We start from the raw sequence: 57671 nt of genomic DNA, 5'->3' as shown, positions 1-57671 counted from the left end.
TAAAGGCCTATCAAAATATTTTTGAATTAAAATTAACAACAGCTCGCCAAATTATAGCGGCCGAGAAAAAAGCACATCCCACCAACGCCATAGTGCCCTTATTAGAGAATTATATAGATTATTATTATTTGCTTACCAATGAAAGTAAGAGTGAGTTTGAAAGATTAGAGGCGGCTAAAACTAGTCGATTAGATCAAATTAGTGATGATGATAAAACCTCTCCATATTACCTTTATGCTCAGGCACAAATCAATTTGCAATGGGCATTAATAAGAGGCAGATACGGGGCTTATTTTGCTGCTGCCAGAGAAATTAGTAAAGCAAATAGCCAACTTACAGAAAATTCAAAAAAATTCCCTGGTTTTCATCCAAATGGTATTGGCTTAGGTTTAATAAATGCAGTAATGGGAGCACTACCAGATGGTGTTTTAAAATCTACCTTAGCTACTTTTGGCCTAAAAGGAAACCTACAAACTGGATTAAATATTTTAAATAATTTAGCAGAAAACCTACCAAAATCTACATACGAACCCTTTTACGAGGAAGCAATTTTTAATTATGCTTATGTATTGTCTGATGTGGCTAAAAGTTCTCAAGCTTATAATAAGACTATTAAATACACCGCCAGAATTGCCGATAGCAGTTTATTAAAAGCTTATTTACTTGCCTATGTTTGTGCTAGAAATGGTTATACAGATCAGGCAATTAAAATATTATCCGATAGGCCAACAGGTTCAAATTATCAACCATTCCCATATTTAGATTATTTAATGGGGATTGCAAAGCTCAATAAATTAGATTTTACAGCAACTAGTCACTTCGAAAAGTTTTTACAAACAAACAAAGGTAATAACTACGTTAAAGATACTTATTTGCACCTAGGTTGGCTATCTCTGTTAAAAGGTGATGATACTAGCTACAATGCCAACATTGTTAAAGTAAAAAATTTAGGTAGCAATTATCATGATAGGGATAAACAAGCGATTAATGAAGCAAATGCACCAAAACCAAACAAAAATTTGTTAAAAGCTAGGCTATTATTTGATGGTGGATATTTTACTAAGTCTTTGACTGTTTTAAGTGAAAGCAAAGCTGAAAACTTTACTTCGGCAAAAGATAAAACAGAATATTTTTACCGCTTAGGTAGAGTTAACGAAGATTTAGATAAGCATGATACTGCGCTAATCAATTATCAGCAAGCAATTAATGTAGGCAGAAATTTAAAATACTATTTTGCGGCTAAATCTGCCGTGCAAATGGGTAAAATATACGAGGCAAAAAGAAACCCTGGTAAAGCAAAATCTAGTTATAACTTAGCCATTGAAATGAAAAATCATGAGCAAGAAAACTATATTGAAAATGAGGCAAAACAGGGCCTAAAAAGAACAGGTAGTTAAATTAAACAAAAAAGGATGATACATTTATACCATCCTTTCTTCAAATTAATTTGTGTAATTTTTTAATCTCTTCTGCCACCAAATAACATTGATGCGTAGTAAAGTAAATTGGCTAAAGCACCCAAAGCCGCTACAACATAAGTCATGGCAGCCCACCATAAAGCATCTTTTGCCTGTACATTTTCTTCATCAGTTTGCATAACGCCTCTGTTGTTTTTTAACCAAATTAAGGCTCTCTTACTGGCATCAAACTCCACTGGTAAAGTTATAAAGCTAAAAATGGTTACCAAAGCTAAGCCAATTACACCAATGGCTAAAACTATAGGCGAACCACTAAAAACCATCAGCATAATACCTAGCAAAAGTACCCATTGCAAAAGGTTTGATGAAATGCTTACAATTGGCACCATGCTAGATCTAAATTGTAACCAACTGTAGGCTTTGGCATGTTGTACGGCATGACCACATTCGTGTGCGGCTACAGCTGCTGCTGCCACGCTACGTCCATAGTAAACATCTGTACTTAAGTTTACTGTTCTGGTTTCTGGATTATAGTGGTCAGTTAATTGCCCTTCTAAACTGAGCACATTTACATCGTAAATTCCATTGTCGTGTAGCATTCTTTCGGCTACTTCTTTGCCCGATAAAGCAGAGTTGAGTTGCATTTCTGCATATTTTGCGAATTTATTTCTAAATCTCCACTGCACAAACATGCTCAACAGCAATACCGGGATAATTAAAATTAAATAGGTTCCCATATCGATTTTGTATGTTTTTCTTTTTCGTTAAATCAAAAAGTGTTCCCATCTTTAAATCAGTTATGCATATTTAAATTTAGTGGAGATGTCATTTAACTTATCCTACTGGGAAAAAAAGAACTTTTTTAGTGCCGATGTAATCGTAATTGGTAGTGGTATTGTTGGTTTAAATGCCGCAATTACAATTAAAACTAAAAACCCAAAAATTAGCGTTATAGTACTAGAAAGAGGGTTTTTGCCAGCAGGAGCAAGCACAAAGAACGCAGGATTTGCCTGTTTTGGAAGTATTTCTGAGCTAATGGAACAAGAAAAATTATGTGGCACTGATGCTTTACACAGCTTAATTTCAAAGCGATGGAACGGTTTGTTGAAACTTAAAAATTTGCTTGGAGATGACAATATTGCTTTTGAAAATTATGGTGGTTATGAACTTTTTAAAAATGAAGAGTCTACTTTGGCAAATGATTGTGTATCAAAAATTAGCCATTTTAATAGTTTAATTGAAGATATTGTAAACAAAAAGGACACCTACTATGAGGCAAGTAGTAAAATAAATTCATTCGGTTTTAGTGGTGTTGAAACTTTAATAGAATGCCAACTCGAGGCACAAATTGATCCGGGTAAAATGATGAAAGCTTTAATTGCTAAATGTAGTGAGCTTGGTGTGATGGTTTTAAATAATTGTATGGTAGATGCTATTTTTGAAGAAAATGATGGCTGTTCAATTACAACAAATCAAGGTAAATTTATAGCTAAAAAAGTGTTGTTAACCACTAATGCTTTTGTTAAAGGTTTGGTGCCTAATTTGGCAGTTTCTCCTGGTCGTGGACAAGTGATTGTAACCTCGCCAATTAAAAACTTAAAGGTAAAAGGTACCTTTCATTACGATAAAGGTTATTATTATTTTAGAAATGTAGATAATCGCATCCTTTTAGGTGGTGGAAGAAACTTAGATTTTAAAGCCGAAGAAACCACTGAGTTTGGAGAGACCGAATTGGTGCAAAATTCATTATATCAATTATTAAAGGAAGTTATTATTCCAGAAACTGATTTTGAAATTGAGCATAAATGGAGTGGAATTATGGCTTTTGGGCCTCAGCTAGCTCCAATTATTAAAGAAGTAAAGCCCAACGTTTTTTGCGCAGTGCGATGCAATGGAATGGGTATAGCGATTGGTAGTTTTATTGGGGAAGAGGCAGGGGAGATGGTGGTGGAGAGTTTGTAATTCCTGCTTGTCGTCAAGGCTGTATCAGAATTAAAAATTTTAAGAAAATTAAATTTGGCGGTTTCGTCATGCTCAGCTTGACTGGGCATCGTAATGCACTTGATAAGGGCTAATCATTGACTTTTATTGCATTACGATTCCCGTTTTCACGGGAATGACGACCATACAAAATATTATTCTGCCAATCAATCTTTAAAATCTATTCTGATACAGCCTCCTTTCCTGCGTGCCAGATGCTGAAATAAATTAAGCAGGACGAACTCTCACTACTCAAAAACAATCGTTTTATTTCCACTCACAAAAACACGGTCTTCTAAAACCTGTTCAAGTGCCTTGCTTAGCACCGATTTTTCAATTTCTCTTCCTGCAACCGCCATTTGTTTGGCATCAAAAGTATGATTTACATGGATGGTTTGTTGCGATATAATTGGGCCTTCATCTAAATTATCAGTTACAAAATGTGCAGTTGCACCAATAATTTTTACACCTCTTTCAAAAGCTTGTTTATACGGACTAGCTCCAATAAATGCTGGTAAAAAAGAATGATGAATATTAATGATTTGATGTTTGTATTGTGCATTAAATTCTGGTGAAAGTATCCGCATAAACTTGGCCAGCACAATATAATCTAACTCATAATTAGATAAAATACTGGTAATTTCGTTCTCAAAATCAGCTTTGCTTTTAACTTCATGAGAAACAAAATAGAAAGGAACATCAAATTTTTCAACAAAATCTTTTAAAGTTTCATGGTTTCCAATCACACATTTTACAGTTGCTCCAAGTGTTTTAAAATGAGCTCTTACCAAAACATCTGCCAAACAATGAAATTCTTTGGTTACCAATAATGCAATGCTTTTTTCTGCCTTTGGCACTAAACGAACATCGGCAGCTGTTGGTAAATTGTTGATTAATTCTTGTTGTAAAACTGATAGATTATCAATTATTCCACTACATTCTATTCGTGTAAAAAACTTTTGTTCAGCTTCATCTACAAACTCTCGCATGGCGATGATATTTAATTGATGTTGCGCTAAAATTCGGGTAATGTTGCTAACTAAACCAACGCTATCTTTACATTGGATTAAAATTAAGAGGTTATTCATGAGATAAATATTAAGATTTAGCAAGTATAAAAATTTAGCTAATCAATATTTATTATTTTTGATAAAAATATTAGCAAATGGAAATTGCCATAGTTGTAACTTTAGTTATTGTTGTATTGTTGATGATTGTATTATTGATGCGAAAACCAACTAATAGCAATGATACCATCAATTATTTAAAGGAAGAAAAATTAAAACTAAGCGATGAATTAAATGATTTACGTGAACGTTTTAATTTGGAAAGAAGTAATTTAATTAAGGCAGAAGCTTTGGTTAATTCTTATCAGGATAAATTAAACGAGCAGCAAAAAAACTTGACAGATTTACAACAAAAATTTACTTTAGAATTTTCTCACATTGCCAATAAAATACTGGATGAAAAATCGTCAAAATTTACTGCACAAAATCAAACTAATTTAGATACGATTTTAAATCCGCTAAAAGCAAATATTAAATCTTTTGAAGAAAAGGTTGAGAAGGTTTACCAAACTGAAGCTGCAGAAAGAAGCCAATTAAAAGGAGTTATTTTTCAGTTGATGGATCAAAGTAAGCAAATCCAGCTTGATGCTAATAATTTAACCAAAGCTTTAAAAGGAGATAGCAAAAAACAAGGAAATTGGGGTGAAGTTATTTTAGAAAGGGTATTAGAGCGTTCTGGATTATTAAAGGATAGAGAATACCGAATTCAAGCTAGTATTAACAGCGAAGGCGTCCGTTTTCAGCCTGATGTGATAATTGACCTGCCTGATGAAAAACATTTGATTGTAGACGCTAAAATTAGCTTAGTTGCTTATGAAAGAATGATGAGTGCAGAAAATGATGAAGAAAAATTAATTAATCTTAAACAACATTTAATTTCTGTTAAAGCTCATATTGATGGTTTAGCTGGTAAAAATTACCAAAATCTATATCAAATTAATTCTCCAGATTTTGTGTTGCTGTTTATGCCAATAGAATCTTCTTTTAGTGTAACCGTACAGGCCGATAATGAATTGTTTAATTATGCTTGGGATAGAAAAGTGGTTATTGTAAGTCCGACTACACTTTTAGCAACTTTACGCACCATTGCCAGCATTTGGAAAGTAGATAGGCAAAATAAAAATGTATTTGAAATTGCCGAAGAAGCCGGTGCTTTATACGATAAGTTTGTTGGCTTTTTAGCCGATATGGAAAATATAGGCAAACACCTTAATCTAACTCAAAAAGCACATGATGATGCTTTTAAAAAGCTTCAATTTGGTAATGGTAATTTAATTGGAAAAGTAGAAAAAATTAAAAAATTAGGAGCGAAGACAAAAGCTAATAAACAGATTGATAGTAAGTTTTTGGAGGATGGAGATTAATTTGTAGAGTCGTCATACCCAGCTTGACTGGGTATCGTAATGCAACTAGCTAATTTATTTGAAAATAACACCTTTTTATTGCATTATGATTCCCTTTTTCACGTGAAGGATGGGATCCTATTCATAAAATATTATCCCAACCCGGTTAATATGTTCAATTAAATCTGGATTTGATATTTGGGAGAAAATTGATATATCAAATGTATAAGGCAGCATTAAATCATCCAAAATAACAGCTATTTCATTTATTGTTTTTAGATTAAGGTTTTCTCCAATAAAGGTAATGTCAATATCAGAAAATGGTTTGAAATTTCCTTTTGCCCTAGAACCATAAATAATTACCTTATCAACTTCCTTATATTTTTTAAAAACCTTCTTAATTTTATTTATTTCATCAACTGTTAATCCGTAAGTCATTTAATTATTAAATAAATCAGTTTGCATTCCAGATCTAAGTTCTTCCATTTTTATAAGAAAATCATTAAAAGCTTGATAATAATCTTCAATTATTAATCTATAAATTTCGTTAGCTGTTTCTTTATTGTAAGTATGTGAGGTTCTGTTTCTATTTTTTATCATATCCATCCAAACATCTCCATCGCTAATTAATTTCATTTTAAATGCTTCTCGTGTTGCATCTCTTGATCCTGCTATTTCAGAATTACCTTGATATTCAGCATAATCCTTCATCACGTTCCAACCAAGTTCATGCGTATATTCAAAACGCTGAATTAATCCTTCCTTGATAATTTCATCCAAAATAACTTCTGAGTTTTCTAATTCATCAGTTTTAAAATTACTTTTAACATATTTAATTCCTTCAGAAAATTTAATGAAAGCCTTCGAATAATTTGAAAACCTTTGTAGCCATCTTATATCTTTTTCCATAATTAAAATAATAATTTATCCCTTAAAGGCATTCCAACCTTGCGCTTTTATCTCATGAGAAACATTTGATTTAGAAATCATATTACAACCTGCACTTTTTTCGGTGATATGACCAATGATACTGATATCAACATCATTTTTCAGCTTTGCGTAATCACTTTGTTTAATGGTAAACAACAACTCATAATCTTCTCCACCATTTAAAGCACAAACCGTGGGATCTAAACCTAGTTCACGAGCGGTTTCATAAGTCATTGGATCAATCGGAATTTTTTCTTCGTACAACGTACAGCCCTTTTCAGACTGTGTACAGATATGCAAAATTTCTGAAGCTAAACCATCAGAAACATCAATCATAGCTGTTGGTTTGATCTTCATCTGAGCTAATAAATCAACAATATCTCTTCTTCCCTCAGGTTTTAATTGGCGCTCAATAATGTAATCTTTACCCTCTAAATCTGGCTGCAATTGTGGATTTTCTAAAAAGATTAATTTCTCTCTTTCTAAAATTTGTAAACCTACGTAAGCACCACCCAAATCTCCAGAAACGCATAATAAATCACCTTCTTCAGCTCCATTTCTATAACAAATATCTTCCGCCGCTGCATGACCAATGCTGGTTACTGAAATTACCAATCCTTGTTTACTTGATGAGGTATCGCCACCTATTAAATCGATATTAAATTTATTACAAGCCAGCTCAATTCCCTTGTAAATTTCTTCTACAGCTTCTAGAGGAAACTTGCTCGAAATACCTATTGAAACAGTTATTTGAGTAGCAATTCCATTCATTGCATAAATATCACTCAAGTTTACTTGAACAGCTTTATAACCTAAATGCATCAATGGTACGTAGGCCAAATCAAAGTGAATTCCTTCTAACAATAAATCAGTAGAAATCAATACCTGATCTTTAAAATTTAATACTGCAGCATCATCTCCAACGCCTTTTACACTAGTTTCGTGCTGTATTTTAAAGTTAGTTGTTAAGTGTTTTATCAATCCAAATTCACCTAAATCTGATATCGCTGTGCGTTCTTTATTTTCAAACATAATTTTTTTTAATTTTTGTCATCCAGAGCGCAGCGAAGGATCTCTCCAATGAGATTCCTCTGAAGTCGGAATGACAATTCTCAATTACAACCCTAAACTTGCCGAAATCTCTAACATTCTTTCTATCGGTTTGCGAGCTGCTACAATAATATTTTCTGGTACTGTAACTTCAGGCAATCCATTTTTTAAACACAAATACAATTTCTCTAATGTGTTTCTTTTCATGTAAGGGCAATCGTTACAAGCACAACTATTATTTGGCGGTGCCGGAATAAATGTTTTAGTAGGGCAAGCTTTTTCCATTTGATGGATAATTCCGCTTTCTGTAGCTACTATAAACTCCTGAGCATCATTGTTAATGGTATATTTTAATAATCCAGTTGTGCTACCAATATAATCTGCCATAGCCAAAACAGCTTCTTCACATTCTGGATGTGCAACAAATTTAGCATTTGGATGGCGTTCTTTTAACTTGGTAATTTTTTCACGTGAAAAAATTTCATGCACCATACAAGCACCATTCCACAACACCAAATCTCTACCTGTTTTTTTTGCTACCCAAGCACCCAAGTTTTTATCTGGTCCAAAAATAATTTTCTGATCTTTTGGTAAGCTTTCCACAATTTGTACTGCATTTGTTGAGGTGCAAACAATGTCACTTAAAGCTTTCAGCTCTGCTGTACAATTTACGTAGGTAATTACCAGGTGATCCGGATATTTTTCTTTAAACTTTTTAAAAAGATGAGGTGGACAACTATCAGCCAAAGAGCAACCTGCTTTTAAATCTGGTAATAAAACGGTTTTTTCTGGAGATAAAATCTTCGCAGTTTCTGCCATAAAATGTACACCAGCAAAAACAATAATGTCTGCATCGGTTTTAGCTGCTTCTTGGGATAAACCCAAACTATCACCAATATAATCTGCAATATCTTGTATATCAGGTTCTTGATAATAATGAGCCAATATTACTGCATTTTTTTCCTTCTTTAATTTTTCAATTTCATCAAATAAATCTAAAGTAGGATCAATGTGTTCATCAACAAATCCCTTTTTATTTAATTCTTCTAAAACTTCTAATGTCATCATCAATTCTTTTTTATTGGCAGCTAACTTTTGTAAAGATACCGAGTTTCAACAGTACAATAGATTCTAATTATTTTATATAAAGAAGAATCTTATTACTTATTAAGGTGTTGGTAGTGTGAGTAAGTTCTTAATTTTTATAGTGAAATGTAAGTTATCACATACTTACCAACATTTATTATTCATTTGTTTTTTAAAATTGGGTTGATTTACAACGTTATACTTTTTAGTATATAAACTTATCAATACTTAATTGTGTATTGTTAACCTTGGTGTAAAAAGTTAATAAACTATGCAAAGTTGCTTAAAAATAATGTAAAAGATTGTGTCAAATTACCTTTTTAGCTTAGCTTTAAACATTCAAAAATAGTTGTTAGTTTAATTTGTACATTCTATTCACACTATTTATGATGTTATTAACATGTTGTTGATTTACGTTAAATTTAATGAGAAAAACTGATTTTTTGGTTATAGGTTCGGGTATTGCAGGTTTAAGTTTCGCTTTAAAGGCTGCCCAGCATGGTAAAGTGTTAATTGTTACCAAATCTAACGAAGATGAATCTAATACAAAATATGCACAAGGCGGCGTTGCGGTTGTTGTTGATGAATCTGATTCTTTTGAAAAACATATTGAAGATACATTAATTGCTGGTGATGGTTTATGCGATGAAAAAATTGTTGAAATTGTAGTAAAAGAAGGTCCACAAAGAATACAAGAGATTGTAGATTACGGAATTAACTTTGATAGAACCAATGCAGGGGAGTATGATTTAGCTAAAGAAGGTGGTCACTCAGAACATAGAGTTTTGCATTTTAAAGACATTACGGGCTATGAAATAGAGCGTATTTTGTTGAAGCAAATTCATGCAAATCCTAACATAGAGATATTAACGCATTACTTTTGTTTAGAGTTAATTACCCAACATCACCTTGGTAAACATGTTGATAAAAGTAGTGATGATATTAACTGTTATGGTATATATGCCTTTAATACAGAGCTTAACGATGTGGAAAAGATTTTGGCAAATGTTACTTTAATGGCAAGTGGTGGTGCTGGTCATGTATATTCTAATACTACAAACCCGGTTATTGCCACAGGCGATGGAATGGCAATGGTGTATAGAGCAAAAGGAAAAGTTAGAAATATGGAGTTTATTCAGTTTCATCCAACTGCTTTGTATCATCCAGGTGAATATCCTTCTTTTTTAATATCGGAAGCTGTACGTGGTTTTGGAGGTGTATTGAGAAGAAGAAATGGAGAAGAATTTATGTATGAGTATGATGAACGTGGATCTTTGGCACCTCGTGATATTGTAGCTCGTGCTGTTGATAATGAGATGAAAAAATCTGGTGATGATTTTGTTTACCTCGATATTACCATGAGAAATAAGGAAGATATTTTAAAACATTTTCCAAATATTTACGCCAAATGTTTATCCATTGGTATAGATATGACTAAAGATTTTATACCTGTTACACCAGCTTCGCATTATATGTGCGGTGGTATTTTGGTTGATGAATATGGTAAATCGTCTATAAAAAATTTATATGCCTGCGGCGAAGTTTCATCAACAGGTTTACATGGAGCAAATAGATTGGCATCTAATTCATTGTTAGAAGCAACGGTATTTGCACATCGAATATATTTATCAGCGTTAGAAAGTTATAAAAATAATATTATACCTGATGAAATTCCAGAGTGGAATGAGCAGGGTGTAACACAATCTAACGAAGAAATTTTAGTTACACATAACCTACGCGAAACTCAAAAAGTGATGAGTGATTATGTTGGTATTGTTCGCTCTGATTTTAGATTAGATAGAGCAATGCGAAGGTTATTTTTATTATATGAAGAAACGGAAGAATTTTATAAAAAGAATAAAGTTTCTGTTAAGCTTTGTGAATTACGTAATGTAATTCAAGTAGCTTATATGATCATTAAATCTGCTAAAGCTAGGAAAGAAAGTAGAGGTTTACATTACACTACAGATTATCCAGCGCATCAAAAAGAATTAATAGATACAATTATATAGTTGTCATCCTGAGCTTGTCGATGGATTTACTAAGGGTCTTCGACGAGCTCAGACTGACAACCAGTTTATCTCAATACTAAATAAAATGCCAGTAATACTACCAGTTAAAGATATCCACCCAAAATGGGGAGAAAAATGTTTCATTGCACCAAATGCAACTATAGTTGGCGATGTTGTAATGGGCAACAATTGTTCTGTTTGGTTTAATGCTGTAATTAGGGGCGATGTAAATAGCATCACCATTGGTAATGATAGCAATATACAGGATGGGGCTGTAATACACGCTACATACTTAAAAGCAGCAACTTATATAGGTAATCGAGTTTCTGTGGGTCATAACGCAATTGTACACGGTTGTGAGGTTAAGGATCATGTATTGATAGGAATGGGTGCGATAGTTATGGATAATGCCATAGTTGAGGAGTATTGCATCATTGCGGCAGGGTCGGTTGTTTTGGAAAACACCATTTGCGAGACAGGTTACTTATACGCAGGTACACCTGCAAAAAAAATAAAGCCCATTACTGATGAGCAAAGGGCTTTACTGAATAAATTACCTGATAATTATATTATGTATGCTGAATGGTTTAAATAATTTTTTCTTCAGTTAAACTTATTTACAGTTGTTAAAGAACTTATTAGGGGTTTGGAATTTTTGGTATAAGTATTTGCTCTCTTCTTTCAAAATTTGCTCTGATAGAAAATTCTTTAGGTTCATACCAAATCAATTCTGGTTGTATTCCTTGAGCTACATTTCCAGTATCCCATAATCCATTTTTATTGTCATCGTAAACTATTCGGGCAAAGTAAATACCAGATTTGTAATTGGCAAAAATTACTTGCCCGCTTTTTAAAATACGTTGACTGCCAACAACTATTTCTTTCTTTTCATTTACCAATTCTAGGATGTAGTTTTTTGTAGTATCTGGTACGGTTACATTAATATATAATGAGCTGTAATTATCAGATTCATCTAAGTCAAAAGTTTTGGTAATTTCCTTATTTTTTGAATTTAGAAAACCCGTAACTGCATTTTCTCCAATTTTAAGAATATATTTTTCTTTCTTTTTCCATGGATAAGAAAAAGTATAGGATAAGATATCTAGACTATCTTTGGTTAGTGTAAAACCTTTTCTGGGTATAGAATCTTCTAACAAGGTCACTTTAGAAATGTCAATATTCTCGATAGGAAAGTTAAAGTTGAGTTTTAAATCTTTAAAAGGATTGAGCATGTTGCCAATTAAATTATCGCCAGCTTGTATGTTTCTGGTGTAAGTATCTTTTTTAGATCTTGTAAATTTAACGGTATCTAAAGCTTTACCTTCATCAATTATGGCAACTTTAACAGAGTCGAAAGATAAATCTTTAAGCCAGACCTTAAGAGAATCATTGTTTTTGGTAAACCGTACTATTTTTCCTGCATCAATTCCTGCGGGGTCAATTACCTTAATTTCAGGTTTTCTTAAACGTTGATTAAACTCCATATTGATGCTACCATCAGTATTTAATCTTCTGTCTACAATTCTAAAATCTTTAGCTAACTCCTTAAATATGTTAAGTTTAAGTGTATCAATATTTTTATCGAGTACAAAGGGTTCTTTAATATACCCAATTTCATCCGTAAACTGTTGATAGATTTTATCTCCTCCAGCTTCCTTCAAAGCATAAATTTTGTAACTGTCTTTTCGTAAATTGCTGAGCTTAAAATTTCCACTACTATCTGTTAGCGTATATATAGCAGGTTTTCTTTTTCCGAAAATGGTATCACGAGCCAAAGGTAAAATGAATACTAGTGCGTCTATTTCATTTGCGCCAGTTAAAGCGTTTTTCACATTTCCACTAACACTTAGCGAATCGAGGGTAGGGCCAGTTGAAAAAACATAGGTGAAATTTTTGATGAAGTTACCTTCTGTAATATCAGCTATTGCTTTACCAAAGTTTAGGGTGTAAGTTGTATTTTTTTCTAAGGTATCTTGCAGCTCAATTTCTAGTCTCCGTAGTTTAGCTTTTAAAATCGGAGGTTTTTCCATTTCTGGTGAAATAGAAAATTCTTTAAACTCATTAGCCAATTTGATAAACTCATCAAAATCAATTGTAATTTTCTCTGCTCTAAAATTAGTCGACAAATCCTTCGGCTCCATCTTTAAAACTTTGGGCGGATTGGTATCTCTTGGCCCGCCTTGAGGCGTTTGTATGCTTGCACAGCTGTAAATTAAGCAGGCAAGTAATAATAGATAATAAAAATACCCTAAGCTAAGCTGTCTTTTAATTTTGCCCATTTTTATTAGCTGTGTTTAATTTTATATAGTTTTTGAAGATTGTTATTTAGAAAACGAAAAAACGCGTTAAATCGCTTAAAAATAAGTCATTAAATTTTGTTGTTTAAATAATTGAAAATCAACAACTTATATTTTATTTAGTGATATGAACCATTAAAACTGAAATATCTGATGGAGAAACACCTGATATTCGTGATGCTTGGCCTAAAGTTCTAGGCTTTATTTTTAGTAATTTTTCACGAGCTTCCTTTGAGAGTGATAAAAGTTTGTTGTAATCGAAATCTGGATTGATATTTTTATCTTCCATCTTTTGCATTTTATTTACAATCTCATTTTCTTTCTCAAAATAGCTTTCGTATTTAATTTTAATCTCAGCCTGTTCAACAGTTTCTGTATCAAATTTACTCAGCAATTCATCAAAAGGCTTACTAACTTTTCTAATATCTTCAATACCAACTTGCGGGCGGCTTAGTACATTAAATAACTTAACATTTTGATTTAAAGCAGCAGTTCCTAATGTTTCCAAAAGCTCGTTAGCCTGACTCATTTCTATTCCCTGTTTTCGGGTAAATTCAACGATAGCATCAGAGTTTGCAATTTTGTCATTTACAAGTGCTAAGCGTTCATCGTTAATCAATCCTAATTTGTGTGCAATAGGAGAGAGTCTTATATCTGCATTGTCTTGACGTAATAGTAAACGATGCTCTGCTCTTGATGTAAACATTCTATAAGGTTCTTCGGTTCCTTTGGTAACTAAGTCATCAATTAAAACGCCAATATAAGACTCAGAACGCTTCATAATTAGCTCATGTTGGTCTTTTACCTTCTGATGGGCATTAATTCCTGCTATAAAACCTTGACTAGCAGCCTCTTCGTAACCTGTTGTTCCGTTAATTTGTCCGGCAAAAAACAAATTGCTGATTAATTTAGTCTCTAATGTTAAACTTAACTGTGTAGGTGGAAAATAATCGTACTCAATTGCATAGCCTGGTCTAAACATTTTTGCATTTTCAAAACCTGGAATTTGTGTTAAGGCTTTATACTGTACATCTTCAGGTAACGAAGTTGAGAAACCATTTACATAAATTTCACAAGTGTTCCATCCTTCAGGTTCTACAAAAATTTGGTGTCTTTCTCTTTCTGCAAAGCGATTAATTTTATCTTCAATAGACGGACAATATCTCGGACCTAAACCTTTAATTCTGCCTGTAAACATAGGCGATTTTTCAAATCCCTCTTTTAAAGTTTCATGAACATTACCGTTGGTATAAGTAATCCAGCAGCAACGCTGGTCGGCTGGTCTTGCAACGTCTGTATAAGAAAAGCGTCCAGGATTTTCATCACCCCATTGCTCTTCCATCAAGCTATAATTTAACGAACGGCCATCAACACGGGGAGGGGTTCCTGTTTTCATTCTTCCTGCTTCAAAACCTAATTCGGTTAATTGTTCAGTTAAACCTGTTGCAGATTTTTCGCCTGTTCTACCGCCTCCGAATTTTTTCTCCCCAATGTGTATTATTCCGTTTAAAAAAGTGCCGTTTGTTAATACTATAGATTTTCCTAAAATCTCAACTCCTAGTGCGGTTTTAACGCCAACAGCGGTATTGTTTTTAATAATTAAACTGCCAACCATTTCTTGCCAGAAATCCACGTTAGGTGTTGCTTCTAGTGCCAGTCTCCATTCTTCTGCAAATCTTTTCCTGTCGTTCTGTGCTCTTGGGCTCCACATCGCAGGGCCTTTAGATTTGTTAAGCATTCTAAACTGTAACGTGGTTTTGTCTGCAATAATTCCAGAGTATCCACCCATTGCATCAATCTCTCTCACAATCTGACCTTTCGCCACACCGCCCATAGCGGGGTTGCAACTCATCTGCGCTATGGTCTCCATGTTCATGGTAACCAATAATACAGAAGAGCCTAAATTGGCAGCGGCAGCAGCAGCTTCACAGCCTGCGTGACCAGCGCCAACTACTATAACATCGTACTCTTTAAACATCTTATTTAATTTGTTTCACGTGAAACGTTATAAATTTTATTCCTAATATATTTTAATTAGCAGTTGTTTCACGTGAAACAACTGCTAATTTTTTGAAGCATTCATTACTATTACGCACTAATTGTAGGCTATTTAAAGAATAAAACAAATTATCCGCTTACGTCAATTTTGGCAATAAGATATGATTGGCGCATATTATTAATTTGTCTTGTCTGAAAGTTCTACCCAACGCCCCATCACTACTTCCAACTCTTTATTTAATAGATCGATCTTTGCTGAAGTTTCTTGAATTTTCAAATAATCCGTAGCTTCAATCATCCCTAATAACTTGGTAAGTTCTTCTATTTCATTTTCTTTTTCAGCAACTTTCTCTTCAATTTCATCTAATTCTTTTTGTTCTTTAAAGGATAATTTTTTAGTTGGGGAAGCAGTTTTTGTTTCTTCAAAAGTAGTTTTCTTAGTAGATGGATTTTCTTTTGGCGTATCTAAGCTAATGCGGTATTCAGAATAATTACCATTATAAATACTTACATTTCCTTCACCCTCCATAATAAATAATTGCTCACTCATTTTGTCCAATAAGTATCTATCGTGAGAAACTAGAATTAATACCCCAGGAAAGTTTTCTAAAAATTCTTCTAAAACATTCAACGTATCGATATCCAAATCATTGGTAGGCTCATCCAAAATTAAGAAATTCGGATTTTGCATTAACACCTTCATCAGGTGTAAACGTTTCTTTTCACCACCACTTAATTTCTCTACCATGCCATGTTGCTTTTTAGGTGGGAAAAGAAAAAGTGTTAATAGGGCAGAAGCAGAAATCGTTTGTCCATCTGCCATTTTAATATATTCGGCATCAGATTTAACAATATCGATAACTCTTTCTTTTTCGTTAAAAGCTAAACCACCTTGTTTATAATATCCATAAACAGTAGTATCGCCAACATCCACATTCCCTTTTTCTGGTTCTAAAAAACCAGTAATAATATTTAACAAAGTTGATTTGCCGGTCCCATTTTTCCCTGCTAAACCAATTCTATCGCCTCTCTTAAAAACATAAGTAAAGTCATTGATGATTTTTTTATCGTCAAAAGTTTGCCCAATGTGATTTAGTTCTAATATTTTATTTCCCTGACGAGACATTTTCACATTTAACGTAACCTTTTGATTGTCAGAACGTTGTTTAGTTTTGTCCTCTAAATCATAAAACGCATTAACTCTTGATTGAGATTTAACCGTACGAGCAGCTGGCATGCGCCTCATCCACTCTAATTCTTTTTTCAATAGATTTTTATTCTTCTGAAAAGTGCTCTCGTCTGAAGCTTCACGTTCGCTTTTTTTCTCTAAGAAAAAGGCATAATTTCCATTGTAATTATAAATTTTTCCTCGATCTAATTCAACGATGGTATTACATACATTATCTAAAAAATACCTATCGTGTGTTACTAAAAGGATGGTTTTATTACCAGAAGTTAATAGCTTTTCTAACCATTCAATCGTATCAATATCCAAATGGTTGGTAGGCTCATCAAGCACATAAATTTCTGGGTCTTCAATTAATAACTTAGCCAAAGCCAACCGTTTTTTCTGTCCGCCAGATAGTGTAGAAATTTTTTGCTGCAAATGATTAATGCCCATTCTACTCAAAATCGTTTTGATTTCGTGCTCATATTCCCAAGCATTATGCTCGCTTAATTCTTCGTATAAACGGTTTAATGTTTTCTCATCCGGATTAGGATCTTCAATCAATTCCTCATATTCTTTAATCAGCTGTTGCTGCTTATTTTCTAAGGAGAAAATAAAATCACTAATTGAATAGCCATCAGGAAATGAAGGTTCTTGATCTAAAAATCCAATTTTGACTGCTTTATTTTTTACAATCTTTCCTTCTAGCGGAGAAAATCGGTCAGCTAATAATTTTAAAAGGGTACTTTTACCAGCACCATTTATACCAACCAACGCTACGCGTTGGCCAGGGTTAATGCCCAGTGTTAAATTTTTGAAAAGCCATTCATCATGGTATCCATGGCCTAAGCCTTCGGCTGCAATTAATGTGCTCAAAGTGTTTTTTAACGAATAATGTGTGAGAAAATTACTGCAAAAGTAAGGATTAAAATTTTGGTAAAGGCGATAGGAGTAGTTAGAGGCAAAAGAATTACTTAAAAATTGCTAAAAGGCAAGTTGCCAAATAGCTTAATTCAGATTAAACTTCTCTTGCTTAACCTTAATCACATTCGAAGTAAACATGATAGAAACGATTAAAATACCGATTACTACAGCTAAAAGCAATTGAATATTCGAATATATATTAGTGCCAGCGATAATGCTTTTGGATTCTTTTATCAATTCTTCGCCAACTTTGGTTTGTATTTTGGTTAAAGCAGTTAGATTTTCGAATATTTGTTGGTAAGATTTGCTGGCTGTTTTGTTAAACTCCAGTAGAGTGGCTGTTGATGCCTCAATAGGAATATTCAAAATCTTAGCTTCTAACTTTTTATTCTCAATTAATTTGTTTTTAAGTTGTATCAAGTGGTTTTTCTCGTTTCTCACCAAAAATGTTTGCTCATACTTTTTTAGTAACGAATCGATGGTTGTATTATGTTTGGCTAGTTTTTCACTCAATTGTTCATCAATAGTTGTTGCACTTAAATGATTATCAACCAAAAAACGTTTGGCATAAATACTTTCAGAAATATAGAATAAATCTGTAGCTGGAATTAGCCTATCATTATACAATGAAGTAAAAGCATTACCCATGTTTTTAATGCTGTGATCTTCTAAAACCCTAATTAAAATGGTGCAAACCATAATGCAAAAAAGTAAAACAGCAACTTTAGTTTTTTGCTTAATAGAATGGGTAGCTTTCATGACAATTTATTTGGTTCATTGCAAATTAACCAAAGTTATTTACTTTACCTAACGGATAAATTTACCTCATATAAAAAGGGTGCACACAGATAGAAGGGTTCAGTTAAAAATAAAATCTGTGTTGAACTGTGGTTTGAAACATACTAAACTTATAAATAATGATTTATAAACTGAAAAGATGATCATAGATAAAAATAAGCTATAGTCGAAAAACCATAAAGCAAAAAAAATGCAGACATCCACCTGCATTTTTAAACTAAAACTAAACTAAAATTTATGATGTGTTATGAATTTTAACGTGCTACAAGATCATCTGATGTTGGTAAAACATAAGCTTCAACACTTGCTTTTGCCACCATAACGTTATTTGATTTAATGCTTGTGCTTTGCGCAACAAACTGATCCATGTTTACTTTTGCCACGCTACCTAAAATAGCATTTAAAGTCTCAGTAGTGCCGGCTAAAGTTAATTTAGCATTACCATTTACATTGGTATTTAAGCTAATGGTGTTGGTATTCAATTGGGCTGTTGCGTTATCTTTTAAGTTAACCGATAAATCTAGTCCACTAAATCTTCCGAATGTTTTTACGCTTGCATCATTAGAAGCGGTAATTTCATTAATTTGAGCTGCATAAACTACCACCGTTAAAGTTTCTTTTTCGAAAGAGCTAATGCGCAACTCGCCATTTTTTTGTTGTACCAAAGCATTTTTAGAAAAATAGTTGTCGTAAACCTTTACGCTTTCATCGGCGCTTTGTACTAAAATTATTTCTACATTACCTGATACATTAATTTTGTTCACTTTTTTAACTTCGGCCAAAACCGTTACTTGTGGGTTGTCTGTAGTTTTGTTGGCAAATGCAGAACCAGTAAATAATACACCTGTTAATGTTAATGCTGCTGCTAAATTTTTGATAGAATTTTTCATGTCTTTATATTTTAATGTTTTTAAATCGTTTGTTTTAAACCAATTATTTTAAGCTGGTTTCGTATATAAGACTGCTGCAAGCGCAAAAGGTTGCAGCGTAATTGCCTGTATTATACCTACATCATGTAACTCTCGACGAACGCCTGTAATATTTCGACAAACCCGATGTAATTTTTAGACAACTACCGAAATGATTTTTGCTTTTGGAGCGCAAAGTCTGTTTAAATCACTCCACTTGTTCCTGTATTTCGCTTGTACGCCTTGCTTCATCGTTATGCTCTTTGCTGCGGGATAATCATTTAATGTGATTAAGTTTAGTGACGATGTCAGTCTGAGCGCCTGCCTACCGCAGGCAGGCGCTCAGACTGACAATTATTTTTTATTTTCTTGTTAACTTAATGATTGGGGTACCGCTTCACCCAGGGCTAAGCACAAACCGACTGCATCTATTGGCGGTTTAAACCCACCATTCACAATAAACCCGGTGGCAGCGGCATACCCCCGATGTTAGCTTTTTACTAAAGGTTTTAATGGTATGCTTAAATATGTTACAGGCTTATCGGGGGATACAGCGAACAACGGGACTGAAAGCCGCCATTCACACAAGACTTTCATTTTCTAAAAATTAAAATATTGCGTTTACTTGCTGCCATTAAACCATTTGGTAAAAAAAATAGTCACAAACAGATTGAGAATACAAATTAGATTTTACTTTTGCTTAAACCATAAAACTACCATGAAAATTTTTGCCTCTTTAGCAACGATTGTGCTGCTTTCTTTTGCACCTAAAACTGACAAGCCAAAACCTACAAAAGCGCAGCTTTATGTTGCTAATTACGAAAATGTATTAGGTACATCATTAGAGTTTAAATTTACAGCTACCACTGAAGCCGATGCTGAAAATGCGGAAAAGGCTGCCTTGAAAGAAATTGATAGATTATCAGCCGTATTGAGTGCCTACGATCAAAATAGCGAATTTAATAACTGGATGAGACATGAATTGAACAAGCCGGTAAAAGTTTCAGCAGAATTATTTAATATGCTAAGCCTTTTTGATGATTGGAAAAAACGAACCAGTGGAGCTTTAAACGCATCAGCAGCAGTTGCAAACCAATTATGGACTGCCGCAGCCAGCAAAAATGTTTTACCATCAAAAGCCCAATTACTAACAGCAGTTAGTTTAATGCAACAGAAACATTATCAATTAGATAAGAAAAATTTAACAGCAACTAGACTAACAAACGTGCCTTTGGTAATGAATACATTTGCGAAAAGCTATATCATTAATTTAGCTTGTGATGCGGCTTTAAAATCAGCAGATATTACTTCGGCTGTGGTAAATATTGGAGGAGATTTGGTAATTAAAGGTGATGTATTGGATGCTGTAAATGTTACAAACCCTTTAGCCAACGCAGAAAACAACACTCCTTTAGCACAGCTTTTGGTGAGCAATAAAGCAATTGCCACAAGTGGAAATTATAGAAGAGGTAACCAGATCGGCAAAGAGTGGTATGCTCATATTATAGATCCACGTACTGCAAAACCTGTAGTTGGTGTAATTAGTGCAACCGTAATTGCCAATAATGCTACTGATGCGGGCGCTTTGGCAACTGCATTTAATGTGCTTTCTTTAAGCGAAGCACAAAATTTAGCAGCAACAATTGAAGGCGTTGCATATTTGGTAGTTACCAAAGGTGGTAAAATGGTGGAAAGTAAAAATTGGAACTTATTTGTAGATCGTTCTAAAAAAGAAGAAAAAAACAATGTTCAGGCAATTATGGTTGGATCAGAAAAAGCTTGGGATCCTAAATATGAATTAACCATTAATTTTGAATTTAATAAAATTGCAGGTAATAGTCACCGCCCATTTACTGCAATTTGGGTAGAAAATGATAAAAAGGAAGCGGTTAGAAATTTAGCTTTGTGGTTTAATAAAGCTAGATGGGTACCCGATTTAAGGAATTGGTACAAAATTAATAGCGTAAAATTTAAAGCCGATAATAAAAATTATGCTTCGGTTACAGGGGCAACTCGTAATCCGGGTAAGTATACCGTTAAATGGGATGGTAAAACCGATAATGGAGAATTTGTACCGCAAGGTAATTATACCATCAATATAGAAACTTCTAAAGAACATGGTACTGATGAAATTTTGCGCCAAACAATGGAGTTAAAAAAGGCTACTAAAAAAGTATCCAATAAAGGCAATGTAGAAATCTCAAACGTAACATTCGATTTTCGTAAAAAGTAGATGACTGTGATTGCTAATAAAAAACCTGTAAAAGCGAATAATCCTAAAAAAGAAGTGGCCAAACTTTCTCGTTGGTTGCACATCTATTTATCAATGGTAAGTTTTGCTATTGTGTTGTTTTTTTCTGTTACCGGCTTAACTTTAAATCATCCTACTTGGTTTGGCGGCGATAAACAGATAGAAACAAAATATAATGGCAAACTAAATATCAATTGGGTAAATAATCCAGATACAAACAAGGTTGCTAAACTAGAAATTGTAGAATTTTTTAGGAAGAAGCATAGTGCTAAAGGATTTGTAAGCGAGATTAGAATTGATGAGACCGAAATTAGCGTATCGTTAAAAGGACCTGCCTACGGTTTTGATGTATTTATTGACAGAGCGAATGGCGCTTATGAAGCTTCAGAAATTAAAATGGGTGCCGTTGCCGTGATGAATGATTTGCACAAAGGTCGCGATTCGGGCTCAGGCTGGGCTTGGGTTATTGATATTTCGGCCATATTTTTAATCCTTGTTTCGCTAAGCGGATTAATTTTGTTGCTTTTCATGAAAAAGAGAAGAGTAGCTGGTTTGGTTAGTGGCGTAATCGGATTGATCATTTGCTATTTGATTTATGTTATTTTTGTTCCTTAATTTACCATCGGTTCTATATTAAAATAAAATGCTACTAAATTGGATTTATAAGTCTTTTAATGAATTAACTCCCGCCGAGCTTTACAGTGTGCTACAACTGCGCAGCGAAGTCTTCGTGGTTGAGCAAAACTGTGTTTACCAAGATATTGATGGCAAAGATTTAAAATCTACACATTTAATGGCTTGGCATAACGATAATTTAGTTGCTTATACTCGTTTAGTTCCAGCAGGTATTTCATTTGAAGAAGCAAGTATAGGTCGCGTAATTACTTCGCCTTTTTACAGAGGCTTAGGTATTGGCATTACTTTGTTAGAGAAAAGCATCGAACAAACTTTAGCAACTTATCACACAAATAAAATTAGAATTGGCGCACAGCTCTACCTTAAAAAGTTTTATGAAGGTTTTGGCTTTGTAGCCGAAGGCGATGAGTTTTTAGAGGATGGTATTCCGCATATTGAGATGGTGTTGGAGAGGTAATTAAATTTCGTCATTCCCGTGAAAACGGGAATCGTAATGCGATACACATTTACCCTTCCACCTTATTAAGATTGCCAGTCAAGCTGGCAATGACGACCTATACTACAAAAAAAGCCACGATTTCTCGTGGCTTTTAAACTATATATTGATGATTTTGATTATCGATCTATCGAACCCATTACTTTTTGTCCGAAAGCATTTAAGGCGTCTTTTTCTGCAGTGCCATCTTTTACCATTTGATGAACTTCTAAAGCTCCGCAAATATTGGTAATTAATTCGCCCGCCACATCTATTTCGGCCTCATTTACACCTCTAAATTCACAAAAAGCCTCTAGCACTTCTAAAGTAGATTCCAATTGCTCAGGCGTGCTATTTTGAAAAAACTGTCTAATTACTGGAATTTTCATCTTAGTTCTGGCTAATTTTAGTAAACAATTCTGTCAATCCTTCAACCTTGTTGGTTTGCACTTGATCTACCAAAGCACCCGCTTCAAAAGCTGCAAAAGTTGGCAAATTATCAACGTTGGCAAACTTTCTTGAGTTCGGATATTTTTCTGCATCAACAATTAAAAAGGCAACATCTTCATTCTCAGCAGCCATTTTTTTAAACTTTGGCTTCATAATTCTGCAGTTACCACACCACGATGCAGCATATTGTACCATCACCTTTTTGTTATCGGTAAGATATTGTTGCAAATTATCTTCAGTTAATTCTAAAAACATAATTTTAATTAGTTAGCGCTTAAATATTCAGCAACACCTGTTCTGTTTGCATTCATTGCTTCTTTTCCTTCTTCCCAGTTTGCCGGACAAACCTCACCATGTTTCTGAACGTGAGCATAAGCATCAATTAAACGCAAATATTCTTTTACGTTACGACCTAATGGCATATCGTTTACACTTTCGTGGAAAACTTTACCAGTTTCGTCAATTAAATAAGTTGCACGGTAAGAAACATTAGAACCAGTAAATGATTCTGCTCCATCTTCATCATAAGCAACTTCTTGATCTAAAATATCTAAGATTGTTGATAAATGTCTGTGTGTATCAGCTAACAAAGGATAAGTAACGCCTTCTATACCGCCATTATCTTTTGCAGTATTTAACCAAGCAAAGTGAACTTCGTTTGTATCGCAAGATGCACCGATAACAATTGTATTTCTTTTTTCAAAATCAGGCAAAGCAGCTTGAAATGCATGTAATTCTGTTGGGCAAACAAAAGTGAAATCTTTTGGATACCAGAATAACAATACTTTTTTGTTTTTACTTGTTGCTTCTTCAAATATATTGATCTTCAAATCATCGCCCATTTCGGACATTGCATCAATACTAACGCTTGGGAATTTTTTACCTACAAATGCCATAATTATTATTTTTTATTTCGTGCCGCAAAGGTAAGGTTATTTAAAGCCAAAAGCAATGCAGATAAACTTATTGCTTATACTTAATCTTTATAGTGTTATAGACAAAAGCTATACTTCCAAAAATATGATTAGTTTTTGTCTATTTTAAGGAAATTTGCATTTTGATTAAGCTTTGGAAAACAATGTTATGAAACAATAGCATTTGCAGCCCCTCTTTTCACTACTGCCGATGAAAAATCGGCATTCGTTTCAATAGGGTTTATATTTTAGCGTTTTGAAGCACTATGATCGGTTGCAAAATGCCCAAGAACCAATTGCTGTGATATGTAAACCCGACCTTAGCGAGATGCCGATTTTTCATCGGCAGAAGCGGGGGCGGGGCGGGTTTAGCCAAAAGCACTACCAATCTTTTTCAAATCAATCCATTTATATTAGATTGCCATAGAATGTGTTTTAACATCAAACCTCGTAGGTTTTTAAAACCTACGAGGTTTATTGAAATTTATTGAAATTGAAAATTGCCAACTGATAACTGAATTACTTCTTCAGCGTTGTTTCAAACAGTTTAAAAATACGTTTGTACTCATCTGTCCAGCTGCTTGGCTCTACAAAACCATGGTCTTCTACTGGATAAACAGCCAATTCCCAATTGTCTTTACCCAACTCTATAAAACGTTGTGATAAACGCACAATATCCTGAAAGTGAACATTTACATCAACCATACCATGCAACATCACTAAATCTCCTTTCAACTTATCTGCAAAATATATCGGTGAGCTTTTTTTGTACGCTTCTGGATCATTAAATGGCTCGTTTAAAATATTAGAAGTATAACCATGGTTGTAATGTGCCCAGTCTGTAACCGAACGTAAAGCCGCACCAGCTCTAAAAGTTTCTGAAGCATTAAACAAGCCCATTAACGTAATGAAACCGCCGTAAGAGCCGCCATATAAGCCTACATTTTTCGGATTAACACCATATTTCTCTGCCAACATTTTCACGCCATCAACTTGGTCTGTTAAATCTTTTCCGCCCATGTGGCGATAAATGCCTGTGCGGTGGTTACGACCATAACCCGAACTCGCGGTATAATCGATATCAATTACCGTATAACCGTTGTCGGCAAGCATATTGTTAAACATGTATTCTCTAAAATATTGGCTCCACCAAAAATGTACGTTTTGCAAATATCCAGCTCCATGCACAAATACAACGGCAGGTTTATTTGGGTGCGGATTTGCAGCTGGATAAACTCTAGCATACACATCATCGCCATAACGATTTTTAAAAGAAACTAAATCTGGTTGGCGCCATTTGTAGCTGTCAAATTCGGCGCTTGTAGATTTGGTAATTTGTACTGCTTTAGCGCCAGGTTTATTTGGCTGAATGTATAATTCCCAAGGCTTATCCATGTAAGAGTAGTTGATAGCCAACCATTTTTCGTCAGGCGAAAGCGTAACTTCATTTCCGCCTTTCATGGAAGTAATTTGAACTAAATCGCCACCGTTGACACTTAGTTTGTAAAAATGGGTAATTCCTGGGTGTTCTTTGTTGCCACTGATGTAAAAGGTAGTTTTATCTTTAGAAAGCTGTAGGCGTTGTACTTCCCAATTACCAGAAGTCAACTGTTTCTTTTCGCCATTGGCAACATTAAATGTATACAAATGTGAGTAACCAGTTGCTTCGCTTTGGAAATAGAAACGGTTATTGTCTATCCAGTTGATGCCACGACCAACGCCTGGGCCACCAATCCAAGCTTCATCACGTTGGCGATCTAAAACGCTAACGCTGCCTGTTTTAGCATCTAACTTTAAAATCCAAAAATCTTTATTGTCTTGTGCATCGGCAGTAATAATGGCTGTTGTTCCATTTTCATTCCAAATTGGAGCGCCAAAAGTTACTTTGCGGTCTTCGTTTTTCTTGGTACGTTCTTCCAATTGTTTTGGGTAATCTTTAACATAATCTGGCAAATCTTTTATGCCTAGAATTTGCGCCACTTTAACCGAATAAACACTATCCTTTTCGGTATTTAGAATAAAACTTTCTGAGGTATTTAAGAACTCCCCAACCTTAGCACGCCCAGGAATATCTTCTGTATAACCAGACGCCGTTACGTAATTGGGTACAATGGTGTTGTGGTTATTAGTTATTGGAGCAGTAAGTCGATAGCTAATATACATACCATCCGGACTAGCCACCAAACCTGACAAAAACTTGTCTTCGAGATAAATTGGTTTAATGGTTTTTTGGTTCACATCTACTGCTCCAAAACGCCTACCACCAGCAACTTGAGCTCTACCACCAGTTTGATTTTTCTTTTTAATGATATCAAAAAGCGCTGTTTGATCAGCTTTAAGCCAAGCATCTTGTGTAGATGTTGTTGCTCTTTCTGATGATGCAAGGCGCTTACCTTTAATGAAATTGGTGAGCTGCTTATTTTCACTGGTTTGTAAATTAACTTGAAATAAATTATCACCTCTTTGGTAAATTACATCGTTATTGTATAAAAAGTAAGCTCCATTTTCTCTATCAACTGTGTTCGTTAAGCGGGTTTCTTTTTTCGATTTGAAGTTGTAGAGATAAACATCTCCACCTTTTTCGAATAATCCCAATGCTTTATCTCTACTATAAATATAATTGATAGGAGCTGCCTTTTCAGCTGCATTGTCTTCTGTTATTTCTGGCTTGTTACTCGCAACACTTACCTTATAAGATTGATCTTTCTCCTTATTTTCTGGGTTCCAGCTAAAGAAAACAGTTTTGCTATCGGCAGACCAACGATAATTTGTTGGCGCAACGCCCATCCATTTCGGATCTCGCATTATTTTTTGAACACTCAATGGCGCCAGTTGCTGCGCTTGAGCAATGGATGATAAAAAGAGAAGGTAGATTAGATATTTTTTCATTTTCATTATTTATTTAACCGTCATTTCGAACGAGGAACGAGGAGAAATCTGCAAGACAACAAACAGATTTCTCTCCGCCGCGGCGGATCGAAATGACGCAACTCTTTAACTAATTAGATTTACTGGCTAAACCGCCTTTTTTACTATTTACGTTAACGGTAAATTTGCTGCCGCCTTTTACAATCCAGCGAACGGTTACAAATGAATTACCTGCAATATTTTGAACCCTAATATTGGTTGGATCTAGTTTTTGCTCTTCCGTAAAATTCATATCGCGGTTGGTAACAATCATACCAGCTACTACATCACCACCCGTTAAAGAAATCATATCAGGTATTTCAATGTTATTCTTCACATCCTGACTAGAATGCGTTGGAATCATTCGCTCGTTATTTACAATCGCTGTAACTTGTTTTAATCCGCTGCCCAAATCTTTTACTTCGATTTCACCAACTGTAAGCTTTGGTGTGTTGTAGGCATGAAAAACACTAAAAGCCATATTTCTGTGTGCATCACTTTCTAACAAAAATCCAGGATGTAAACGCGTATAAGTTTTCTTAAAACCTCCAATTTCAACATCGCCATAAGTTGGGTGCTTAAAGGTATGCCAATCTACAAAGGCATCTTTCATCAACAAATCCTTATCAAAAGTATATAGCTGTGCTTGACTATCTTCGCCATTAGCTTTATTGTACATTGAATAGCCTGTCCATAATTCGTTAGAGAAAGTATAAATTCCTCGGCCTCCGTAAAACCAATCTAACTCACCACCAAAAACAGAGTATAAATCTTTATAAACTACCAAATATCTGTAACCCGGCAACATTTCTTCGCCTTTTTTACCTAATGCATCATAAACTCTAATATCTAATGCATTGTAGGTATCAACATCTTCAATTGCTCCTGGGCCACGCAAAATCATACCGCCATTGTTATGGTAAGATTGTGCTGCCGCGATGTTTGGGTGTTTCATTACAAAATCAACAATCGACCTATTTTCTGGTAACGAAAAAGGATATTTGTATGCGCCATTTTGAATGTAATTTGGCTGCCAATTCCATCCCCAATCACGGTTCGGGTCATAAGCGCCTTCACCATCTTCGTTTACAAAACCATCTCCATCGTTATCTAATCCTTCAGAACCTAATAGTTCATATTCGCCTTTTTCTTCGCCACTTACCATAATCATTCTACGGTTATCTGTTGGATCAACCTTAAAACGACCTGTTGCACTTTTACGACGCATCATTACAATTTGTCCATCACCATCTAAATCATCAAAACCATCTTCGTTGGTTGCACCATCTCTGTCGTTATCTATCGGAATTAAACCAGTACGAGGGGAGTTTGGGGTGTTTGCTTGGTGAATAAAGTTATCTCTCGCATCAGGATTAATGGTTGGTGCGATGTAAAAAGTTTTATCCGCCAGTAAAGACATAATAGATTGGTTGCCTGCAGCATACATTTCTACTAAATACCAAGCAGTGTATAGGGCAAATTCACTTCCCTGAATTTCGTTCGAGTGAATGTTTCCATCGATATACATCGCTGGCTTTTTATCGGCATTGCCTACTTTGGTATCGGTAATTGTCATTACCCAAAGGTCTTTACCTTGAAATGATTTGCCCATCGATTCGATTTTAACCAAATTTGGATGAGCCGCAGCCAATCTTTTGCAGATATCTGTGATGGCTGCATAATCATTGTACCTGTTCCAACTTACCTGTACTTTTGGATTGGGCGGTGTACCTACCGCAGCGAGTATATTTTCAGCTTTTTGGGCTTTTAAAGTTCCGACGAACAAAATCATTGCAGTCAGAAGAATTATATTTTTTCTCATTGTGTTTCTGATTTTATAGTGATACCTCAACTGATTTACTTCCGGTAGTTGGGCTGCAAGCTTCGATGGTAATTTTACCGCTGCCTTTTATCAACCATGTTAATTCTTTATAACCTTTACCTTCTATACTTTCTAAAGTTTGTGTTTTACGCCCACTAACAAAGGTCTGGTTAGCATTTGAATTAACTTTAACCATAATTTTTTTAAGGAAATAACTTCTATCCCCAATTTTGGTATAAGTTGGCAAATCGCCAGTATTCATCACGTTTAAAGTAACTCGAGTTAAGCCATCTGCCACTTTTTCGGTTTTAACATTGATTAGCTCTAACTGAGGAGCCATTTTTGCTAATCCTACTATAAAATCTGTATGTTTAGCCACAATACCATCAACCATTTTATAAGGAGGATTAATCAATACGAAAGGATCTAAACCGCCAACTTCAACCGTTTGATTTGGAAAATCCGGATGATTAACGGCCTTCCAAGGCGTGAATGTATCAGTTATTCCTTGTCCGCCAGCCCAACGTAAATAATTAGCAACAGCATCTTCGTTTACAAATTTCTTTTCTTTACGAGCGGTATCTGGAGTTGCTTTTGGCACCCACCAACCTGGTGTACTGAAACTTAATCGCCCATAATGAAAATAGCCCCATTGAGAAAAATCTCCACTTTCTGCCGCTGTTTTTGGAGCGTCTTTAGTTTTGGTGATTTTATTATATCTTTCAGAAACTAAGGCATTGGCTTTAGCATCTGCCTCGAACCAGCCTGTAATTATTCTTTTGCTAATGCCTTGCGGATTAAAAGTTACTGGCGTTGATAAGTTATTAGTTGGTCCGAAAGTTACTACTGCATAAACGTTAAAAGCATCAAAAAGCCAATCCAACAATGCTCTGTTTTCTTTTTCAGAAACCGCATATTCGCCAGCACCAGCAACAAAAGGTTTAAAGTTATAGCTCGAATTTTTGTTAAAAGCTACGCCGCCTTCGCCATCTTCATTAAATTCACCATCCTTGTCGTTGTCAATTCCCTCAGTTAATAAAATGTATTTTCCATTTTCACCTTTGGTAGCATCTGCCAATAACATAGATCTTGGATCATCTGTATTCAATTTATATTTTCCGGTTGGATTAGCGATTCTCATCCAAGTAATTTTCCCGTCGCCATTTAAATCTTCTGAGCCATCCTCATTCTCTCTTCCGTCACGATCATCGTCGGTTTTGGTTGCATTACCACTTCGTTCTGCCTTAACTTTAGCAAAATATTGTTCAGTAGCATCTGGACTCATGTTCGGGAAAACGTAGAATGTTTGGTTATTGAGCAATGTTTTTACGCTATCAACGGCAGATGAGGCTAATAGTTTTTCGGCAAAGCCGATGGCCATTTCAACTCCTAAAAGATGTTTACCTTCAACGCCGCCTACTACAACAATGGCAGGTTTGTCTTCGGTTTTACCTGAGCCAATGGTTAACATTAAAATTTCTTTACCACCAACAGTTTGTGTTAAAGTTTTGCTTTTTACCAATTGAGGGTATTTTGCCGAAAGCGTTTTAACCCTTTGAGCTAGGGTTGCATTGTTACTGTAATCTTGCTGATTTTGAGCAAAAACATTGCCCGCAATAAACAAGAAGAGCAACTTAAAAAGGTATAGTTTCTTCATTATGTTTAGGTTATGTGTGCAATTTATAGAAAAAAGCATTTACATAATCTAACGCCTAACAAGGTTTTACAAATGTTACAAGGCTTAAGTTAGAAACAGAGGGTTCTTGAACGAAAAATGAGCGCTTTTTAAACCCATCTCTTTGGGAATTAGTTTCTTAACGGAAGTTATTTTCAAAAAACGTTGGCGAGGACGCCAACGTAGGAAATCTCATGCTTTGAAGGTAAAGCCAATGCTTAGCCTTTTGGAAGTTACTTTAAAAACGTTGGTGAGGACGCCAGCGTAGGAAATCTCATGCTTTGGAGGTAAAGCCAATGCTTAGCCTTTTGGAAGTTACTTTAAAAACGTTGATGGGGACGCAAACGTGGAGATCTTTTGACTTTGCTTCCCCGCCAACGCTTATTCTTTATGATATTTTGAGAAACTTGGATGGGTTTACCTAATTATTTTTCCGGTTTTATCTATTGTTATATCAAATGGAGGCATGTGATCTTGCAAAAGCACTGCAAGTTCTCTTCTACTAATCTGCCTTTCGGTATCAAACGCTGTTTTAAAATGATAACTGTTCTTCCATTTTTTTGGGATATTCTTTTTCATTGCATCTAGCGCCTTGTTACCAACATAACTGATCATTTCCATTGCAGAACTAATCGTGATGATGTCACTTTTATAATCATCAAACCAAATTTGAGCTTTATAGTAAGAATCTTTTATAGGTTGTTTTATTTCTGCTGTAGTAACTAATTTATCGGGTGCAAATAACAAGTTTCCATTCAAAAATTCTGCCTTTAAAACACCTGTTATACCCACAAACTGTATTGCTTTCCGGTTCGAATCAGTTTGTTTAACATCAGCAAATGGCATGATGTTTAATTTGTAGGCAATTAATTCGCCTTGTATTTCCTTCAGTTTTGATTCTGATGTTTTTTTGCCATAAAACACAGCAAAAGCTGCGGTAGCACCAGCCGCTTGCCCAATTAACATGCTTTGCGGATCACTTATATAAACAAAATTATCCTTCTCAGGTAATAAAAGATTGTATAAAGAATAAAAATTGACAGTTGTTCCGTTTAGCTTCATGCCAGATGCAACGCTTGTTCTATAAATCGTATTAGCGTAATCAATTTTTTCAGGTTTTTTATCACCTATGGTTATTTTCAATGCTTCATTTAGTTTTGTATTTGCAGAATTGATAAGCACTTTTGGTCTAATCGTTCTGCCGTCGCTTAATTTTAAAACCGAGCTATTTGTACCGCCATCGGCTTTAACCCACATAACGTTAGTAATAACTGTTAGCTTTTTTGTACTATCAGTCCATTTTTTAAGCACTTCATTTGCTAAGCTTTTATCAAAAGTTACAGTTTGTGTACTGTCTTTAATATTTTTCGCATTGCGGATTTTCTGTAAAAAAGTTGCTTGTATGCCACTGCTTAAGTCATCATTAATTGGCGAAATATCAAAACCACCAGCTTGTAGCAGAATAGTTGTTTCTACGCCAGACATGGCCGATTGTATGGCCGCCGCCACTGCAGCATTACCATTGCCAACCACCAAAACACCAGGCCTTAATGTTTGTGAGTTTGCCTCATTAAAAAATATTAGTAACGCAAAAACAAAAAACAAAACTCTTTTCATCTGATTAGGTTATAGAATGATATACGCAATATGCTTTTTTTGGATGTTTTGTAATAAATTAGATAGCCAATTTAACTATATTTAACAATTATAGAATGTATTAGTTCTTCGTATTATGGAACAAAAAATCAATTTTGTATTTGCTGCTCAACAAGCTTACAAATATACGCTAAGAAAAACTAATGCGGCAGATCGAATCGCTAAATTAACCGCACTTAAAGCCGAAATTAAAAAACAAGAAGACAATATTTACAAAGCCTTGCAAAGCGATTTACGTAAAAGTAATTTTGAAAGCGCTGTAACAGAGTTGATTTTTACTTATGGCGAGATAGATTACGCTATCAAAAATTTAAAGAGCTGGATGAGCCCTAAAAGCATTGGAAAAACCTTAAGTAATCCGTTTGCTAAAAACAGAATTTATTATGAGCCAAAAGGCGTTTGTTTAATCATCGCACCTTGGAATTATCCTTTCCAGCTTACTATAGGCCCGCTTGTATCAGCTATTGCAGCCGGAAATTGCGTAATGGTAAAACCATCGGAGTTAAGTTTGGCAACGAGTAAGGTAGTACACAATATTATAAGCGAAGTTTTTGAGGAACAAGAAGTTGCTTGCTTTGAAGGCAATGCCGATGTTTCTACCGCTTTGTTAAAATTACCTTTTGATCATATCTTTTTTACCGGAAGCACTGCAATTGGTAAAGTGGTAATGGAAGCGGCTGCTAAAAACCTAACTTCAGTAACATTAGAACTAGGCGGCAAATCGCCAACGGTTATAGATCGCGAAGCTGATTTACCAAAGGCGGCAGAAAAAATAGCTTGGGGTAAATTGGTAAATGCCGGTCAAACCTGTATAGCGCCTGATTATGTTTTTGTGCATGAGCAACAGCTCGATGAATTTATTGGTTTGTATAAGGCTGCAACAGCAAAAATGTTTTTTAAATCTGCCGATCAAATAGATCATCAAACCTATGGGAAAATCATCAGCGAAAAACATTACGAAAGATTAAAAAGCTTGGTAGATGAAGCTGTTGAAAAAGGTGCGAGAATTGATTTTGGAGGTAATTTTGATAAAAAAAGTAATACCATCAACCCTGTTTTATTAAGTAAAATACCAATAGGTACAAAAGTGATGGAAGAAGAAATTTTTGGCCCAATATTACCATTAATTACCTACACAAATTTGGATGAGGTAATTGATCAAATCAACGCTAAAAGTAAGCCTTTGGCGTTATATATTTTCAGCAATAATAGTAAAAACATTAAACAAATTATTAAAAATACAAGCGCTGGCGGTACTTGTGTAAACGATGTTTTAATTCACATCAGCAACCCAAAATTACCATTTGGAGGTGTTAATGGAAGCGGCATGGGTAGCAGCCATGGTTTTTATGGTTTCAAAAACTTTTCGCACGAGCGAGCTATCATGTTTCAACGCAGCATAGATTTTAATAAAATGATTTATCCGCCTTATTTAGGTAAAGAATGGGTGTTAAAATTGTTGAAGAAAATAATGTAGTATCAATGAAAAAGTATTCAATCTTAATAATTGTTTTTACTTTAATTCAGTTATCTGCGATAGCGCAAAAAGCAAATATTAAACACTTCTCATTCTTAGCAGGAGGCTGGGAAATGAAAACGAAAACCGGCAAAATTGTTGAGCGTTGGCAGAAACATCAAGATAGTTTGACAGGTAGCTCTCATAAATACAATGTAAAAGGCGATAGTATTTTAACAGAAACCATTGTTTTAAAAAAGATTGATGGCGTTTGGCATTTTTGTGTAACTGGTTACGAAAAAGGCAACGAAGGAAAAACCAATTTCAAACTTATTTCTAACTCAAATAACACTTTCACTTTTGAGAATAAGGCACACGATTTTCCACAACAAATAGTTTACCAGAACAAAGGAAAAACCGAACTTTTAGCGTGGATTGAAGGCGAAATTGGCGGAAGTAAGCGTAAAATGGAATTTTCTTACCTCTGCATCAAATAACTTATTGTGTTTTAAGCCATTTAATTTCCTCTTCCTGCGCTTGTATAATCTGTTGGGCAAGCAATTTTATCTTTTCATTTTTGGCATAGGGCAAATAAGCTTTAGCCATATCTACCGCACTTTGATGGTGAGGGATCATCAGCACCACAAAATCTTGATCGATATCGTTTGTTAGTTTTACTTTCGCCATTCCGTCCATCATTGGAGTCATCGAGGCAGCTAAGGCTTTTTTAACTGCTTCAGCTTCTTTTAACGGAGTTTGACTAGCGGTTTTCAAGAAATCTTTCAGCATTGCTATTTCTTGTTGCTGAGCAATAATTACATTTTTTGAAAATGAAATTAATTCCTCGGATTGTCCATTTTTCAATACTTCTTGAGCCATTGCAACGGCACCTTCATGGTGTGGGATCATCATCGAAGCAAAATCGTAATCGGCATTGCCTGTCATTTTTGCTTGGTGCATCGCCATCATACTATCGTCCATTGCCTGCATCATCACGTTTTCTGTTTTTGCTTCACCGTGTTCCATGCCCGAATGCGCTTGTTCACTAACTTTTTGTTGGTTACAAGCCGTAAATAATACCGCAATTGCGGATAAAGAAATTAATATTTTTTTCATCTTACATTAAAATTAGCATTGCCGCACTCATGGCAATCATCAATAAATCTTCAATTATGGTTAACGTGCTCATCGGTAAGTTAAAAACTGCTCCCAAACAAGCACACTGTATTTTTCGTTTATTCAATACACTTTGTAAAACACCAACTATACTAATTGTCATCACAACCAAAGTAATCCAATTGGTTAAAACAGGGTTAAAATTTACTAAAAAGGCTATTCCTAAACCTAACTCTATAAAAGCATAAACGTATCCCCAAATTGGAGCTTTTTTGGCAACAATATCATACATCGCATAACTTTCCGCAAATCCTTTTAGGTTAATTAATTTAAAGAAAGAGAATGATAGGAAAAACCCCGCCATAAAAAAGCGCATAAATTGCATCCAATTGATATTTCCATTTTGCCAACTGGCGATGGCTGAAACTCCAAAAACATAAGCGAATAATAAAAGGACTGGTTTATAGGTTTCAAAGAAAGATTTGGTCTCTTCTAAAGCTTCACTATGTGATGAAGCAGTAATTTGATATTTACTTCCTAAAGCGCCCTGTAAAGCAGCTATTCCGATATGTTTATCCATTGTTATTGTTGCTGAATGGGTTTCTTTCGAAACATCTACAGCGCTAATATCAGGAAGAACAAGCAAGCTACTCTTAACTTTATTTTCGCATCCAGAACAGGTCATTCCTGTAACTTGATAAGTGTGTGTCATTGTTATAAAATTGAAAGACAAAATTATAACAAGTAGGAGGTGTTAATGTTATAGAATATTAAGAAAGAGTTATATAATTTTAGCGGTATAACGTCATTACCAGCTCGACTTGCAATCGTAATGCGGAAGAAAGATTATTAAAGTATAACGCTTTAAGATACCCGTTTTCACGGGAAGAATTCGAGTTACCCAACCTGTACTGAAGTCATGGTTAAAGAACCACCAACTGCTTTATCATTAAACAAAGTAGCTTCTTCATTATCGCTTTGCAAACCTAAAGTGTACAATAAAGGTAAATAATGTTCTGGAGTAGGGATGCCAAGCATTACTTCGCTTCCCATGCTTTGGTAATTAATTAAAGTATCATGATTTTTATTTAAAATAGCGTTTTTAAATTTCTCTTTAGCTTCAATTGCCCAATCGTAACCGCCGCCGTTGATCATTTCCCAACTCATCATTCGCAGGTTGTGCACCATGTTTCCGCTACCTAAAATCAGCACACCTTTTTTACGCAAAGCGGATAATTCTTTAGCCAAATCGTAATGGTATTGTGCTCCTTTGGTATAATCAATACTTAATTGCAAAACAGGAATATTAGCATCAGGATACATGTGTTTAATAACCGACCATGCACCATGATCTAAACCCCAATCGTGGTCTAAAACTATGTTGGTAGTTTTTACCAAATCTGCAGTTTCTTTTGCCAATATTGGGTTGCCTGGAGCTGGATATTGCACATCGAAAAGCGCTTGCGGAAAACCACCAAAATCATGAATTGTTGGCGGAAAATCCATGGCAGTAATTTTTGTGCCGTGAGTAAACCAATGTGCAGAAACCACTAATACAGCATTCGGAGTAGGTATATTTTGCGCTATTTCAAACCACTTTGTGCTAAATTCATTGTGTTCAATTCCATTCATCGGCGAGCCATGCCCCATAAAAAGTGCAGGCATAATGTCGCTTTGTGGTAAAGCTGATGTGAAGGATTTGAATTGATGGAGTGTGTTCATCGATTTTAAATCTTTAGTTACCATATATAAACTTATGTTCGTTTAATATTATCGTTTTATAACACCCCGGTCTTCGACCACCCCTCTGAAAGAGGGGAATTGCAACCTACATTCCCCTCCTTTGGAGGGGTGCCTGAAAGGCGGGGTGGTTAAAACCGTAAAATACTGCAGATTAATAATCGAACTCCTCAGGTTATAAGGCATTTTAGGTAATATTCTTTAACGTCCTTAATGCCTTATATGGTTTAAAAACCCTTTTTATTTTGCTTGTGCAAATTGCAAATTCAAAGTGATGTTAATTTCTTTAGCGATACCCGCACCAGTTGGATCGTAATTAATGTTGTAATCTAAACGATTAATTTTTGTTGTTGCCATAAAACCTGCTTTGTTATTGCCTTGCTGATCTTTAGCTGTACCACCATAAACTACATTAAACTTTACATCCTTAGTTACATCTTTAATAGTTAGCTTTCCCGAAAGTGTGTACACATTGCCTTTAACTTTTTTCATTGATGTACTAACAAAACTCATCGTTGGATATTTTGATACACTAAAAAAATCATCAGATTTTAAGTGATTATCACGCATCTCAATACTGGTGCTAATACTAGCAACATCTACAGTAAAATTGATTTTAGCGTCGGTTAAATCGGCTTTGCTAGCTTCAATTGTGCCATCAAATTTTTTAAATGAACCATCTACAAATGAAATTCCTGAATGTTTAACCGAGAAATTTACAAATGAATGCGCAGGATCTGTTGCCCATTTTGTTTGTGCAATAGATACAATGCTAATGCTGGTTGCCAGCACAAATAGAAATAATTTTTTCATAATCTTTAATTTTTAAGGATAATACAAATGTAGAACAAGCGTATCCGTTAATTGTTGATGTATGATAAGAAAGCCGATTAAATCTCGTCTAAAGTTTTACGGCTTGTGTTTTGAAGTAACTTATATTCAGTCGGGGTATTTCCTGTTGTTTTTTTGAACTGAGCAGATAAATGCGCAACACTGCTGTAGTTTAATTGATAGGCAATTTCACTCAAAGATTTTTCGCCATACTCTAGCAATTCTTTTACCTTTTCTATTTTTTGTTGAATAAAATATTTCTCTATGGTGTTATTTTCAATTTCAGAAAAAATAGCGCTTAAATGAGAATATTCCAAACCTAATTTGTCACTTAAAAAAGCAGATAAATTAATTTTTAATCCTTCTTTATTGTAATGAGCCAACTCAACTATCGTTGCTTTAATTTGTTCGGTTAATTGTTGCTTTTTATCTATTAAAAGCTCAAAGCCAAACTGCTGTAAAGTAGCCTCTAATTGTTGCTGTTTTAACCTCTCAATATGGTTTTCGGCAATTTCAACTTCGCCAAGTTTTACCAAAATAGGATTAAAGCCAAGTTTTATTAACTCAGCTTTAACCACCATTTTACATCGGTCGCATACCATATTTTTGATAAACAACTTCATTTACTTTTTAGCAATGGTTTCAGTAACCTCGCCACAATCGTACATCATGCTGCCATAAAATGGATTTTGTACGGCTTCAACTTCGTTTAACCAGCTTTTTTTAGCCATTGGGCAATATTGTACATAAACATCGGCATTATTTAGCTTAAACTCTTTTGCTAATTTTAGCATAGCTGATGAAAGTGGCCAAAAACTATTGCGTTGCGCCTTAATTGCTTTTTCTGTTGAGATGGCTAAAGCAGCTTTTTTGATGGTTTCCGCTTCAGCTTTCCATAAGGTTTGCTGAGGGGCAGAAAGTGTTTTAACCGGAAATTCTTCTATGTTTTTAACCAGTGTTTTTACACTTTCGCTTGCCTGCACTGCATTGTCTTTTGCTAGTGCATTTTTGGCTTCAAAATAAGCTTTTAATGTATTGTTAAATTCTCTTTTTGCTACAACACTTTGTGCATTTGCTGCAAATGCTGAGATAACTACTAGGGCAATTATTACTAAATTCTTTTTCATGTTTTTTATTTTAATGCGTTAAAAAAATTAAATTCTACTCTTGCCAAATACATGTTTTTTAAATATCTATTTGGCATATTTCCGGCTGCTTGAAAGCGATAGCCCAAATCTATTCTCGTTCTACTGTTTAATATCAATTGTACAGCTGGGGCAATATCAAAATACGAGTTTCCGTTTGCGGGATTTGTTTTGCCCAACAACTCTACATACAAATTAAAGTTAGGCTGGTTGTAATCTTTATAAACAAATGGCAATAGTAAATAACCAGATGATAAACTGTAATTCAACATCTCTCTAGGTTCTGTAATTGGATTTAAAGTTATCCCTTGCGGAACTGATGTAAGTGAAGAATATCTTAATACTTTACTTGTATTTAATGCATTACTATAGCCTAAAGTAGCCGATAATGCCAGTTTATGAATCAATTGGGTAACTACAACTCCGCCTTGCAAACCGCTATTATCACCTTCTAAATTAATATCTTCTGATGGAAAATTTCTGTTGCTTGTACTTACTCTTGCATAAGCTGCGGCTCTTAAATGGCTTTGTGCTTCATCAATAGATAAAAATCTATATTTTGCATAAATACTACCGCCTTCTACACGATATTTTCCGTCCATATCAGACATAAAACCTTGCAAATGAAACATGAAGTTTTTATTTAAACCAACCATCACTTCGGCCAAAGTTCTATTGGTAAATGAAGGCTCAAACATTCCTTCGTTTGTTAACCTAATACCAATTGATTTTGCAGGCATATTGCTAGCAGGCTCGGTAAAAACATATAATTCTTGAGCTAGTGTAAACTGTATTGCGCTAAAATTGATTAGCGCAATAAACAATATTCGTTTTAACATCTTAAATGCTCAAATGATAAATCCTAGTTTTTTTACCATTAACAACGCCAGTTCCTGTTGGATAAGAATCAAACTTAACAGTAGCTGATTTTTGTTTAAATACACTGTTAGAAACAAAGGTTTTATCAATTACATTAACCTTTGTTGGGCCGTTTAAAACTTTGTCTTTTGTATTGGCAAAGCGATAAACGTTTGTGCCAACAACTGCTTGTCCGTTGGCATCAACTTTAGTTTGATTAAAATTAACCGTTGCTTCTAGTTTGCCAATAGAAAAGCCAGCATCTTTTACTTTTTTGTTCAGTTGATCAAAACTAACGGCCTGATCTTTTTTGAAAGTGATTACAAAAAGATTTCTATTTAAATCTGGTTTTACATCGGCTACGTAAGACAATGTTCTAATTGATTTTTCGGTTGCTTGAGAGCACATTGAACAGGTTAAGCCTGTAACTTGCATTTCTGCAGAAGTAATTTGTTGGGCAGACGCTTTGTTAATTACAAAAAGCATCAAAAAACTGAATATGATTTTAGTCGTTTTCATCTTGATTTTTTTAAATAATAGAAATATTAAGTTTAACGTTGGCGGGGACGCCAATTATGGAGATTCTTTCGTTGGCGTCCTCGCCAACGTCTTAAATCTATTGCATTATAATACTCCCATGGGGGAAATAAATAATTAACCAAAAGCTATTGAGCTAATGGTAGATCAGATGAAAAATCCTAATTTCTGAAAACGCAGTTTAAAATCTGCAGTGAGATGGTTGATGTTCGCGGAGGGGCTTTATTTACCGAACCGCCAAAGTATTTTGGAAAGAATGGCTTTAAAAAGCTAACAATGTGCGATGGGAGAAAACTCTCAAAACTGAACAGTTTGGGCAGTTTTATAGCCGCTTGTATTTGGTGACTATCTTTTACCTTAACATCAACTTTAGTGTTTTTGCAACAACCATCATCTTTTTTATCAATCGGTTCGGTTTTGCAAAATTTACATGAGGTTTCATTAGCATAAAATGCTACATCAGCTAGTTTGCCACTACAAAAATGCATGCTCAAAGCAATACCAATTACGCTTAATGCGTAAAAAGTACAAAGTGCTAAGGCCAAATTTTGTTTTAACTTCATGTAAAGCAAAGCTATAAATAAAAAATTACAATGCTGTATTATAGAATGTTAAAAAATGGTAAAATGATTTCAATCCTTAAATTTACAAATAACTAGACGATTAGGCCTTGACTAATATTGCTTGTCAACATTACTTTTACCTGTAACTCCTATCAATCATTTCTAATTTTTTAAATACCTTAGCATAAATCATTTTATGCATGAAAAAACTTTTAACCATCATTTTAAGTCTTTGTTTTATAGCAAGTTTTGCCGCAAAGCGGAAATATCAATATGTAAAAATTACTACTTCAAAAGGCGAAGTAATTATTAAACTCTACAACGAAACACCTTTACATCGTGATAACTTTTTAAAATTAGCCAAGGAAGGTTTTTACAACGGCACTATTTTTCATAGGGTGATTAAAGATTTTATGATTCAAGGCGGCGACCCAGATTCGAAAAATGCAACGCCAGAAAAAATGCTGGGCAGTGGTGGATTAAAATACACCATTCCGGCTGAGTTTAGGGATAGCCTTTTCCATAAAAAAGGGGTTTTAGCTGCGGCAAGAGATAATAATCCAGAAAAAGCTTCGAGTAGTAGTCAGTTTTATATCGTACAAGGCAAGGTTTGGACAGACTCGGCTTTGAAAGTTACAGAAGAAACACGTTTAAAATTTAAAATTCCTGAGTGGCAAAGACAGGTTTACAAGACCATTGGCGGCTCTCCACATTTAGATAAAAACTATACAGTTTATGGCGAAGTGGTGAAAGGTTTAGAAATGGTGGATAACATTGCTGCCATACCAACAGGTAAAGCTAATAGACCAAAGGAAGATATTAAAATGACGGTTACAGTTTTGAAGAAAAGAGAGGTTAGGAAATTAGAAAGAGAATTTAAGAAAGAAGCAGAAAAGAAATAATGAAAATCATATCATACAACGTAAACGGCATTCGTGCTGCAGCCACAAAAGGTTTATTCACTTGGTTACAAGCAACCGATGCCGACATGATTTGCCTACAAGAGGTAAAAGCTTTGGTAATACAAATTCCCGAAATTATTGCCTTAATTGAACAATTGGGTTATCATCATTATTGGTTTCCGGCAGAGAAAAAAGGATATAGTGGTGTTGCTATTTTAACCAAAGTTAAACCAAACAATGTAGCTTATGGCTGTGGCGAACCATGGATTGATGCCGAAGGTAGAATTCTAAGAGCCGACTTTGATACCTTTTCTTTGATGAGCGTTTACCTTCCGTCTGGTTCTAGCGGCGATGAAAGACAAATCAAAAAATATGAGTTTATGCGCTTTTTTGATGTGTATATTGATGAAGTTAGAAAAGAACATCCAAACCTGATTATTTCTGGAGATTACAACATTTGCCATCAGGCGATAGACATTCACAACCCAAAATCGAACGCCAATTCATCTGGCTTTTTGCCTGAAGAAAGAGAATGGATGGAGCTTTTTATGAACAATGGCTTTATAGATAGTTTCAGACATTTTAATAAAGATCCGCATCATTATACCTGGTGGAGTTACAGAGCTGGAGCAAGAGGCAAAAACTTAGGCTGGCGTATCGATTATCATTTGGTAAGCCGACCAATGGAAAACAGGTTAAAAAATGTAAGAATTTTACCTGATGCTTTGCATTCAGATCATTGTCCGGTGTTATTGGAAATAGAATAATCTTGTTAAATTGTCTCAGTTCGCCATACGCAAATCTCAATACCTAAAATGCTAATCACCAATATCAAAGGCTTAGTCGGTGTACATACAAAAGAGAAACGCTCTCTTCGCGGTAGCGAAATGGCAAATTTACCTGTATTGGAAAATGCTTGGTTGTTATTGGAAGATGGTTTAATTAAGGATTTCGGTTTGATGAGCGAAATTCCATCTCAAATCTTAGATCTCAGATCTCAAATCTCAGTCAATGATCGTTTCGTTTTCCCATCTTGGTGCGATAGCCATACACATATTGTTTTTGCAGCTCCTCGAGAAGAAGAATTTGTAATGAAAATTAAAGGCAAAACCTACGAGGAAATTGCCGCAGCCGGTGGAGGAATTTTAAACTCGGCTAGTAAATTAGCTTTAGCTACCGAAGACGAGCTTTTTGAAAGTGCCTGTTTACGTTTAGCAGATATGATTAAGCAGGGAACAGGAGCAGTGGAAATTAAAAGTGGCTACGGTTTAACGCTCGAAAGCGAATTGAAAATGCTTCGAGTAATTAAAAGATTAAAAGCAGCATTCCCAATTCCAATCAAAGCAACTTTATTGGCAGCACACGCTTATCCAGCACAGTTCAAAAATAACCATCAAGCTTATATCGATTTAATTATCAATGAAATGCTTCCGGCGGTTGCCGAAGAAAAACTGGCTGATTATATTGATGTTTTTTGCGAAAAAGGTTTCTTTTCGGTTAATGAAACAGATGAAATTTTATCAGCCGCTGCGAAATACGGATTAAAACCAAAAATACATGCCAACCAACTTTCGGTTTCGGGTGGCGTACAAATAGGAATTAAACACGATGCTATTTCAGTAGATCATTTAGAAGAAACCGATGAGGGGGTTTTAAATAGTTTATCGCAATGCGAAACCATTGCTACACTTTTACCTTCTTGCTCATTTTACTTAGGTATCCCATTTGCAAACGCTCGTGGTTTAATCAATGCCAATGCAAAAGTAGCTTTAGCTTCAGATTTTAACCCCGGTTCTACGCCATCGGGCAATATGAATTTTGTGGTTTCATTGGCTTGTATTAAACTTAAAATGTTACACGAAGAAGCAATTAATGCAGCAACGCTAAATGGAGCAGCAGCAATGGAAATTAGCCATCAAATAGGTAGTATCGCCATTGGCAAAAAAGCAAATTTGTTTATTACCAAACCAATGCCTTCTTTGGCTTTTTTACCTTATAGTTTTGGTCAAACCCAAATAGAAACGGTAATTTTAAATGGAGAAATTTACAATGGATAGCTTTAACATTTATACGCAGAGCGATGTTTTGGCATTAACAAACCAAAGAGATGGAGAAGTAAAACTTGGGGAGAAAATTTTAACTGTTTCTAATTTAGATGAGATAGAAAAATCCAATGCGAAATTTGTGCTTTTAGGGATCCCCGAAGACATTGGCGTTCGTGCAAATTTGGGCGTTGCTGGAGCAAAAACAGCATGGCTAGCCGCATTAAAATCTTTGCTAAATATGCAAAGCAATAATTTTTTAGTAGGCGATGAAATTTTAGTTTTGGGCCATTTTGAAATAGATGAACCAACTGATACAAGTTTGCAAGGTTTAAGAGAAAAAGTTAATCAAATTGATGCTTTGGTTTATCCGATTATCCAAAAAATTGTAAGCGTAGGCAAAATACCTATCGTAATTGGAGGCGGACATAACAATGCTTTTCCAATTATTTCGGGTACATCAATGGGTAAAGGAAATAAAAAGATGAACGTTGTTAATATCGATGCTCATGCAGATTTAAGAAACAGGGCAGAAGGTAGGCATAGCGGCAATAGTTTTAGTACGGCAATAGGTAGTGGATACCTCAATCAGTATCAAATATTTGGTTTACAGCAAAACTATGTAAACCAAAATTTAGCAGATGAAATAGCTGCAAGCCCCAATATTAAAGCTTTTTATTTTGAAGATCTATTGCAAAGTCAAAAATCAATTGTAGAAAATTTTACTGCGTTTACTGCTAATTTGAAGGAACCTTGCGGCTTAGAAATTGATTTAGATGGTATCGAAAATGTATTGTCAAGTGCGCAAACTTCTTCTGGCTTTGGGTTAAATGAGATCCGAAAAATTTTAATGGCGAACACTAAAAATTACAGCTACTTACATATTTGCGAAGGTGCAACGGAGTTAGCAGACGGCAGAAAAGACAGTAAAACAGGAAAAACGATTGCTTATTTGGTAAGTGATTTTGTTAAAGCTCTTCGGCCTCGTATTTATCAGCAGCCTTAAGCATAATTTCAATTTCTGCTTCTTGCGCTTTTGTTAATGGCTCTTCTTGCTCTTGCAGCTCAAAAATGGTAATCATCGTTTCTTCGTAATGTTTTGCTGAAGTGATTTTAAATTCTTTTTCCATTTCTTGAGATTTGAGATACTAGATATGAGACATTTAACTAAACAAAACTATATATTTTATTCGGTGTAATGCATTTATCCAACCGGATATCATTCAAATGTACATCATTAATTTGTGCTACAGGTTCAAAAAATGACAATCCAATTTTTTGTGTATCAGTGTTTTCCAAAAATCGATCATAAAAACCTTTACCATAACCTACTCGATAGCCTTTTTGGTCAAAGGCTAATAGCGGAACCAAAACCAAATCTAGCACACCGTTAAAAGGTTTTGCGTTTTGTGGTTCTGGAATTTGATAATGATTGTTCTTTAAATCGGCTAAATCTTTGAAAATATAATTGCTCATTGTATTTGTTTCAAAATTTGCCTTTGGTACAACTAGGTCTATTTTAGGATGATTTAGCTGTAACCAATCTATAAATAAAAAAGTGTTTGGCTCATTGTGGTGCAGTGTTGGAAGAAACAAGTGTATAGAATTAATATTGCTAAAATCAAGCGTTTTAAAAGCTACTAAAAGAGCTTCGTTAAGTTGATCGGCTTGGTCTTCAGTTAAACTTTTTCGTTGCGTTAAAGCTTGTTTTCGTAGTTCTGATTTGTTGGCCACTTTCGTAAAATAATAAATCCTTCGACAGGCTACCGATGTAAAATCGGCACAAGTCAGGATGACAATTAGAAACACGAAGTTACAAAAAAATGGCTTTGGAATTAATCCAAAGCCAACAATATGATTTAACAAATTTTTGGATTAAAAAATCTTAAAAATCCACTAATCCTTTAATCCTGCTCCTATTTTACACGCTCTACATACTCACCAGTACGCGTATCGATTTTAATTTTATCGCCTTGGTTTACAAACAACGGAACTTTAACTTCAACTTCATTTTCTACCGTAGCAGCTTTTAATGCATTTGTAGAAGTATCGCCTTTTACCGCAGGCTCAGAATAAACTACTTCCATTTCTACAAAGTTTGGTAAACTCGCTTGTATTGGTTCTTCGCTTTCTATTGCCACCAAAATGCTCATTCCTTCTTTCAAAAATTTAATAGAAGTACCGAATAAAGTTTTAGGCACATTAAATTGCTCAAAAGAAGTATTATCCATCACTACTAAATAATCACCATCTTCATATAAATATTGATAATCATTAGTTTCTACTCTACAAATTTCTACAACCTCGTCTGTATTCATACGAGCCTCTACTAATCTAGAAGTTTTAATGTTACGGAATTTACCGGTATAAAATGCACCGCCTTTACCTGGTGTACGGTGGTTCCACTCTTCTACAGTAACTAACTCGTTATTAAAACGCAGTATGTTACCCACTTTTATTTCTGATGCTTTTGCCATGATATATTAAAAAATCACTATTTATGTATGGTCTGTTTTTAAAGCCGCAAGGTAAAAAAAAAATTAAAATTAGCTGTAAAAAAAGATAGCTTCGGGAACCACTCCGAAGCTACAATCAACCTAAACCTAAAACTAAACTATGAAAATTTTTGTATTAATCTTTTTATAAATGCTCACTAATAATTCGAAGCATTTTTATCAAATTTTGCGACTAAAATTTAGTCCTTATTTGATGGCGCAAAGGTGCAAACTATTTTTTAATAAAACAATAGTAAAATGAAAATATTTTTTTAAAGTAGTTTTAAAACGAAATAGAATGGTTTTGATGGGAAAATCCAAGACAAAGCAATCAAAAATGACAAATAAAATATTGTTTCGAAAAGCAATTTTGGCGTAAAAATCAGCAGATAGTCGGGCTTTTTGCTCCAATCTTTTGTTTTCAGCTTTGACAACTTTCTTGCTACTCTGCTATTAAAGTTGTCAAAGCTGAAAAGAAAACAAAAGTATTTCCGCTCCAATCCCGTTTAAAATGCAAGGCTTATGCAGCTATGATGGGTTGCAAACTGCCAAAAGAACTACTGTATTTGTAAATTAAACCCGATTGACGCGAAAAACTTTGGCAATTGGGTGCACAAATTTTTATCTGCTTTAGCTAACGTATAAAACCAATTGACAAAATTTGCAGCAAAAAGCGGGGCTACAACTGCCACAAAGTTTTGACTTCGTTTTTCTGAAAATCTATTTATAATCAGAGATATTTAAACGGTGATCACAAAAAGAATACTCATGTTCTTGATTTGAACCTACAATGATCATTTTATCATTTCCATATTGCTCAATTAAATTCAGATACCAAGCTATTCCTTGTTCATCTAAGTTAGATGTCGGCTCATCTAAAATTAAGATTGGTGTATTTGCGCAACAGGCTAAAGCGAGTTTGGTACGTTGTTTCATGCCAGAAGAAAAGTGTTTTAAAGCCTTATCTTGCGATTTTTCAAGTCCGAGTAAATCTAAAACCTTTTGGGCATTTAGTCCGATTGCGTATGCTTTAAACTGAAAATGAAAAGCTATGGTTTCTTGCAACGTAAATTCCTCTACTAAATCTAAATATGGAGCAGCAAAGCTGATGTATTGATAAACTTCTTCAACCTTAATTTCGGATGCATTATGGTAGCTAATTTCTCCTTCAGAAGGCGATAAATTACCTAAAATAATGCTCAATAAAGTAGATTTCCCCGAACCATTTGGCCCTAAAACAGCATATTTGTTGGCCTTCGAAAAACTAAAATCGATATTTTTAAATATCCACTCTTTGTTAAACCTTCTGCCGGCGTTTTTTAAGGTAATTTCCATTGTGGTATTGAGATGTGAGATATGAGATATGAGATGTGAGATGTGAGTGAACATCCGACTAACAAACCCTCAATATTAAGTTTATTTAATTATCAAAACTGGCTTGTGTACATAAACTATGTATTTGCCTCTCTTCTTTACATCTAACCTTTCCCCTTTGGAGGCAAGGGGGATTATCTTTCTTTGCTTCCTGTACCAAACCCTCTCATTACACCACGGTTAGAGTTGCGGATAAAATCTACTATCTCATCACGTATTTCGGTTGGTTGAAACTCAGCTTCAATGATATCTAAAGCTTTGGTTACGTTATTGTTTTTTACAAAAAGCACACGGTAAATTTCTTGTATTTCGTTAATTTTCTCTGCAGAAAATCCTCTTCTACGCAAGCCAACAGAGTTGATGCCAACATAAGAAAGTGGCTCTCTTGCTGCTTTAACATAGGGAGGAACATCTTTACGCACCAACGAACCGCCAGTTACAAATGCATGTGAACCCACTTTAACAAATTGGTGAATAGCCACTAAGCCTGCTAAAACTACATAGTCGCCAATGGTAATATGCCCAGCTAAGGTTGTACTGTTAGAAAATATACAAAAATCGCCTACTTCGCAATCATGCGCAATGTGTGAATATGCTTGTATTAAGCAGTTTTTACCAATTACGGTTTTCCATTTATCTTTTGTACCACGGTTTATGGTTACACATTCCCGAATAGTGGTATTGTCGCCAATTTCTGCTGTTGTAACTTCGCCAGCAAACTTTAAATCTTGTGGTACTCCAGAAATTACCGAGCCCGGAAAAACACGACAGTTTTTACCTATTCTGGCTCCATCCATAATTACTACGTTTGAGCCAATCCAAGTTCCTTCGCCAATTTCTACATCTTTATGTATTACAGCAAAAGGCTCAACTACAACGTTATCTGCAATTTTTGCTTGTGGGTGTATATATGCTAACGGTTGTATCATTATGCTGTTTCAGTTTCTTTTACTCTTGAAATTTGAGCCATCATTTCGGCTTCAACTACTATTTTTTCTCCTACCATGCCAATACCTTTCATTTGCGCAATGCCTCTTCGTATCGGCTCCATTAAATCGCATCTAAAAATAATGGTATCGCCTGGTAAAACTTGTGCTCTAAAGCGCACATTATCTATTTTTAAGAAATAAGTTAAATAATTTTGAGGATCTGGAACGGTACTAAGCACTAAAATACCGCCAACTTGCGCCATTGCCTCTATTTGTATTACGCCAGGCATTACCGGAGCGCCCGGGAAGTGGCCTCTAAAGAAATCCTCATTCATGGTTACATTTTTAACACCAACCACATGCGTTTTAGACAATTCTAACACTTTATCAACAAACAAAAAAGGTTGTCTGTGTGGCAAAATATCCATTATCTGAACAACATCATACAAGGGTTTTGCATTTGCATCGTAAACCTTTTGTATTTTTTTGCCCTTTTCTTTTTTAATGGCAGCTTTTATCTTTTTGGCAAAAGCAACATTAGCCGCATGACCAGGTCTTGCTGCCATAATGTGGCCTTTAAGATGTACGCCTACCAAAGCCAAATCGCCAATCATATCTAATAATTTATGGCGAGCAGGTTCGTTTTGATAACGCAACTCCATGTTATTTAAAATCCCCTGTGGGGCAACTTCAATCGCAGATCTGTTAAAAATTTTAGCTAAATGTGCTAATTCGGTTTTTGTTACTTCTTTATCAACAATTACAATGGCGTTATTTAAATCGCCACCTTTAATTAAATTGTTTTGAAGCTGATATTCTAACTCATGTAAAAAGCAAAAAGTTCGGCATGAGGCTATCTCTTTTTTAAATTCGGCTATGCTAGATATACCTGCATGTTGACTGCCCAAAACGGGAGAATTGTAATCAATCATACAAGTAAAACGGTAATCATCAAGTGGCATTGCCACAATCTCTACTTTTCTATCAGCTTCTGTATAGGTAATATTATGAGGGATGGTAAAATACTCTCTATCAGTTTCTTGTGCAATAACCCCAACAGATTCTAAAGCTTCGACAAATAAAATTGCGCTTCCATCCATTATTGGTGTTTCAGGGCCGTCGAGCTTTAAAAGTACGTTGTCTAAATCCATGCCAACCAATGATGCCATCACATGCTCAACTGTACTTACACGTGCCCCGTTCTGAGAAATTGTAGTGCCACGAGCAGTATCAGTTACATTGTCGCAATCTGCATCTATAATTGGTTCTCCGGGTAAGTCTGTTCTTTGAAATTTAAAACCGTGATTATCTGGAGCAGGGCAAAAAGTTAGGGTAACATTTGCACCAGTGTGTAAACCTACACCTTTAACAGAAATCTCACTTTTAATAGTTTTTTGCTTAACGTTCATTCTTTTCTTGTAATGTGCTAATCTGTTCTATAACTGCGGTTAATTCGGTAATTTTAGCTTCTAGCTCTCTAATTCTTTTATCTACTTCTGGTAGTTTTTTAAATATAACAGTACTTCTCATCCATTCTTTTAAGGGTTGTGCCGGACTACCGTGCCACTGTTTATTTTCTTCTGTATTAAAATTTATTCCGGCTTGTGCCCCAATCTGAGTGCCTTTGCCTAAAACCAAGTGCCCTGCAATACCAACTTGTCCGCCAATTACAGAGCGTTCTCCAAGTTTTGTACTGCCAGAAATACCTGTTTGAGCAGCAACAACAGCGTGTGCGCCAACATCCACATTGTGTGCAATTTGTATTAGGTTATCTAATTTTGCTCCCTTTCTTATAAAAGTTGAGCCCATTGTTGCCCTATCAATTGTTGTATTTGCACCAATTTCTACATCATCTTCTATTACTACATTGCCAATTTGAGCAATTTTATTGTAGGTGCCATCGGCTTGTGGCGCAAAGCCAAAACCATCGCTACCAATTACGGTATTTGCATGTATAGTTACGCGGTTGCCAATATGTGTGCGGTTATAAATTTTAACACCAGGATTGATGGTACAATCGCTACCAATTACACTATCTCTACCAATATATATTTGGGTGTAAATTTTACAGTTATCGCCAATAACTACATTTTCTTCGATGTTGCAAAAAGCACCAATAAAAACATTTTTACCAATTTTAGCTGTTGGGTGAATAAAACAAGGTTGATCTATCCCTGATTTAGCCGAATCTTGATTTAAAGCTTGGTTATATTTTTCTAGTAAAACCGAAAAAGAACTGTAAGGATCTTTTACTTTAATTAATGTACATTTTATAGCTTGGTTAGGTACAAAAGTATTCGATACAATTACTACAGAAGCTTGTGTTGTATATAGGTAATTCTCGTATTTAGGGTTAGATAAAAAGCATAAAGAACCCGGAACTCCGTCTTCAATTTTTGAAAGCTCCCCAACCTCAACAGTTTCGTCGCCCAAAATGGTCCCATCTAAAAATTCGCTTATCTGCTTGGCAGTAAATTGCATTCTACAAAGTTAAATGTTAAATTGATATGAACAAATAAACGCTATTGTTAATATTCGCTACAAGAATAAGACTGTTAACGCTATTAAATGTTAAAAATTTTGTTAAAAAATGCTAAATATCTCTTGTGTAGCAGAGGATATGCTTCTTAACCGTTTTATCTAGCGATTCTAAGTTAGACAAATCCGAGGCTTTTGCAATATCTACCAGCTCATTATTCTTCATTAAAATATTAATATTGCTATTACCTGCGTTATAAGCTCTATTTCTAATGGTATCGGTAAAAACAAAATAAGATACATCATCTTCATCAATATTTAACGCTAACGCAGTTTGGATTGCTAATCTTTCAATTCTATCTGCTGGCGGCTCAGTATTTGTAATTTCTACTTTGTATAAGGATCTAGAATTTAACATTTTACAAAGCCTTGATAAGATTGGATCGTCATGATTTTCCCAAACCTTAACCGAAGCATAAATATCCTGATCATCTAATTTAGAGAATTGTAATAAATGATATTCATCTTCAAAAAAATTCATTTCGGTAATGTCATTTTGCAAAAAATGTTGCAAAGCTGGTGTAGCAAAAAGAGTTTCTCCGCCAGATGCGAGTTCTTTTGCCCTTTCTAAAATTTTAACCAACAATTGCTCGCCAGCAATAACAGTTTTATGCAAATAAACTTGCCAATACATTAGTCTGCGAGCTATTAAAAACTTCTCAATAGAGTAAATCCCTTTTTCCTCAATTACCAGTTGATCATCAACTACGTTAAACATTTTAATAATGCGATCGAAACTAATTACACCCTCGCTTACGCCAGTAAAAAAGCTATCGCGATTAAGGTAATCCATTCGATCTAAATCTAACTGTCCAGAAATTAATTGGCAGAAAAAATTTCGGTGATATTTACCTCTAAAAATGGTGATGGCAGGGGTTAATCGTCCATCAAATTCTTCGTTTAATTTATCCATCATTAGCATAGAAATGTCTTCGTGTTTAATTCCGTTGACTAGTGTATGCTCCAATGCATGAGAAAATGGCCCATGACCAATATCGTGTAGTAAAATTGCTATAGTTGCAGCTTCTTCTTCTTCGGGAGTAATTTCATGCCCTTTGTTTCTAAGCACTTCTAAAGCTAAACCCATTAAATGCATTGCTCCAATAGCGTGATGAAACCTGGTATGTAATGCCCCTGGATAAACCAAATGGGTCATCCCAAGTTGTTTAATGTATCGCAAACGTTGAAAATAAGGATGTGAGATCAAATCATAAATCAACGCAGAGGGGATGCTGATGAACCCATAAACAGGGTCGTTTATTATTTTCTTTTTGTTCATTCTTTAATTTGTTGCAGTATTAAAAGGTTGGAATAAAGCCAAAGCAAACTAAAAACTGCCAACTGATATATTACGGTACAAAAATTGCTATTTTTATCGGTAGTAGAAAGTTTAGCGCTTTTTAAAACCTTTAAATTACATAAAAAGTATATATAATGCAGGAAACCAAAATTTTATGGGCTGATGATGAGATTAACTTATTAAAACCACATATCTTATTACTGAACGAAAAAGGATACCATGTAACTACTTTTACCAATGGAAATGATGCTTTAGAAGCATTTGGAAAAGAACATTTTGATCTTGTTTTTTTAGACGAAAATATGCCAGGCTTAAGTGGTTTAGAAACCCTAACCGCCATTAAAAATATCCGTAATGATGTTCCAGTTGTTTTAATCACTAAAAGTGAAGAAGAAAACTTGATGGAGGATGCCATCGGATCTAAAATTGATGATTATTTAATTAAACCAGTAAACCCTAAACAGGTTTTGCTAACCATTAAAAAAATTGTTGACAATAAACGTTTAGTGAGCGAAAGAACTTCTTCTGCTTATCAACAAGATTTTAGAAATATCGGCATGACTTTAAACGATAAGTTAAGTTATGAAGAATGGGTTGATGTATATAAAAAATTAGTGTTTTGGGAATTAGAATTAGAAAAGCTTGATGACCCACAGATGCACGAGATTTTGACGATGCAAAAGTCTGAAGCTAACACACAGTTCTCTAAATTTATTGAGGATAATTATTTAGGTTGGGTTAATGGAAAAGAAAAAGCTCCATTGCTATCTAATGAGTTATTGAAGAAAAAAGCTTTTCCGTTATTGAGTGAAAACACACCTGTGTTTTTTATTCTGATTGATAATTTGCGCTATGATCAATGGAAAATTATCAATCCGTTAATTAGTGAATATTTTCGTTTAGAAGAAGAAGATACTTATTCGAGTATTTTACCAACGGCTACACAATATGCACGTAATGCTATTTTTTCAGGCTTGATGCCTTTAGAAATGGAAAGGAAATTTCCATCACTTTGGCAAAATGATGATGATGAAGGCGGAAAAAACCTGCACGAAGAAACGTTTTTAAGAGAGCAAATTAAGCGAAGCTTAAGAAAAGAATGCAAGTTTAGTTACCATAAAATTTTAACTTTTGACCAAGGCAAAGACTTAACTGATAAAGTGAATAATTTGATGGATAATGACTTTAATGCCATTGTTTATAATTTTGTTGATATGCTTTCGCATGCCCGTACAGATATGCAAATGATTCGCGAATTGGCAAATGATGATGCTGCCTACCGTTCTTTAACTTTATCGTGGTTTGAGCATTCTCCTTTGTTAGATTTGTTAAAGAAAATTTCTCAGAAAAGGGTAAAGGTTATCATCACTACAGATCATGGTACAATTAGGGTAAAACACCCTAGTAAGGTTATTGGCGATAGAAGTACAAATACCAATTTACGTTACAAGCAAGGTAGAAATCTAAACTTTAACCCTAAAGAAGTGTTTTTGATTAAAAACCCTCACGAAGCACAGTTGCCAAAAATAAATATCAGCTCTAACTATATTTTTGCAAAAGAAGACCAATATTTCGTTTACCAAAACAATTACAATCAGTTTGTTAATTATTATAACGAAACGTTTCAGCATGGCGGCATTTCTTTAGAAGAAATGATTATTCCGGTGGTTACTTATAGTTCGAGGTAATAGCGATCCGTCATTTCGAACGAGGAACGAGGAGAAATCTGTTTATTAGATTTCTCCCTTCGGTTCGAAATGACGATATTAGATTTAATGAAATCAATCTCAATTAACAGCACCGCAGAATTACCAACAATTGCTGAAGAGCTTCTATCGTTTGCCAAGGGCGAAAAATTTTTCATTTTTGAAGGAGAAATGGCAGCTGGCAAAACAACGTTTATTAAAATCTTTTGTGAAGTTTTAGGAGTTGAAGATGTGGTGAGTAGCCCAACTTTTTCAATTGTTAATGAATATGTTAGCAAAGCTGGAAAAATTTATCATTTTGATTTTTATCGGTTAAAAAACATACAAGAAGCTTATGATATTGGCTATGAAGAATATTTTTACAGCGGCGACTTTTGTTTAATAGAATGGCCATCAAAAATAGAAGATTTATTACCAGAAAATTATGTGAAAGTTGAGATAGAAATAACAGGCGATGAGCAGAGAACTTTTTCTTTCAGTGAAGTTATTAGCCGATAGACCATAGCTTAGTCGCTTAGCGATCAACTCTGAACCATCATCTATCAACCATCTTTAATTCTTAAAAAAATTCCGTATCTTCAAACATCTAAAACTACCACATTATCAAATGGAGAAAGGATTAAGAGAAGGAATGGCTGCAATTGCCCATCGAGGTTTATTACAAACACAAGAAGAAACCCTCGAAACTAATACTCGAAGCAATAGCCTATACATCGGCATCCCAAAAGAAACATCTTTTCAAGAATGCAGAATTGCTTTAACGCCTCTTTCTGTTGCGCTTTTAGTTGCAAACGGACATAAAGTTGTAATTGAAACTGGTGCGGGTGTAGCTGCAAATTTTAGCGATAAAGATTATAGCGAACAAGGCGCTCAAATTTCGTTTAGCAAAAAAGATGTTTATGCTGCAGATATCATTGTTAAAATTGCTCCACCAACTTTAGAAGAAATTGGTTTGATGCACAAAGGGCAAACCCTAATTTCAGCCTTGCAAATCGGCACTTTAAAAGAAGCCAATCTCAAAGCCATCCTACATAAAAAAATTAACGCCTTATGCTTCGAAAACCTGCGTGATGAAGGTAATGTATTAAGCGTAGTTCGTGCCATGGGCGAAATTGTTGGCTCGGCTTCTATATTTATTGCTGCAGAATATTTGAGTAGCGCATTTGGCGGAAAAGGATTAATGCTTGGGGGTTTTACAGGTGTGCCGCCCACAGAAATTGTGATTTTAGGTGCGGGTACTGTAGGCGAATATGCCGCGAGGACAGCACTCTCTTTAGGTGCCGAAGTAAAAGTATTCGACAGTTCTATTTTTAGGCTTAGAAGGTTACAAAATAATTTAGGCAGTAGAGTTTTTACTTCTGTAATGCAACCAATTGTACTAAATAAAGCCATAACTACTTGCGATGTTGTAATTGGTGCAGTAAGATCAGAACATGGTCGTAGTCCGTGTTTAGTGATGGAAGAAACGGTAGCTAAAATGAAACCGCATTCTGTTGTGGTTGACGTAAGTATAGACCAAGGCGGTTGTTTCGAAACTTCTGAAGTAACCAATCATAAAGACCCTGTTTTTAGAAAACATGACGTGATCCATTATTGTGTGCCAAATATTGCCTCGAGAGTTCCAAGAACTGCATCTTATGCGCTAACCAATATTTTCGCCCCTATTTTAGTAGAAATTGGCGATAAAGGTGGACTAATGAACATGATTTGGAACAGACCAGGTATTCGTGAGGCATTGTATTCTTATCAGGGTCATTTAACAAACAAAGATTTGGCTAATATGTACAATTTACCGTTTAAAGATTTAGAATTATTGGTGGTTTCTACGCAATAATTTTAATTGGTACAGATAATACCAATTTAGAGTTAATTTTTAGCCCTCTTTGTCATCCTGACGAAGGAAGGATCTTACTATAGGATTTATAGATTGGGAGATTCTTCGCTACGCTCTGAATGACAAACTAGGAGTTTATTATATTTTATTTATGAAAAACATATTCGTCATTTTTCTACTATCACTCTGCTTAAACTCTTGTGCGCAAAAAAACGCTCAAAATCCTTATGGATTAAAAATAATAAACGATTATAAAACTTACAAAGCAGATCTTAAGAAAAATCCGAATAATGAATTGATTGATCTTAAAAAAGCTATTCCATCTGTTGTATTAGACATCCGCTATGCGACAAAAAACAACTTTATGCAACAGGTAATGTATGCACAAGCAAAGGCATTTGCTCGTAAGCCAGTGGTAGAGCAATTGAAAAAAATACAATCCATCCTTAAAAAAAAGGGATACGGTTTAAAGATTTTTGATGCCTATCGTCCGTATGATATTACATTAGCTTTTTGGGAGAAAGCAAGCGATAAAAATTTTGTGGCTAACCCAGCAAAAGGTTCAAAACACAACCGTGGATGTGCAGTAGATTTAACAATTATCGACCTTAAAACAGGCAAAGATGTGCCAATGCCAACGCCTTATGATAGTTTTGAAGAAGCTGCAGCCCCACATTATAATAAATTACCCGCAGAAATCATCAAAAACAGGGATTTCTTAATCGCTACCATGCAAGCCAACGGCTTTAAAGTGATTTATAACGAATGGTGGCACTTCGATTTTAACGGTTGGCAGAATTACGATTTGATGGATATTGCGTTTGAGAAACTATAACAAACCCTTTTTAGGCTTATAAATTAACCACATATAAACCATCGCAAATAGAGTAATAACCACACAGCAATAAAATATCATAGGGATGGTTTTAACATCCTCAATAAAGAAAGCTCCAGCTAATAATGCCCCTGCTCCAATACCTACTTCTAAAAAGATATACATTGTAGCTACAGCTTTACCGCGTTGGCCGGGTTTGCTCAAATCTATCGTCCATGCGGTAACTGTTGGCGAAAGCATACCTGTTGCTATACCATAAACTGCAGATGCGGCCATTAACCAAAATGATGAGGTAGCCAGAGCAATACCAAGTAAAGAAACTACTAAAATGGCCAGCGATATTTTAATGATTAAAGTTCTTCCATAATTATCAGAAACTTTTCCTGCTACAAAGCGGATGAGGAGTGATGATAGCGTAAAAACCATAAAAAACAAGCCTTTATTGCTAGTGCCTAAATGCTCGCTCCAATCTGATATTACAGTTAAAATTACACCATAACTGATATAACTAAACAATACAATTAGGGCTGCGGGCAAAACTTGCCATTCTATAATATCATCCTTTTTAATTTTAAGGTGTTCAGGCGTAAATTTTTGCTTATCAGGAAGTGTTTCTTTCATATTTGCCAAAATAACAATAGAAAGCAGTGCAAAAAGCGATGAACAATAAAATAAGATATCGATTGAAAAATGATCGGTTATAGCGCTACCTATAGCGGGGCCGATTGCTAAACCCGTACTAAAACAAACACCATGAACACCCATCGCCTCGCCCCATTTATCTGCAGGTACTAAATCGGCTACGTAAGCAGAGGTTGCAGTGGGCTTAAATCCTGTAGAAAAACCATGTATTAATCTTAAAAATAGAAAGCCAGCTACAGAAGTTAATATGGGATAGAGAAATCCGCATAAAAAACAAACCATCGAACCAACAGCCATTACAGGTATGCGGCCAATTGTATCTGTTAACTTGCCACTAAAAGGACGAGAAATACCTGCTGTAAGTGTGAAAAGGGCTATGATTAATCCTTTGTATTCCGCACCTCCTAAACTTGTTAAGTAAGCGGGTAACTCTGGAATTAACATGTTAAAACTCGCCGAAAACAGAAAAGAACTTAAGCAGACTAATCCAAATTGTAGCGTGTAAATACTGGGGGAAGATTGCACTTTTAAGCCTGTTTTATCATTTAACTACCCGTTTTCATTTGTTTTTTATCATCGCCTTCGGCTCTATGAACTTCGCCATAACGATTGGCTTTAACCTCAGCTTTATCTCCCTTTATCGTGATTTCAAAGATGTAATCATAATCATCGTCAGTAAGTTCTTTTACTGGCTTTTCTGCACCAAATGCCTCAACTACATCTAAAATCGTATTAGAATGGCCAACAATTAATATTTTTTTTCCTTTAGCATTGGTTATTAATTGTTTTGCCAATACTTTCTGCTCTGCAGGATTATAAGTTTTCATTGAAATCCCAATTTTATCAGCCAAAGGGAAAGCAGTTAATTTTGTTCGTTTGTAATCAGTTGTAAAAATCGAATCAATTTTTTCTCCTCGTAATAATTTCATTAAATCTACCGCTCTTAATGCGCCAATTTCAGACAATAATGGGTCTTTATCTTTTGGATCATCGGTTACTTTTTCGGCATGTCTAACTACAAAAACTTTCATAGTTTTTTGTGCGTTAACCACCTGTTGACCGA

At 34.9% G+C, this 57671-nt stretch carries 55 protein-coding genes (2 of these 55 cut by a window edge); 18 read left to right on the top strand and 37 right to left on the bottom strand.

The window, feature by feature from the left end:
* On the top strand, nucleotides 1–1397 hold the 3' portion of the coding sequence (locus FA045_RS00535) for a YfgM family protein (RefSeq protein WP_136873353.1). Its footprint begins 97 nt before the window's first position; only the last 1397 of its 1494 coding nucleotides appear in the window; its start codon lies off the left edge, out of view; the stop codon is at nucleotides 1395–1397.
* Between the two features lie 62 nt (nucleotides 1398–1459).
* Here the strand turns inward: FA045_RS00535 and FA045_RS00530 are convergent, their stop codons facing one another.
* Nucleotides 1460–2155, bottom strand: coding sequence for a zinc metallopeptidase (locus FA045_RS00530; RefSeq protein ID WP_136873351.1), 696 nt, complete (start codon nucleotides 2153–2155; stop codon nucleotides 1460–1462).
* Nucleotides 2156–2240: 85 nt separating this feature from the next.
* On the opposite strand from FA045_RS00530, the gene FA045_RS00525 reads away from it, so the two are divergent.
* Nucleotides 2241–3380, top strand: coding sequence for an NAD(P)/FAD-dependent oxidoreductase (locus FA045_RS00525; protein WP_136873349.1), 1140 nt, complete (start codon nucleotides 2241–2243; stop codon nucleotides 3378–3380).
* A 266-nt stretch (nucleotides 3381–3646) separates the two neighbouring features.
* On the opposite strand, the gene purU is transcribed toward FA045_RS00525, so the two are convergent.
* Nucleotides 3647–4486, bottom strand: coding sequence for a formyltetrahydrofolate deformylase (gene purU / locus FA045_RS00520; protein WP_136873347.1), 840 nt, complete (start codon nucleotides 4484–4486; stop codon nucleotides 3647–3649).
* Nucleotides 4487–4563: 77 nt separating this feature from the next.
* Here purU and FA045_RS00515 point away from each other — a divergent pair, with 77 nt between their 5' ends.
* On the top strand, nucleotides 4564–5829 hold the full coding sequence (locus FA045_RS00515; protein WP_136873345.1) for a DNA recombination protein RmuC: 1266 nt from the start codon (nucleotides 4564–4566) through the stop codon (nucleotides 5827–5829).
* A gap of 117 nt (nucleotides 5830–5946) precedes the next feature.
* On the opposite strand, the gene FA045_RS00510 is transcribed toward FA045_RS00515, so the two are convergent.
* The 4 genes from FA045_RS00510 to nadA form a co-directional block, all read right to left on the bottom strand.
* Entirely contained in the window at nucleotides 5947–6246 is a 300-nt protein-coding gene (locus FA045_RS00510) for a nucleotidyltransferase domain-containing protein (RefSeq protein WP_136873343.1), read from the bottom strand.
* On the bottom strand, nucleotides 6247–6717 hold the full coding sequence (locus FA045_RS00505; protein WP_136873341.1) for a nucleotidyltransferase substrate binding protein: 471 nt from the start codon (nucleotides 6715–6717) through the stop codon (nucleotides 6247–6249). It abuts the gene before it with no gap.
* Nucleotides 6718–6732: 15 nt separating this feature from the next.
* On the bottom strand, nucleotides 6733–7770 hold the full coding sequence (gene thiL, locus FA045_RS00500; protein WP_136873339.1) for a thiamine-phosphate kinase: 1038 nt from the start codon (nucleotides 7768–7770) through the stop codon (nucleotides 6733–6735).
* A gap of 84 nt (nucleotides 7771–7854) precedes the next feature.
* Entirely contained in the window at nucleotides 7855–8853 is a 999-nt protein-coding gene (nadA, locus tag FA045_RS00495; protein ID WP_136874371.1) for a quinolinate synthase NadA, read from the bottom strand.
* 446 nt (nucleotides 8854–9299) lie between these two features.
* On the opposite strand from nadA, the gene nadB reads away from it, so the two are divergent.
* A complete protein-coding gene (nadB, locus tag FA045_RS00490) occupies nucleotides 9300–10886 on the top strand; it encodes an L-aspartate oxidase (protein WP_136873337.1) in 1587 nt (528 codons plus the stop codon).
* Nucleotides 10887–10971: 85 nt separating this feature from the next.
* A complete protein-coding gene (locus FA045_RS00485) occupies nucleotides 10972–11481 on the top strand; it encodes a gamma carbonic anhydrase family protein (protein ID WP_136873336.1) in 510 nt (169 codons plus the stop codon).
* Between the two features lie 43 nt (nucleotides 11482–11524).
* Here FA045_RS00485 and FA045_RS00480 read toward each other — a convergent pair whose 3' ends face one another.
* The 5 genes from FA045_RS00480 to FA045_RS00460 all read right to left on the bottom strand — a co-directional run bounded on the left by FA045_RS00480 (nucleotide 11525) and on the right by FA045_RS00460 (nucleotide 18961).
* Entirely contained in the window at nucleotides 11525–13165 is a 1641-nt protein-coding gene (locus FA045_RS00480; protein ID WP_136873334.1) for an Ig-like domain-containing protein, read from the bottom strand.
* 133 nt (nucleotides 13166–13298) lie between these two features.
* Nucleotides 13299–15161, bottom strand: coding sequence for a tRNA uridine-5-carboxymethylaminomethyl(34) synthesis enzyme MnmG (gene mnmG, locus FA045_RS00475; RefSeq protein WP_136873332.1), 1863 nt, complete (start codon nucleotides 15159–15161; stop codon nucleotides 13299–13301).
* A gap of 198 nt (nucleotides 15162–15359) precedes the next feature.
* Entirely contained in the window at nucleotides 15360–17225 is a 1866-nt protein-coding gene (locus tag FA045_RS00470; protein ID WP_136873330.1) for an ABC-F family ATP-binding cassette domain-containing protein, read from the bottom strand.
* A 132-nt stretch (nucleotides 17226–17357) separates the two neighbouring features.
* Nucleotides 17358–18032 carry an MCP four helix bundle domain-containing protein gene (locus FA045_RS00465; protein WP_136873328.1) on the bottom strand — a complete coding sequence of 225 codons (675 nt, stop codon included), beginning with the start codon at nucleotides 18030–18032 and terminating at the stop codon, nucleotides 17358–17360.
* Nucleotides 18033–18325: 293 nt separating this feature from the next.
* Entirely contained in the window at nucleotides 18326–18961 is a 636-nt protein-coding gene (locus tag FA045_RS00460; protein ID WP_136873326.1) for a GIN domain-containing protein, read from the bottom strand.
* 736 nt (nucleotides 18962–19697) lie between these two features.
* Between FA045_RS00460 and FA045_RS00455 the strand changes: the two genes are divergently transcribed.
* Genes FA045_RS00455 through FA045_RS00445 form a run of 3 tightly spaced genes read left to right on the top strand, consistent with a single transcriptional unit; the run spans nucleotide 19698 to nucleotide 22323 of the window.
* Nucleotides 19698–21212, top strand: coding sequence for a DUF2271 domain-containing protein (locus FA045_RS00455; RefSeq protein WP_136873324.1), 1515 nt, complete (start codon nucleotides 19698–19700; stop codon nucleotides 21210–21212).
* Nucleotides 21213–21845 carry a PepSY-associated TM helix domain-containing protein gene (locus FA045_RS00450; protein WP_136873322.1) on the top strand — a complete coding sequence of 211 codons (633 nt, stop codon included), beginning with the start codon at nucleotides 21213–21215 and terminating at the stop codon, nucleotides 21843–21845.
* A 28-nt stretch (nucleotides 21846–21873) separates the two neighbouring features.
* Entirely contained in the window at nucleotides 21874–22323 is a 450-nt protein-coding gene (locus FA045_RS00445; protein WP_136873320.1) for a GNAT family N-acetyltransferase, read from the top strand.
* A gap of 158 nt (nucleotides 22324–22481) precedes the next feature.
* Here the strand turns inward: FA045_RS00445 and FA045_RS00440 are convergent, their stop codons facing one another.
* The 7 genes from FA045_RS00440 to FA045_RS00410 all read right to left on the bottom strand — a co-directional run bounded on the left by FA045_RS00440 (nucleotide 22482) and on the right by FA045_RS00410 (nucleotide 31726).
* Nucleotides 22482–22730, bottom strand: coding sequence for a DUF6952 family protein (locus tag FA045_RS00440; RefSeq protein WP_136873318.1), 249 nt, complete (start codon nucleotides 22728–22730; stop codon nucleotides 22482–22484).
* A gap of 1 nt (nucleotide 22731) precedes the next feature.
* Complete coding sequence (locus tag FA045_RS00435; RefSeq protein WP_136873316.1) at nucleotides 22732–23046, bottom strand: thioredoxin family protein; 315 nt, start codon at nucleotides 23044–23046, stop codon at nucleotides 22732–22734.
* An 8-nt stretch (nucleotides 23047–23054) separates the two neighbouring features.
* On the bottom strand, nucleotides 23055–23687 hold the full coding sequence (locus FA045_RS00430) for a peroxiredoxin (protein WP_136873313.1): 633 nt from the start codon (nucleotides 23685–23687) through the stop codon (nucleotides 23055–23057).
* Nucleotides 23688–24224: 537 nt separating this feature from the next.
* Entirely contained in the window at nucleotides 24225–26594 is a 2370-nt protein-coding gene (locus FA045_RS00425) for a S9 family peptidase (RefSeq protein ID WP_136873311.1), read from the bottom strand.
* Nucleotides 26595–26703: 109 nt separating this feature from the next.
* Complete coding sequence (locus FA045_RS00420; RefSeq protein WP_136873309.1) at nucleotides 26704–28434, bottom strand: M14 family metallopeptidase; 1731 nt, start codon at nucleotides 28432–28434, stop codon at nucleotides 26704–26706.
* Nucleotides 28435–28447: 13 nt separating this feature from the next.
* Nucleotides 28448–30091, bottom strand: a complete 1644-nt coding sequence (locus tag FA045_RS00415) for a M14 family metallopeptidase (protein WP_169304995.1) — start codon at nucleotides 30089–30091, stop codon at nucleotides 28448–28450.
* A gap of 435 nt (nucleotides 30092–30526) precedes the next feature.
* Nucleotides 30527–31726 carry a hypothetical protein gene (locus FA045_RS00410; protein WP_136873301.1) on the bottom strand — a complete coding sequence of 400 codons (1200 nt, stop codon included), beginning with the start codon at nucleotides 31724–31726 and terminating at the stop codon, nucleotides 30527–30529.
* A gap of 115 nt (nucleotides 31727–31841) precedes the next feature.
* Between FA045_RS00410 and FA045_RS00405 the strand changes: the two genes are divergently transcribed.
* Both FA045_RS00405 and FA045_RS00400 read left to right on the top strand, forming a co-directional pair.
* A complete protein-coding gene (locus FA045_RS00405) occupies nucleotides 31842–33242 on the top strand; it encodes an aldehyde dehydrogenase family protein (RefSeq protein ID WP_136873299.1) in 1401 nt (466 codons plus the stop codon).
* Complete coding sequence (locus FA045_RS00400; protein ID WP_136873297.1) at nucleotides 33209–33718, top strand: DUF6265 family protein; 510 nt, start codon at nucleotides 33209–33211, stop codon at nucleotides 33716–33718. The genes FA045_RS00405 and FA045_RS00400 overlap by 34 nt, the downstream gene beginning before the upstream one ends.
* Nucleotide 33719: 1 nt before the next feature.
* On the opposite strand, the gene FA045_RS00395 is transcribed toward FA045_RS00400, so the two are convergent.
* From FA045_RS00395 to FA045_RS00355, 9 genes are all read right to left on the bottom strand, one after another.
* The gene (locus FA045_RS00395; RefSeq protein ID WP_136873295.1) at nucleotides 33720–34337 is read right to left on the bottom strand and encodes a DUF305 domain-containing protein; all 618 of its coding nucleotides are present in this window, start codon (nucleotides 34335–34337) and stop codon (nucleotides 33720–33722) included.
* Between the two features lies 1 nt (nucleotide 34338).
* A complete protein-coding gene (locus FA045_RS00390) occupies nucleotides 34339–35049 on the bottom strand; it encodes a heavy-metal-associated domain-containing protein (protein ID WP_136873293.1) in 711 nt (236 codons plus the stop codon).
* Between the two features lie 185 nt (nucleotides 35050–35234).
* On the bottom strand, nucleotides 35235–36059 hold the full coding sequence (gene ygiD, locus FA045_RS00385; protein WP_136873291.1) for a 4,5-DOPA-extradiol-dioxygenase: 825 nt from the start codon (nucleotides 36057–36059) through the stop codon (nucleotides 35235–35237).
* A 258-nt stretch (nucleotides 36060–36317) separates the two neighbouring features.
* Entirely contained in the window at nucleotides 36318–36890 is a 573-nt protein-coding gene (locus tag FA045_RS00380) for a YceI family protein (RefSeq protein WP_136873289.1), read from the bottom strand.
* Nucleotides 36891–36967: 77 nt separating this feature from the next.
* Nucleotides 36968–37531 carry a helix-turn-helix domain-containing protein gene (locus FA045_RS00375; protein WP_136873287.1) on the bottom strand — a complete coding sequence of 188 codons (564 nt, stop codon included), beginning with the start codon at nucleotides 37529–37531 and terminating at the stop codon, nucleotides 36968–36970.
* Entirely contained in the window at nucleotides 37532–38035 is a 504-nt protein-coding gene (locus FA045_RS00370) for a DUF3347 domain-containing protein (protein ID WP_136873285.1), read from the bottom strand.
* A gap of 5 nt (nucleotides 38036–38040) precedes the next feature.
* Nucleotides 38041–38892: a hypothetical protein gene (locus tag FA045_RS00365; protein ID WP_136873283.1), complete on the bottom strand. Its 852-nt coding sequence runs from the start codon at nucleotides 38890–38892 to the stop codon at nucleotides 38041–38043.
* A gap of 1 nt (nucleotide 38893) precedes the next feature.
* Nucleotides 38894–39430 (bottom strand): heavy-metal-associated domain-containing protein, encoded by a 537-nt coding sequence (locus FA045_RS00360; RefSeq protein WP_136873281.1) that lies wholly within the window; start codon nucleotides 39428–39430, stop codon nucleotides 38894–38896.
* A 179-nt stretch (nucleotides 39431–39609) separates the two neighbouring features.
* Nucleotides 39610–40011, bottom strand: coding sequence for an HYC_CC_PP family protein (locus FA045_RS00355; protein WP_136873279.1), 402 nt, complete (start codon nucleotides 40009–40011; stop codon nucleotides 39610–39612).
* A 200-nt stretch (nucleotides 40012–40211) separates the two neighbouring features.
* Between FA045_RS00355 and FA045_RS00350 the strand changes: the two genes are divergently transcribed.
* From FA045_RS00350 to FA045_RS00335, 4 genes are read left to right on the top strand one after another with little or no spacing between them, the layout of a single operon-like run.
* The gene (locus tag FA045_RS00350; protein WP_136873276.1) at nucleotides 40212–40913 is read left to right on the top strand and encodes a peptidylprolyl isomerase; all 702 of its coding nucleotides are present in this window, start codon (nucleotides 40212–40214) and stop codon (nucleotides 40911–40913) included.
* On the top strand, nucleotides 40913–41680 hold the full coding sequence (locus tag FA045_RS00345; protein WP_136873274.1) for an exodeoxyribonuclease III: 768 nt from the start codon (nucleotides 40913–40915) through the stop codon (nucleotides 41678–41680). Before FA045_RS00350 ends, FA045_RS00345 begins: the two co-directional genes overlap by 1 nt.
* Before the next feature lie 48 nt (nucleotides 41681–41728).
* Nucleotides 41729–42970 (top strand): imidazolonepropionase, encoded by a 1242-nt coding sequence (hutI, locus tag FA045_RS00340; protein WP_169304994.1) that lies wholly within the window; start codon nucleotides 41729–41731, stop codon nucleotides 42968–42970.
* Nucleotides 42948–43961, top strand: a complete 1014-nt coding sequence (locus FA045_RS00335) for a formimidoylglutamase (protein WP_225871230.1) — start codon at nucleotides 42948–42950, stop codon at nucleotides 43959–43961. Before hutI ends, FA045_RS00335 begins: the two co-directional genes overlap by 23 nt.
* Here the strand turns inward: FA045_RS00335 and FA045_RS18785 are convergent.
* The 8 genes from FA045_RS18785 to FA045_RS00300 all read right to left on the bottom strand — a co-directional run bounded on the left by FA045_RS18785 (nucleotide 43924) and on the right by FA045_RS00300 (nucleotide 51570).
* A complete protein-coding gene (locus tag FA045_RS18785) occupies nucleotides 43924–44085 on the bottom strand; it encodes a hypothetical protein (protein WP_169304993.1) in 162 nt (53 codons plus the stop codon). The genes FA045_RS00335 and FA045_RS18785 overlap by 38 nt on opposite strands.
* A 37-nt stretch (nucleotides 44086–44122) precedes the next feature.
* Nucleotides 44123–44689: a 5-formyltetrahydrofolate cyclo-ligase gene (locus FA045_RS00330; protein ID WP_136873270.1), complete on the bottom strand. Its 567-nt coding sequence runs from the start codon at nucleotides 44687–44689 to the stop codon at nucleotides 44123–44125.
* 182 nt (nucleotides 44690–44871) lie between these two features.
* Nucleotides 44872–45432 carry an elongation factor P gene (efp, locus tag FA045_RS00325; RefSeq protein WP_136873268.1) on the bottom strand — a complete coding sequence of 187 codons (561 nt, stop codon included), beginning with the start codon at nucleotides 45430–45432 and terminating at the stop codon, nucleotides 44872–44874.
* Nucleotides 45433–46170: 738 nt separating this feature from the next.
* Complete coding sequence (locus tag FA045_RS00320; protein ID WP_136873266.1) at nucleotides 46171–46785, bottom strand: ABC transporter ATP-binding protein; 615 nt, start codon at nucleotides 46783–46785, stop codon at nucleotides 46171–46173.
* A gap of 173 nt (nucleotides 46786–46958) precedes the next feature.
* On the bottom strand, nucleotides 46959–47753 hold the full coding sequence (lpxA, locus tag FA045_RS00315; protein ID WP_136873264.1) for an acyl-ACP--UDP-N-acetylglucosamine O-acyltransferase: 795 nt from the start codon (nucleotides 47751–47753) through the stop codon (nucleotides 46959–46961).
* Nucleotides 47753–49162, bottom strand: coding sequence for a bifunctional UDP-3-O-[3-hydroxymyristoyl] N-acetylglucosamine deacetylase/3-hydroxyacyl-ACP dehydratase (locus FA045_RS00310; protein WP_136873262.1), 1410 nt, complete (start codon nucleotides 49160–49162; stop codon nucleotides 47753–47755). Before FA045_RS00310 ends, lpxA begins: the two co-directional genes overlap by 1 nt.
* Nucleotides 49152–50234 (bottom strand): UDP-3-O-(3-hydroxymyristoyl)glucosamine N-acyltransferase, encoded by a 1083-nt coding sequence (gene lpxD / locus FA045_RS00305; RefSeq protein WP_136873260.1) that lies wholly within the window; start codon nucleotides 50232–50234, stop codon nucleotides 49152–49154. The genes FA045_RS00310 and lpxD overlap by 11 nt, the downstream gene beginning before the upstream one ends.
* A 112-nt stretch (nucleotides 50235–50346) precedes the next feature.
* The gene (locus FA045_RS00300) at nucleotides 50347–51570 is read right to left on the bottom strand and encodes an HD domain-containing protein (RefSeq protein WP_136873258.1); all 1224 of its coding nucleotides are present in this window, start codon (nucleotides 51568–51570) and stop codon (nucleotides 50347–50349) included.
* A gap of 155 nt (nucleotides 51571–51725) precedes the next feature.
* On the opposite strand from FA045_RS00300, the gene porX reads away from it, so the two are divergent.
* The 4 genes from porX (at nucleotide 51726) to FA045_RS00280 (ending at nucleotide 55966) form a co-directional block, all read left to right on the top strand.
* Complete coding sequence (porX, locus tag FA045_RS00295) at nucleotides 51726–53279, top strand: T9SS response regulator signal transducer PorX (protein ID WP_136873256.1); 1554 nt, start codon at nucleotides 51726–51728, stop codon at nucleotides 53277–53279.
* 87 nt (nucleotides 53280–53366) lie between these two features.
* Nucleotides 53367–53795, top strand: coding sequence for a tRNA (adenosine(37)-N6)-threonylcarbamoyltransferase complex ATPase subunit type 1 TsaE (tsaE, locus tag FA045_RS00290; protein ID WP_136873254.1), 429 nt, complete (start codon nucleotides 53367–53369; stop codon nucleotides 53793–53795).
* A 109-nt stretch (nucleotides 53796–53904) separates the two neighbouring features.
* On the top strand, nucleotides 53905–55131 hold the full coding sequence (locus FA045_RS00285) for an alanine dehydrogenase (protein ID WP_136873251.1): 1227 nt from the start codon (nucleotides 53905–53907) through the stop codon (nucleotides 55129–55131).
* Nucleotides 55132–55282: 151 nt separating this feature from the next.
* Nucleotides 55283–55966: a M15 family metallopeptidase gene (locus FA045_RS00280; RefSeq protein WP_136873249.1), complete on the top strand. Its 684-nt coding sequence runs from the start codon at nucleotides 55283–55285 to the stop codon at nucleotides 55964–55966.
* Here FA045_RS00280 and FA045_RS00275 read toward each other — a convergent pair.
* The gene (locus FA045_RS00275; protein ID WP_136873247.1) at nucleotides 55961–57133 is read right to left on the bottom strand and encodes an MFS transporter; all 1173 of its coding nucleotides are present in this window, start codon (nucleotides 57131–57133) and stop codon (nucleotides 55961–55963) included. The two genes, FA045_RS00280 and FA045_RS00275, sit on opposite strands and share 6 nt — an antisense overlap.
* A gap of 20 nt (nucleotides 57134–57153) precedes the next feature.
* Nucleotides 57154–57671, bottom strand: partial view of a phosphoglycerate mutase family protein gene (locus FA045_RS00270; protein ID WP_136873245.1) — the 3' portion only. 37 nt of this gene lie beyond the right edge of the window; the window shows 518 of its 555 coding nt (coding positions 38–555); the start codon falls outside the window, past its right edge; its stop codon occupies nucleotides 57154–57156.

Source organism: Pedobacter cryotolerans (genome assembly GCF_005116475.1).
GTDB classification, from domain to species: domain Bacteria; phylum Bacteroidota; class Bacteroidia; order Sphingobacteriales; family Sphingobacteriaceae; genus Pedobacter; species Pedobacter cryotolerans.
This window is presented reverse-complemented; position numbering and strand designations above follow the sequence as displayed.

What these genes read in the sequence shown, in the direction of transcription:
- FA045_RS00530 (WP_136873351.1), bottom strand. Translation starts at nt 2,155, where the DNA reads ATGGGAACCTATTTAATTTTAATTATCCCGGTATTGCTGTTGAGCATG.
- FA045_RS00525 (WP_136873349.1), top strand. Translation starts at nt 2,241, where the DNA reads ATGTCATTTAACTTATCCTACTGGGAAAAAAAGAACTTTTTTAGTGCC.
- purU (WP_136873347.1), bottom strand. Translation starts at nt 4,486, where the DNA reads ATGAATAACCTCTTAATTTTAATCCAATGTAAAGATAGCGTTGGTTTA.
- FA045_RS00515 (WP_136873345.1), top strand. Translation starts at nt 4,564, where the DNA reads ATGGAAATTGCCATAGTTGTAACTTTAGTTATTGTTGTATTGTTGATG.
- FA045_RS00510 (WP_136873343.1), bottom strand. Translation starts at nt 6,246, where the DNA reads ATGACTTACGGATTAACAGTTGATGAAATAAATAAAATTAAGAAGGTT.
- FA045_RS00505 (WP_136873341.1), bottom strand. Translation starts at nt 6,717, where the DNA reads ATGGAAAAAGATATAAGATGGCTACAAAGGTTTTCAAATTATTCGAAG.
- thiL (WP_136873339.1), bottom strand. Translation starts at nt 7,770, where the DNA reads ATGTTTGAAAATAAAGAACGCACAGCGATATCAGATTTAGGTGAATTT.
- nadA (WP_136874371.1), bottom strand. Translation starts at nt 8,853, where the DNA reads ATGACATTAGAAGTTTTAGAAGAATTAAATAAAAAGGGATTTGTTGAT.
- nadB (WP_136873337.1), top strand. Translation starts at nt 9,300, where the DNA reads ATGAGAAAAACTGATTTTTTGGTTATAGGTTCGGGTATTGCAGGTTTA.
- FA045_RS00485 (WP_136873336.1), top strand. Translation starts at nt 10,972, where the DNA reads ATGCCAGTAATACTACCAGTTAAAGATATCCACCCAAAATGGGGAGAA.
- FA045_RS00480 (WP_136873334.1), bottom strand. Translation starts at nt 13,165, where the DNA reads ATGGGCAAAATTAAAAGACAGCTTAGCTTAGGGTATTTTTATTATCTA.
- mnmG (WP_136873332.1), bottom strand. Translation starts at nt 15,161, where the DNA reads ATGTTTAAAGAGTACGATGTTATAGTAGTTGGCGCTGGTCACGCAGGC.
- FA045_RS00465 (WP_136873328.1), bottom strand. Translation starts at nt 18,032, where the DNA reads ATGAAAGCTACCCATTCTATTAAGCAAAAAACTAAAGTTGCTGTTTTA.
- FA045_RS00460 (WP_136873326.1), bottom strand. Translation starts at nt 18,961, where the DNA reads ATGAAAAATTCTATCAAAAATTTAGCAGCAGCATTAACATTAACAGGT.
- FA045_RS00455 (WP_136873324.1), top strand. Translation starts at nt 19,698, where the DNA reads ATGAAAATTTTTGCCTCTTTAGCAACGATTGTGCTGCTTTCTTTTGCA.
- FA045_RS00450 (WP_136873322.1), top strand. Translation starts at nt 21,213, where the DNA reads ATGACTGTGATTGCTAATAAAAAACCTGTAAAAGCGAATAATCCTAAA.
- FA045_RS00445 (WP_136873320.1), top strand. Translation starts at nt 21,874, where the DNA reads ATGCTACTAAATTGGATTTATAAGTCTTTTAATGAATTAACTCCCGCC.
- FA045_RS00440 (WP_136873318.1), bottom strand. Translation starts at nt 22,730, where the DNA reads ATGAAAATTCCAGTAATTAGACAGTTTTTTCAAAATAGCACGCCTGAG.
- FA045_RS00435 (WP_136873316.1), bottom strand. Translation starts at nt 23,046, where the DNA reads ATGTTTTTAGAATTAACTGAAGATAATTTGCAACAATATCTTACCGAT.
- FA045_RS00430 (WP_136873313.1), bottom strand. Translation starts at nt 23,687, where the DNA reads ATGGCATTTGTAGGTAAAAAATTCCCAAGCGTTAGTATTGATGCAATG.
- FA045_RS00425 (WP_136873311.1), bottom strand. Translation starts at nt 26,594, where the DNA reads ATGAAAAAATATCTAATCTACCTTCTCTTTTTATCATCCATTGCTCAA.
- FA045_RS00420 (WP_136873309.1), bottom strand. Translation starts at nt 28,434, where the DNA reads ATGAGAAAAAATATAATTCTTCTGACTGCAATGATTTTGTTCGTCGGA.
- FA045_RS00415 (WP_169304995.1), bottom strand. Translation starts at nt 30,091, where the DNA reads ATGAAGAAACTATACCTTTTTAAGTTGCTCTTCTTGTTTATTGCGGGC.
- FA045_RS00410 (WP_136873301.1), bottom strand. Translation starts at nt 31,726, where the DNA reads ATGAAAAGAGTTTTGTTTTTTGTTTTTGCGTTACTAATATTTTTTAAT.
- FA045_RS00405 (WP_136873299.1), top strand. Translation starts at nt 31,842, where the DNA reads ATGGAACAAAAAATCAATTTTGTATTTGCTGCTCAACAAGCTTACAAA.
- FA045_RS00400 (WP_136873297.1), top strand. Translation starts at nt 33,209, where the DNA reads ATGGGTGTTAAAATTGTTGAAGAAAATAATGTAGTATCAATGAAAAAG.
- FA045_RS00395 (WP_136873295.1), bottom strand. Translation starts at nt 34,337, where the DNA reads ATGAAAAAAATATTAATTTCTTTATCCGCAATTGCGGTATTATTTACG.
- FA045_RS00390 (WP_136873293.1), bottom strand. Translation starts at nt 35,049, where the DNA reads ATGACACACACTTATCAAGTTACAGGAATGACCTGTTCTGGATGCGAA.
- ygiD (WP_136873291.1), bottom strand. Translation starts at nt 36,059, where the DNA reads ATGAACACACTCCATCAATTCAAATCCTTCACATCAGCTTTACCACAA.
- FA045_RS00380 (WP_136873289.1), bottom strand. Translation starts at nt 36,890, where the DNA reads ATGAAAAAATTATTTCTATTTGTGCTGGCAACCAGCATTAGCATTGTA.
- FA045_RS00375 (WP_136873287.1), bottom strand. Translation starts at nt 37,531, where the DNA reads ATGAAGTTGTTTATCAAAAATATGGTATGCGACCGATGTAAAATGGTG.
- FA045_RS00370 (WP_136873285.1), bottom strand. Translation starts at nt 38,035, where the DNA reads ATGAAAAAGAATTTAGTAATAATTGCCCTAGTAGTTATCTCAGCATTT.
- FA045_RS00365 (WP_136873283.1), bottom strand. Translation starts at nt 38,892, where the DNA reads ATGTTAAAACGAATATTGTTTATTGCGCTAATCAATTTTAGCGCAATA.
- FA045_RS00360 (WP_136873281.1), bottom strand. Translation starts at nt 39,430, where the DNA reads ATGAAAACGACTAAAATCATATTCAGTTTTTTGATGCTTTTTGTAATT.
- FA045_RS00355 (WP_136873279.1), bottom strand. Translation starts at nt 40,011, where the DNA reads ATGAAGTTAAAACAAAATTTGGCCTTAGCACTTTGTACTTTTTACGCA.
- FA045_RS00350 (WP_136873276.1), top strand. Translation starts at nt 40,212, where the DNA reads ATGAAAAAACTTTTAACCATCATTTTAAGTCTTTGTTTTATAGCAAGT.
- FA045_RS00345 (WP_136873274.1), top strand. Translation starts at nt 40,913, where the DNA reads ATGAAAATCATATCATACAACGTAAACGGCATTCGTGCTGCAGCCACA.
- hutI (WP_169304994.1), top strand. Translation starts at nt 41,729, where the DNA reads ATGCTAATCACCAATATCAAAGGCTTAGTCGGTGTACATACAAAAGAG.
- FA045_RS00335 (WP_225871230.1), top strand. Translation starts at nt 42,948, where the DNA reads ATGGAGAAATTTACAATGGATAGCTTTAACATTTATACGCAGAGCGAT.
- FA045_RS18785 (WP_169304993.1), bottom strand. Translation starts at nt 44,085, where the DNA reads ATGGAAAAAGAATTTAAAATCACTTCAGCAAAACATTACGAAGAAACG.
- efp (WP_136873268.1), bottom strand. Translation starts at nt 45,432, where the DNA reads ATGGCAAAAGCATCAGAAATAAAAGTGGGTAACATACTGCGTTTTAAT.
- FA045_RS00320 (WP_136873266.1), bottom strand. Translation starts at nt 46,785, where the DNA reads ATGGAAATTACCTTAAAAAACGCCGGCAGAAGGTTTAACAAAGAGTGG.
- lpxA (WP_136873264.1), bottom strand. Translation starts at nt 47,753, where the DNA reads ATGATACAACCGTTAGCATATATACACCCACAAGCAAAAATTGCAGAT.
- FA045_RS00310 (WP_136873262.1), bottom strand. Translation starts at nt 49,162, where the DNA reads ATGAACGTTAAGCAAAAAACTATTAAAAGTGAGATTTCTGTTAAAGGT.
- lpxD (WP_136873260.1), bottom strand. Translation starts at nt 50,234, where the DNA reads ATGCAATTTACTGCCAAGCAGATAAGCGAATTTTTAGATGGGACCATT.
- FA045_RS00300 (WP_136873258.1), bottom strand. Translation starts at nt 51,570, where the DNA reads ATGAACAAAAAGAAAATAATAAACGACCCTGTTTATGGGTTCATCAGC.
- porX (WP_136873256.1), top strand. Translation starts at nt 51,726, where the DNA reads ATGCAGGAAACCAAAATTTTATGGGCTGATGATGAGATTAACTTATTA.
- tsaE (WP_136873254.1), top strand. Translation starts at nt 53,367, where the DNA reads ATGAAATCAATCTCAATTAACAGCACCGCAGAATTACCAACAATTGCT.
- FA045_RS00285 (WP_136873251.1), top strand. Translation starts at nt 53,905, where the DNA reads ATGGAGAAAGGATTAAGAGAAGGAATGGCTGCAATTGCCCATCGAGGT.
- FA045_RS00280 (WP_136873249.1), top strand. Translation starts at nt 55,283, where the DNA reads ATGAAAAACATATTCGTCATTTTTCTACTATCACTCTGCTTAAACTCT.